This window comes from Natronococcus sp. A-GB1 (genome assembly GCF_029688845.1).
GTDB lineage: Archaea > Halobacteriota > Halobacteria > Halobacteriales > Natrialbaceae > Natronococcus.
Map to the genome: position 1 here is coordinate 54,721 of NZ_JARUKW010000011.1, position 57,671 is coordinate 112,391.

52 protein-coding genes and 1 pseudogene (1 of these 53 running past the window's edge) are annotated in these 57,671 nt (G+C 64.9%); 20 read left to right on the forward strand and 33 right to left on the reverse strand.

What is annotated here, in order from left to right:
* Positions 1–30: 30 nt before the first annotated feature.
* The 4 genes from QA600_RS13680 to QA600_RS13695 all read right to left on the reverse strand — a co-directional run bounded on the left by QA600_RS13680 (position 31) and on the right by QA600_RS13695 (position 4,415).
* Complete coding sequence (locus tag QA600_RS13680) at positions 31–336, reverse strand: hypothetical protein (RefSeq protein ID WP_278292502.1); 306 nt, start codon at positions 334–336, stop codon at positions 31–33.
* Between the two features lie 466 nt (positions 337–802).
* Entirely contained in the window at positions 803–1,816 is a 1,014-nt protein-coding gene (locus QA600_RS13685) for a hypothetical protein (RefSeq protein ID WP_278292503.1), read from the reverse strand.
* A 246-nt stretch (positions 1,817–2,062) separates the two neighbouring features.
* Complete coding sequence (locus QA600_RS13690; protein ID WP_278292504.1) at positions 2,063–3,688, reverse strand: PQQ-binding-like beta-propeller repeat protein; 1,626 nt, start codon at positions 3,686–3,688, stop codon at positions 2,063–2,065.
* Between the two features lie 292 nt (positions 3,689–3,980).
* On the reverse strand, positions 3,981–4,415 hold the full coding sequence (locus QA600_RS13695; RefSeq protein ID WP_278292505.1) for a universal stress protein: 435 nt from the start codon (positions 4,413–4,415) through the stop codon (positions 3,981–3,983).
* A gap of 145 nt (positions 4,416–4,560) precedes the next feature.
* On the opposite strand from QA600_RS13695, the gene QA600_RS13700 reads away from it, so the two are divergent.
* Positions 4,561–4,866, forward strand: coding sequence for a hypothetical protein (locus QA600_RS13700; RefSeq protein WP_278292506.1), 306 nt, complete (start codon positions 4,561–4,563; stop codon positions 4,864–4,866).
* Between the two features lie 73 nt (positions 4,867–4,939).
* Here the strand turns inward: QA600_RS13700 and QA600_RS13705 are convergent, their stop codons facing one another.
* Together QA600_RS13705 and QA600_RS13710 are read right to left on the reverse strand one after the other, a co-directional pair.
* Entirely contained in the window at positions 4,940–6,283 is a 1,344-nt protein-coding gene (locus QA600_RS13705; protein ID WP_278292507.1) for a ribonuclease J, read from the reverse strand.
* Between the two features lie 213 nt (positions 6,284–6,496).
* Positions 6,497–7,969 (reverse strand): hypothetical protein, encoded by a 1,473-nt coding sequence (locus tag QA600_RS13710; RefSeq protein ID WP_278292508.1) that lies wholly within the window; start codon positions 7,967–7,969, stop codon positions 6,497–6,499.
* 129 nt (positions 7,970–8,098) lie between these two features.
* Between QA600_RS13710 and QA600_RS13715 the strand changes: the two genes are divergently transcribed.
* On the forward strand, positions 8,099–8,311 hold the full coding sequence (locus QA600_RS13715; RefSeq protein WP_278292509.1) for a hypothetical protein: 213 nt from the start codon (positions 8,099–8,101) through the stop codon (positions 8,309–8,311).
* Between the two features lie 172 nt (positions 8,312–8,483).
* Here QA600_RS13715 and QA600_RS13720 read toward each other — a convergent pair whose 3' ends face one another.
* The 5 genes from QA600_RS13720 to QA600_RS13740 all read right to left on the reverse strand — a co-directional run bounded on the left by QA600_RS13720 (position 8,484) and on the right by QA600_RS13740 (position 14,264).
* Positions 8,484–8,633 carry a hypothetical protein gene (locus tag QA600_RS13720; protein ID WP_160167163.1) on the reverse strand — a complete coding sequence of 50 codons (150 nt, stop codon included), beginning with the start codon at positions 8,631–8,633 and terminating at the stop codon, positions 8,484–8,486.
* Between the two features lie 111 nt (positions 8,634–8,744).
* On the reverse strand, positions 8,745–9,941 hold the full coding sequence (locus QA600_RS13725; RefSeq protein ID WP_278292510.1) for an MFS transporter: 1,197 nt from the start codon (positions 9,939–9,941) through the stop codon (positions 8,745–8,747).
* A gap of 127 nt (positions 9,942–10,068) precedes the next feature.
* Positions 10,069–11,421: a polysaccharide deacetylase family protein gene (locus QA600_RS13730; RefSeq protein ID WP_278292511.1), complete on the reverse strand. Its 1,353-nt coding sequence runs from the start codon at positions 11,419–11,421 to the stop codon at positions 10,069–10,071.
* Positions 11,422–11,618: 197 nt separating this feature from the next.
* Positions 11,619–12,851, reverse strand: coding sequence for a PQQ-binding-like beta-propeller repeat protein (locus QA600_RS13735; RefSeq protein WP_278292512.1), 1,233 nt, complete (start codon positions 12,849–12,851; stop codon positions 11,619–11,621).
* 99 nt (positions 12,852–12,950) lie between these two features.
* The gene (locus QA600_RS13740) at positions 12,951–14,264 is read right to left on the reverse strand and encodes a transposase (protein ID WP_278292513.1); all 1,314 of its coding nucleotides are present in this window, start codon (positions 14,262–14,264) and stop codon (positions 12,951–12,953) included.
* 216 nt (positions 14,265–14,480) lie between these two features.
* Between QA600_RS13740 and QA600_RS13745 the strand changes: the two genes are divergently transcribed.
* From QA600_RS13745 to QA600_RS13760, 4 genes are all read left to right on the forward strand, one after another.
* A complete protein-coding gene (locus QA600_RS13745; RefSeq protein ID WP_278292514.1) occupies positions 14,481–16,196 on the forward strand; it encodes an aldehyde ferredoxin oxidoreductase C-terminal domain-containing protein in 1,716 nt (571 codons plus the stop codon).
* A 429-nt stretch (positions 16,197–16,625) separates the two neighbouring features.
* Entirely contained in the window at positions 16,626–17,888 is a 1,263-nt protein-coding gene (locus QA600_RS13750) for a four-carbon acid sugar kinase family protein (RefSeq protein ID WP_278292515.1), read from the forward strand.
* On the forward strand, positions 17,875–18,915 hold the full coding sequence (gene pdxA, locus QA600_RS13755; RefSeq protein ID WP_278292516.1) for a 4-hydroxythreonine-4-phosphate dehydrogenase PdxA: 1,041 nt from the start codon (positions 17,875–17,877) through the stop codon (positions 18,913–18,915). Before QA600_RS13750 ends, pdxA begins: the two co-directional genes overlap by 14 nt.
* Positions 18,912–20,225 (forward strand): lactate racemase domain-containing protein, encoded by a 1,314-nt coding sequence (locus tag QA600_RS13760; RefSeq protein ID WP_278292517.1) that lies wholly within the window; start codon positions 18,912–18,914, stop codon positions 20,223–20,225. The genes pdxA and QA600_RS13760 overlap by 4 nt, the downstream gene beginning before the upstream one ends.
* Before the next feature lie 134 nt (positions 20,226–20,359).
* On the opposite strand, the gene QA600_RS13765 is transcribed toward QA600_RS13760, so the two are convergent.
* The 3 genes from QA600_RS13765 to QA600_RS13775 form a co-directional block, all read right to left on the reverse strand.
* Entirely contained in the window at positions 20,360–21,742 is a 1,383-nt protein-coding gene (locus tag QA600_RS13765; RefSeq protein WP_278292606.1) for an SLC13 family permease, read from the reverse strand.
* 124 nt (positions 21,743–21,866) lie between these two features.
* Complete coding sequence (locus tag QA600_RS13770) at positions 21,867–22,631, reverse strand: IclR family transcriptional regulator (RefSeq protein WP_278292518.1); 765 nt, start codon at positions 22,629–22,631, stop codon at positions 21,867–21,869.
* Between the two features lie 626 nt (positions 22,632–23,257).
* Entirely contained in the window at positions 23,258–25,513 is a 2,256-nt protein-coding gene (locus QA600_RS13775; protein WP_278292519.1) for an NADP-dependent malic enzyme, read from the reverse strand.
* 754 nt (positions 25,514–26,267) lie between these two features.
* Here QA600_RS13775 and nasA point away from each other — a divergent pair.
* Positions 26,268–28,379 carry an assimilatory nitrate reductase NasA gene (gene nasA / locus QA600_RS13780; protein WP_278292520.1) on the forward strand — a complete coding sequence of 704 codons (2,112 nt, stop codon included), beginning with the start codon at positions 26,268–26,270 and terminating at the stop codon, positions 28,377–28,379.
* Between the two features lie 52 nt (positions 28,380–28,431).
* Here the strand turns inward: nasA and QA600_RS13785 are convergent, their stop codons facing one another.
* Positions 28,432–28,947, reverse strand: a complete 516-nt coding sequence (locus tag QA600_RS13785; RefSeq protein WP_278292521.1) for a hypothetical protein — start codon at positions 28,945–28,947, stop codon at positions 28,432–28,434.
* A gap of 271 nt (positions 28,948–29,218) precedes the next feature.
* Between QA600_RS13785 and QA600_RS13790 the strand changes: the two genes are divergently transcribed.
* On the forward strand, positions 29,219–29,443 hold the full coding sequence (locus QA600_RS13790; RefSeq protein ID WP_278292522.1) for a hypothetical protein: 225 nt from the start codon (positions 29,219–29,221) through the stop codon (positions 29,441–29,443).
* Here the strand turns inward: QA600_RS13790 and QA600_RS13795 are convergent.
* From QA600_RS13795 to QA600_RS13805, 3 genes and pseudogenes are all read right to left on the reverse strand, one after another.
* Positions 29,440–30,770: pseudogene (locus QA600_RS13795) on the reverse strand (MFS transporter). The gene QA600_RS13790 and the pseudogene QA600_RS13795 sit on opposite strands and share 4 nt — an antisense overlap.
* A 308-nt stretch (positions 30,771–31,078) precedes the next feature.
* Positions 31,079–31,879, reverse strand: a complete 801-nt coding sequence (locus tag QA600_RS13800; protein ID WP_278292523.1) for a hypothetical protein — start codon at positions 31,877–31,879, stop codon at positions 31,079–31,081.
* Between the two features lie 92 nt (positions 31,880–31,971).
* Entirely contained in the window at positions 31,972–32,418 is a 447-nt protein-coding gene (locus QA600_RS13805; protein ID WP_278292524.1) for a hypothetical protein, read from the reverse strand.
* 192 nt (positions 32,419–32,610) lie between these two features.
* Between QA600_RS13805 and QA600_RS13810 the strand changes: the two genes are divergently transcribed.
* The 7 genes from QA600_RS13810 to QA600_RS13840 all read left to right on the forward strand — a co-directional run bounded on the left by QA600_RS13810 (position 32,611) and on the right by QA600_RS13840 (position 37,174).
* Entirely contained in the window at positions 32,611–32,970 is a 360-nt protein-coding gene (locus QA600_RS13810) for a hypothetical protein (protein ID WP_278292525.1), read from the forward strand.
* A 116-nt stretch (positions 32,971–33,086) separates the two neighbouring features.
* Positions 33,087–33,338, forward strand: a complete 252-nt coding sequence (locus QA600_RS13815; RefSeq protein ID WP_278292526.1) for a cupin — start codon at positions 33,087–33,089, stop codon at positions 33,336–33,338.
* 240 nt (positions 33,339–33,578) lie between these two features.
* Positions 33,579–33,740, forward strand: a complete 162-nt coding sequence (locus tag QA600_RS13820) for a hypothetical protein (RefSeq protein ID WP_278292527.1) — start codon at positions 33,579–33,581, stop codon at positions 33,738–33,740.
* Between the two features lie 92 nt (positions 33,741–33,832).
* Entirely contained in the window at positions 33,833–34,720 is an 888-nt protein-coding gene (locus tag QA600_RS13825; RefSeq protein ID WP_278292528.1) for a DMT family transporter, read from the forward strand.
* Positions 34,721–34,810: 90 nt separating this feature from the next.
* Positions 34,811–35,152 (forward strand): CBS domain-containing protein, encoded by a 342-nt coding sequence (locus QA600_RS13830; RefSeq protein ID WP_278292607.1) that lies wholly within the window; start codon positions 34,811–34,813, stop codon positions 35,150–35,152.
* Between the two features lie 45 nt (positions 35,153–35,197).
* Positions 35,198–35,602: a hypothetical protein gene (locus QA600_RS13835; RefSeq protein WP_278292529.1), complete on the forward strand. Its 405-nt coding sequence runs from the start codon at positions 35,198–35,200 to the stop codon at positions 35,600–35,602.
* 630 nt (positions 35,603–36,232) lie between these two features.
* Positions 36,233–37,174 (forward strand): glycerophosphodiester phosphodiesterase, encoded by a 942-nt coding sequence (locus QA600_RS13840; protein ID WP_278292530.1) that lies wholly within the window; start codon positions 36,233–36,235, stop codon positions 37,172–37,174.
* A gap of 469 nt (positions 37,175–37,643) precedes the next feature.
* Here the strand turns inward: QA600_RS13840 and phnE (QA600_RS13845) are convergent, their stop codons facing one another.
* From phnE (QA600_RS13845) to QA600_RS13880, 8 genes are all read right to left on the reverse strand, one after another.
* Positions 37,644–38,441, reverse strand: a complete 798-nt coding sequence (phnE, locus tag QA600_RS13845) for a phosphonate ABC transporter, permease protein PhnE (RefSeq protein WP_278292531.1) — start codon at positions 38,439–38,441, stop codon at positions 37,644–37,646.
* Positions 38,441–39,265, reverse strand: coding sequence for a phosphonate ABC transporter, permease protein PhnE (phnE, locus tag QA600_RS13850; RefSeq protein ID WP_278292532.1), 825 nt, complete (start codon positions 39,263–39,265; stop codon positions 38,441–38,443). The genes phnE (QA600_RS13845) and phnE (QA600_RS13850) overlap by 1 nt, the downstream gene beginning before the upstream one ends.
* Before the next feature lie 32 nt (positions 39,266–39,297).
* Positions 39,298–40,131 (reverse strand): phosphonate ABC transporter ATP-binding protein, encoded by an 834-nt coding sequence (phnC, locus tag QA600_RS13855; protein WP_278292533.1) that lies wholly within the window; start codon positions 40,129–40,131, stop codon positions 39,298–39,300.
* Positions 40,132–40,167: 36 nt separating this feature from the next.
* The gene (gene phnD, locus QA600_RS13860; protein WP_278292535.1) at positions 40,168–41,286 is read right to left on the reverse strand and encodes a phosphate/phosphite/phosphonate ABC transporter substrate-binding protein; all 1,119 of its coding nucleotides are present in this window, start codon (positions 41,284–41,286) and stop codon (positions 40,168–40,170) included.
* A gap of 110 nt (positions 41,287–41,396) precedes the next feature.
* Positions 41,397–42,089, reverse strand: coding sequence for a hypothetical protein (locus QA600_RS13865; RefSeq protein WP_278292536.1), 693 nt, complete (start codon positions 42,087–42,089; stop codon positions 41,397–41,399).
* An 80-nt stretch (positions 42,090–42,169) separates the two neighbouring features.
* Positions 42,170–43,414: a DUF4010 domain-containing protein gene (locus QA600_RS13870; protein ID WP_278292537.1), complete on the reverse strand. Its 1,245-nt coding sequence runs from the start codon at positions 43,412–43,414 to the stop codon at positions 42,170–42,172.
* Positions 43,411–44,208 carry an HAD-IIA family hydrolase gene (locus QA600_RS13875; RefSeq protein WP_278292538.1) on the reverse strand — a complete coding sequence of 266 codons (798 nt, stop codon included), beginning with the start codon at positions 44,206–44,208 and terminating at the stop codon, positions 43,411–43,413. The genes QA600_RS13870 and QA600_RS13875 overlap by 4 nt, the downstream gene beginning before the upstream one ends.
* A gap of 1,077 nt (positions 44,209–45,285) precedes the next feature.
* Positions 45,286–45,702, reverse strand: a complete 417-nt coding sequence (locus QA600_RS13880; protein ID WP_278292539.1) for a hypothetical protein — start codon at positions 45,700–45,702, stop codon at positions 45,286–45,288.
* A gap of 299 nt (positions 45,703–46,001) precedes the next feature.
* On the opposite strand from QA600_RS13880, the gene QA600_RS13885 reads away from it, so the two are divergent.
* Entirely contained in the window at positions 46,002–47,366 is a 1,365-nt protein-coding gene (locus QA600_RS13885; RefSeq protein WP_278292540.1) for a TIGR00341 family protein, read from the forward strand.
* 328 nt (positions 47,367–47,694) lie between these two features.
* On the opposite strand, the gene QA600_RS13890 is transcribed toward QA600_RS13885, so the two are convergent.
* The 6 genes from QA600_RS13890 to QA600_RS13915 all read right to left on the reverse strand — a co-directional run bounded on the left by QA600_RS13890 (position 47,695) and on the right by QA600_RS13915 (position 54,232).
* A complete protein-coding gene (locus QA600_RS13890) occupies positions 47,695–48,072 on the reverse strand; it encodes a nucleic acid-binding protein (RefSeq protein WP_278292541.1) in 378 nt (125 codons plus the stop codon).
* Positions 48,069–49,232 (reverse strand): thiolase family protein, encoded by a 1,164-nt coding sequence (locus tag QA600_RS13895; RefSeq protein ID WP_278292542.1) that lies wholly within the window; start codon positions 49,230–49,232, stop codon positions 48,069–48,071. The genes QA600_RS13890 and QA600_RS13895 overlap by 4 nt, the downstream gene beginning before the upstream one ends.
* Positions 49,229–49,828, reverse strand: a complete 600-nt coding sequence (locus QA600_RS13900) for an HTH domain-containing protein (RefSeq protein ID WP_278292543.1) — start codon at positions 49,826–49,828, stop codon at positions 49,229–49,231. Before QA600_RS13900 ends, QA600_RS13895 begins: the two co-directional genes overlap by 4 nt.
* Positions 49,815–50,030: a helix-turn-helix domain-containing protein gene (locus QA600_RS13905; protein ID WP_278292544.1), complete on the reverse strand. Its 216-nt coding sequence runs from the start codon at positions 50,028–50,030 to the stop codon at positions 49,815–49,817. Before QA600_RS13905 ends, QA600_RS13900 begins: the two co-directional genes overlap by 14 nt.
* Before the next feature lie 379 nt (positions 50,031–50,409).
* Positions 50,410–51,057: an ABC transporter ATP-binding protein gene (locus QA600_RS13910; RefSeq protein ID WP_345782031.1), complete on the reverse strand. Its 648-nt coding sequence runs from the start codon at positions 51,055–51,057 to the stop codon at positions 50,410–50,412.
* A gap of 109 nt (positions 51,058–51,166) precedes the next feature.
* The gene (locus QA600_RS13915) at positions 51,167–54,232 is read right to left on the reverse strand and encodes an FtsX-like permease family protein (RefSeq protein WP_278292547.1); all 3,066 of its coding nucleotides are present in this window, start codon (positions 54,230–54,232) and stop codon (positions 51,167–51,169) included.
* A gap of 163 nt (positions 54,233–54,395) precedes the next feature.
* On the opposite strand from QA600_RS13915, the gene QA600_RS13920 reads away from it, so the two are divergent.
* The 4 genes from QA600_RS13920 to QA600_RS13935 all read left to right on the forward strand — a co-directional run bounded on the left by QA600_RS13920 (position 54,396) and on the right by QA600_RS13935 (position 57,163).
* Positions 54,396–54,704 (forward strand): HalOD1 output domain-containing protein, encoded by a 309-nt coding sequence (locus QA600_RS13920; protein ID WP_278292548.1) that lies wholly within the window; start codon positions 54,396–54,398, stop codon positions 54,702–54,704.
* Positions 54,705–54,789: 85 nt separating this feature from the next.
* The gene (locus tag QA600_RS13925) at positions 54,790–55,071 is read left to right on the forward strand and encodes a hypothetical protein (protein ID WP_005558196.1); all 282 of its coding nucleotides are present in this window, start codon (positions 54,790–54,792) and stop codon (positions 55,069–55,071) included.
* A complete protein-coding gene (locus QA600_RS13930) occupies positions 55,068–56,162 on the forward strand; it encodes a DUF4350 domain-containing protein (protein WP_278292549.1) in 1,095 nt (364 codons plus the stop codon). Before QA600_RS13925 ends, QA600_RS13930 begins: the two co-directional genes overlap by 4 nt.
* Positions 56,159–57,163, forward strand: a complete 1,005-nt coding sequence (locus tag QA600_RS13935) for a MoxR family ATPase (protein ID WP_278292550.1) — start codon at positions 56,159–56,161, stop codon at positions 57,161–57,163. The genes QA600_RS13930 and QA600_RS13935 overlap by 4 nt, the downstream gene beginning before the upstream one ends.
* A 242-nt stretch (positions 57,164–57,405) precedes the next feature.
* Here the strand turns inward: QA600_RS13935 and QA600_RS13940 are convergent, their stop codons facing one another.
* Positions 57,406–57,671: the 3' portion of a DMT family transporter gene (locus QA600_RS13940; protein WP_005558186.1), read on the reverse strand. The gene runs 160 nt beyond the window's last position; the window shows 266 of its 426 coding nt (coding positions 161–426); its start codon lies off the right edge, out of view — the gene reads right to left on this strand; its stop codon occupies positions 57,406–57,408.

The window sequence follows — 57,671 nt, forward strand, 5'->3', positions numbered from 1 at the left end:
CGGTCCGGCCCTCAGCCCTTTTCGGTGACGCTACATCTCGACACTCTCGAGCAGCGACTCGAGAGTCGCGGGTTCGTTCGTTCGATCCAGCCGATCGACGACGTCGTTGTCGCCGTCCCGACGTATCCGCCGAAGGAGAAGCTTCGACTCCCGAATTTCGACGACGTAACTCACTTCGGTAGTGCCCTCGAGAACGTCGAAAAGCGATTCGTGGTACACTACGGCATCGACCGTCCCCCACGTCCAGTCCGGATCGTATCGCCACCCCATCGGAAGCTCGGTCGCAGAGAGTCGCTCCCGGATCTCACCCCCCTGGTCGGAATCTGAGCCATCCATTATTGATTATTGCATTCTACGACTACTACATAAATGGTTCAGACTGAGACGGGGGTTCTTGGCACCAGTAGCGGAAGCGTCGGAGTTCACCCGTGTCGCGTTCGTTTCGAGGACGATAGGGACACTGAACCTGCCGCCACCACGTACTCACGGTAGAACGTATTTATCCCCCTCTCTGATAGAAATCAGCCGGAGGGTCCCGCCGCTGACGCTCTGTCGTTCGCATGCATCTCCGGCTACCCTACTCCTCCAACCCAACTCTCGGATTTTCGAGTTCCGGTATTCGGGTGTGGTCCGGTCCACTCACACCGTACAGCAGCGGCACGACGCCACCGACGAATACGTTCGGCGACCGAAATCCGTCCGACCGTCGAATCTCGAGTCTCGTTCCGAAGCCGAGATACTCGCCTCGCATATTTGTAGTCCGGTGTGCATCGGGTCGACGGGATTCCGTTCCGAGGAGCCCTTACTGATCGAGGACGTCGCCGCGAAGCTCGTACGCACGAACCTCGCCGCAGTTCTGTGCGCCGAACGTGATCGTCTCGGTGTCGCCGGCCTCGAGATCGATCTCGGTGCTTTCGGTTTGCTCGTCACGGTCGCCTCGAAGACCGACCCAGACGAAGCCCGTGATCTCGTCGGCCGTCTCGTTGTACACGTCGACCTCGACCTGACAGTTCTGTCCGTCGAACGCGTGAGACTGGATCGAGAAGACGTTGTCCGTTCCACCCTCCATGCTGACGTATCCGTCGACGTCGTTGTCGGCGTCGTGGTCGATTGCCTCGTAGCCGTGAAGTTCGAACCCGTAGTGGGTCGCCTCGTCACACCCCTCCAGTACGGCAGTTAGCTCGTGACTCGAGTCGTCGCCGTCGAGTTCGTACTCGTTGTTCCGGGACTCCGAGAGGATCTCGTCACCGTAGTAGACGACGAAATCGTACTGAATTTCGGCGGTCTCGTCCTCGGGTCGGGTGATCCTTGCGGTCAGTTCACAGCCACCTTCGGCCCCGAACTCCGCAACCTCGAGCGGGCTGTCGTTGGCGATTTCGTCCTCGTAGTCGTCCGGATCGAGTTCCTCGGTTTCCTCGTCGTCGCTGTCGTCGTCATCCTCCTCGTCGTCGCCATCGCCGTCATCGTCATCATCGTCGTCATCGCTGTCGTCCTCCTCCGAGTCGGTTTCTCCGTCCTCGTCGTCGGCCTCTTCGCCACCGAACTCGTCCTCGTCGTCGGCCTCTTCGCTATCGTACTCGTCGTCGGTCTCGTTGCCGTCGTCCTCCGTTTCGTTTCCGTCGTTCCCGTTCTCGTCGTCGGCATCGTCCGTCTCGTTGCCGACGTCGTCGCTTTCGTCGGTGTCCGTCGTGTCGTCTTCGTCCGCTGCGCCGTCGTCCTCGGGCGCGTCATCGTCGCCGTTCTCGTCGTTGTCGCTACAGCCGGCTACCACGGCTGCTGCACCCGTTGCACCAATTAGGAACTTTCTCCGATCCATGAAAACAATGAGTTTTCATAGATAAAAAATATACCGGTGAGCTAGTGAATAAAGGGTACCGGTCAGCTACGTACGACCGTTCGCTGCTCGAGATACTCCTGGCTTAACAGCCGGTATGAAAGGAACCCACAGCGAAGAGAGCGACGATAACTGTGGTCCGGCGTCCTTGGAAGGCTGAAGCTGCGGCCTCGGCTCGGAGTTCTGTGACCAGCCAAACGGCCTGATCGAGGGGACCCCCCGTGGCCGTCAGTCTTGCCGTTCCTCGGGGTTCGAACGTCGGCGCAGCCACTCGAGGCCGAGCACGCCGCCGGCGATCCCGGCGCCAGTCGTGAAGCCGGGTGTGCCCTCGGCGTCGTCCTCGGCTTCGGGGTCGCCGTCGTCATCATCGTCGTCGTCGGCATCGTCGTCCCCCGTGCCATCGTCGCTCGTGTCGTCCTCCGTTCCCTCTCTCTCGGCTTCCTCCTCGTCTTCTTCCCCGTCGTCAGCCCCTTCCGATCCGTCGTCGTCGTCGGATTCGCCCTCCTCGACGCTTTCCGACTCATCGTCTTCGTCGGATTCATCGTCGGTTCCTTTCTCCTCCTCTTCCTCACCGTCTTCTGGCTCGTCCCCTTCGTCACCTTCTTCCTCGCCGTCTTCTGACTCGTCCTCTTCCTCGCCGTCTTCCGGATCGTCGTCCTCCTCACGCTCCTCGAGTTCGGCCTCCGAGCGGATCGCGAGCAGTCGGTCGCGGCTTCGTCCGTAGACGGTTCCCTCGACGAGGGTCGCGTCCAGTCGGGGTACCCCGTTCTCATCGTCCGGGACGACGGACCACTTCACGGCGCCGTCCTCGTCGAACACGAACAGGCCGTGCTCGTCCTCCTCGAAGTCCTCCTGACTACCGTCGATGCCGACGTAGATCCAGTCGTCCGCGACGACCGGCTGCTGGGCGTGTTTGATCGGCTGGTCGGGTTCCCACACCTGTTCGCCCGTTTCGCGATCGAAGCCGGCCGCGTCGTACGTCGGGTTGGTGTAGACGCGATCCTCGGTGATCGTCGCGGGAACGTTGCCCTCGTACCGCTCCCCTTCCTCGCCGGTTTCGGTATCGTACAGGACTACGTCACTGGGGTACGGCCCCTCGCCGTCGTCCATGGCGACGGCGACGTAGCCCTGGCCTGCGACGATCGGGTCGTGGCTGACGATCCCTACCATCTCGTCGGGAATCTCGGTCGTCCACCGTTCGGAGCCGTCCTCGAGTTCGCGCGCGAAGACGTACGACTCGCTGCACGCGAACACCGCTCCGTCGGCGACGGGCGGGGCACCGTTCATGTAGAACTCCTCCTCGGCCTCGAAGCTCCAGCGCTCGGAGCCGTCCGAATCGAACGCGTACAGCGCCGTCTCGGAGAGGGTGTACACGTCTCCGTCGGAGACGTTCGGCGGCGTGAGCTCCTCCCCGTCCTCGAGGTTGGCCTGCCAGCGAACGCTTCCGTCGTCGGTGTCCAGCGCGGTCAGCGAGTCGCCGCCGACGTAGAGGGTCTCGGCGTCGATCGCCGGGGTCCCGGAGGCATCGACAGCGTCGCTCTCCCACAGTATCGACCCGTCTTCCGCGTCCAGGGCGTGAACCTCCTCGTCTGTCGTCTGGTACACCGTCCCGTTCCGAACCGCGATCGGACCGCCGTGGTCGCGTTCCCAGTCGACCGCGACGGGCGACTCGGGCCCGGACCGATCGGGGAAGTAGGCGTTGTTGTTCGGCGCTCCTCTGCTCGAGGGCCAGCCGTCTTCGGACTCGACGTCCGGTTCGTCGCTCTCGGCCGTTCCGACCGACCCGAGAATCCCGCTAACGGCGAGTGCTCCGCCGCTCGCCGCGAGTAGCTTTCGGCGCGTTGACGACAACATACGTTGGGCGTCTGGGAGAGCGATCATAATTACCGGTCGAATAGACTCTTTTCGACTCGAAACGATCGGGCCGGACAGCTGTGTCGCCATCTGAACAGGAGACGGTCGCCCGGTTGTGGCGACCCGGTCCATCGAGGCCGAACGAGTCGAGCAACGAGAGCACGCCTTTGTCGCTATCGGGGCGCTCGAGGAACGGTACCCTGCGACGGACCGTCTCCGCGGATCGGCGAGACGTCGATCACCCTGTCGGCCGAACGGACGTGAAACAGTTGTCACCAGCCGAACCGTCCGCTCACCGAACGATCGTCACCGGTACCGGCGATCGTCGGGCGACCGACTCGGCGATACTGCCTAGCAGGATTCGACTCGCACCGGTTCGGCCGTGGCTGCCGAGTACGATATGATCCACGCCGTGGTCCTCGACGTAGTCGACGATCGTCTCGGAGATGTCGCCGATGACGTACTCGGTCTCGAGTTCGACGTTGGCGTCTGCGGCCCGTCTGCGTGCGGTTTCGAGCAGGTTATCCGCCTGCGTTTCGTGTTCGTCACGAATCCGTTCGTAGTTCGACAGCGATCCGGTCTCGAGCCCGGTCGCCGCGTAGATCTCGCTGGGATCGATCACGTGGAGGGCGGTGAACCGAGCCGACGGATACTCCTCGAGCGCGAACTCGAGGGCCTCGGTCGACCGATCGGAGTCGTCGATGGGAACCAGAACGTGGGCGGCCATGCCTCCTGGTTCAGTCGGTACCGTCATAAACCTCCGTCGTCGGCAGCGTCCGAAACGTCGGTCTCGGCTACGAAACGCTCATGGAGACAGTCACGCCCGACGCAAAATGTGCTAAATACTCTCACGGGGTGTATCCAAACATACCATGGAAACCATCATCATTGCAGTGGTGGTCATCCTGCTCGGCGCGTGGTGGGCCAGGCTCCTGGTCCGCCAGCGCGACGCCGACAACGACGACACCGCTCCCGAATCCGGCGACGGCGAGGACTCCCTCGACGGGCTTGCGTCCGGCGGCTACCACCCCGCGGGCGTGGAGTACTGGGGCCAGGCCAACGAGCGAACGGTCGAGCCCCGACCGCCCGCACCGGGAGTCTGCCCGACCTGCGAGACCGAGAACGACCCATCCTACACGTACTGTCGGAACTGCGTCGGGCGGCTTCGTCCGACGTAGTCACTGTTTTTTGCAGGTCGATCGTCGTTTGGATCACATCCCGGATTGAGTCCTCCCGAGAACGAAACCGCGCCTACACCAACTCGATGATGTTCCCGTTACGGGTCACGTGCAGGTCGCGGCCCATTCTGTACCCCTCGCTCTCGCAGAGGTCGACGTAGCCGGAGAACCCTTTCAGGTCCTGGTGGGCAGGGATGATGTGCTGGGGCTGGAGCGCGTCGAGCATCTCGTAGTGACCTTCCTGGCAGAGGTGACCCGAGACGTGGACGTCGTCGTAGACACGGGCGCCCTGCATGCCGAGGAGTTTCTCGGCCTGGTAGCGCTGGCCCTCGTTGGTCGGCTCCGGAATCACGCGAGCGGAGAAGACGACCTTGTCACCCTCGTCCAGCTCGTAGGGGGTCTCGCCGCGGGCCATCCGGGTGAGCAGCGCGCGAGGCTCGCCCTGGTGGCCCGTCACGACGGGCAGGAAGTTCCCTTTCCCGTCGTTCATGATTCGCTCTAAGGTCTGGTCGATGGACCGGCGGTAGCCGACCATCTCGACGTCCGACGGGAAGTCGATACCGACCTGCGTCGCGGTGCTGGAGTACTGTTCCATCGATCGGCCGAGCAAGATTGGCTGCCGGCCGATCTCCCGCGCGAACTCGATGATGGATTTGACCCGCGCGATGTGACTCGAGAACGTCGAGGCGATGATCCCCCCGTTGTAGTCCTCTACGCTATAGAGGACGTCCCGAAGGTGTTCCCGGGCGACCTTCTCACTCGGGGTCCGGCCCTTCTTGCTCGCGTTCGTACAGTCCTCGATGTAACACAACACGCCGTTGCCCTCGCGACCGATCTCGCGGAACCGCTCCATGTCGATCGGGTCACCGATGACGGGCGTGTGGTCCATGCGCTTGTCCAGTCCGTAGACGATCGCCCCTTCGGGCGTGTGAAGCACCGGGTTGATCGCCTGGACGATCGAGTGGGTGACGTTGACGAACTCGAGTTCGCAGCCGTGGTCGCCGATCGACATCGTCCCGCCGGCGTCCATCTCGACGATGTCGTTGTCGAAGCCGAACTTCTGCTCGTCGTCGACCTCCTCCCGGACCAGTTCACAGGTAAACGGCGTCGCCACGACCGGCGCATCGTACCGGTGGGCCAGCTTGGAGATGGCGCCGATGTGGTCTAAGTGGCCGTGGCTCGGGACGATCGCCTGAACGTCGCCCTCGAGGTCGCTCATGACTCGATCGTCGGGAATCGCACCCATGTCGATCAGATCCAGACTGTGCATCCCCTCGGTCCGGAGGTTGTCGTGAATGAGGACCTTCGACAGGTTCAGTCCCATATCGAAGATCACGATGTCGTCGCCGGCGCGAACCGCGGTCATCTGTCGGCCGACTTCCTCGTATCCGCCAATCGTTGCAATTTCGATTTCCATTGGTAGACCCGATCATAGCAGTCCCATCGAACAGTCCCGGAGCCCGAACGGCTGCGGTCGGAGGAACGAAACGGCCGGTGACGTGAGAATTCACGTCCTTGGCGTTACACTGTTCCCGACTGTGCCAAGGACAGCGCCTCTTTCGGTTACTCGGACGATGATGCCCCAGACGTAAGTACTCCGGGGTCCCGCCCCGGAACCAGTGTTGGCGGTTCACTCGAGCCAGTCGGCGAACGGCTCGCCGACCGTCGCCCGACGGACGTACGTCCGTTGCATTCCCGCGACGGCGCTCTCGAACGTCTCCCCGTCATCGAGCCGGCGTCGAACCTCGCGGCGTTTCCACGCGCTCGGGGCCGTCCGGGCCTCCCACCGGGCCTCGATCGGCTCGAGCAGAGCGTCGACACGCGTGGACCCGAGGCCGCGGTCGTCGAGCCCGAGCCGGGCCAGTTCGAACAGCTCCTCGTAGATCTCGGCCGGGTCGTCGGTTCGGGCCCCGTCACGGGTGACCCACTCGAGGTCGCCCTCGAACCCGTCCTCGACGGCGGCGTAGAACGACTCGCGGGCGGCCGTCCAGGGGAGCGTCGCGACGGGGTGGTCGGTCGCGACGATTCCGTGGACGAGTCCGGTGACCAGCGCCTGGAGGCCGATCACGTCCGCAACGGTGGGTTGGGCCGCGAGCGATCGGTACTCGAGGCGAGGACCCTCGGGACCGAGGACCGGTCGGATCCACCGCCAGCAGGTGCCCTGCTTGTGCAACAGCTCCCAGTAGTCGTCGGCGAACCCCTCGCGGGGCTCCTCGAGGAACCACTCGCGCAGCGCGGGGACACACGGGCGGTCGGCGACGATCCGATCGATCGCGTCGGTGGGCGTCTCGAGGTCACGGGGGAACCGGACCTTCCCCGGATCGCGAACGTTCATCGACTCGAACACCGGGACGCGGAGTTCGACCGGTCCCTCGAGGGCGGCCTCGGGGTCGTCGTACAGCTCCGGCGGCAGGAACGGTGCGTTCGCCGCCAGGGCGAGTACGGGACCCGCCGTGCGCAACGCGACGTTGAAGCAGTCGGGAAAGCGCGGGGTCGGCATCTGGAGGTGAACCTGCATCGAGGCGGCAAGCGACTCGACGAGGATCGTCGGGAACGACCGCCGACAGCCCGCGACGTCGAGTTCGACCGGGCCGTGGGCGGTGATATCGGCGTCGAGCGCGTAGTAGCGTGGTTTGGGTGTGACGTTGGCCGGAACGCGGTTCCCGTCCGAATCCTCGGTGATCGCGCTCAGGTAGCGTCGAGCGCCCTCCGACGGCGGAATCGTCCACATCCCGTCGGCGACGAACCGCAGGCCCTCGCGTTCGCACGCCCGCTCAACTGCGTCGACACGGTCGGCGAGTTCTTCCGCCTGCACGTCGAATCCCGCCGAATCGAACGGCGAAGCGGGCGTGTTTACCTCGGCGTTGTGCCGGCCGAGCTCGCGCTCGCAAACGCCGTCGAACGCCGCCTCGGGGACGGCCGCGAGTCGCCCCTCGGCGTCGACGGCGTACCCCTCGAGCTCGAGACCGAGACGGTGTCCGCCCTCGAACGCGCCCGCTGCGAACGCCTCGCGAAGCGCCTCGGCCTGTGCGTCCACCCGTCGGGCGAACTCGGCGCGGGTGCGGTCCCGCCGCGTCGCGCGAACGAACTCTACGGGGTCCATCCCTCGTACATGTGGTGTGTTACCACATTAACCTATTCGGTCGACGGAGTTCGCCAGGGCGGATCTCGAACGAACGAGCAACCGTATTCGTTGGGATAGGAGCCCGTTCAGACACCTATTATAACTAACATGAGGGAGTTATTATCATCCAGTTATTGTTCTGCCTTCCTCCACGAGCTGAAACCGGATATCGAGATTTACCAGCCGTCGGTTCAGTTCAACGAGCTGAATAGATGGTCGACACACCACGACAAACGTTCGTACGATGGCTCGGCGCTGTCGGCCCGCGGCGAGGACTGTGGCGGTCCCAACGGCCATTTCGATCTCGACGACGCGGAGTGACCGCTCGAGGCCGGTTTTCTGCGCGATCGCTCGAGGACCGAGGCGTCGCTACGGTACTCGAGAGCGAACGACGACGTTCGGCCGAAGATGGGGCCGAACTCGCCGAAAGCGGTAGGAAAAAGCAGACAGAGGCGATCGTTGCCGTCCTCACTGCGTGACGGCCCGCAACGTTTCAGTAGCCGAAGTAGACGTCGAGCGCGAGACCGGTCGTAACGAGGAGGGTAAACGCGATGACGAAGGCGAGCAGCGCGGTCTGACGCTGGAGAAGCGGTTCGTACGATTCAACATCAGGAGTGCCTGGAAGATAGGGCTTTGTCCTCATGTATGGATAAAGGAACTGCAGGCATAAAGTGTTATTTCGAGCTGCGTCACCACCACTCACTTGCGAAACCGTGTTTTGAGAGCCGTCAACACATCTCTGAGTGATCAGCGATTAGTATTCGATCGAGACGAACACGACGAGGAAGATCACACCGGCGAGGGCGCCGATACCCAGGAACGCCTCGTCGAAATAGCCGCGGTCGGCGATCGCACCGAAGACGACCGGACTCGCCGCGCCGATCGCGAGGTAGACGGTTCGAAGCGCGCCCAGATTCGTCCCCTGTGTTCCGTCGGGCAGGCGCTGCGTGAGATCGGAGATCACGACCGTCTCGAACCCAAGGAGGCTGCTCGCGAACACGGTCACGAGGACGAACGCCCAGAGGGTTCCGACGAACGGGAGTACGAGGAGGGCCAGCCCGGCTGAACTGACGACCACCAGCAGCGGGACCCGGACGCCGAGACTGTCGTAGGCGCGGCCGGCGATCGGCTTCAACAGGATCCCGAGCGCGAAGAAAAAGCCGAACAGGGCGGCTGCCGTCTGCGCTGAGAACCCGCGCTCGTCGATCAGGTACGTCGGATAAAACCCCATGAACGCCTGGATGATCACTCCCCACAGCACGAGCAACAGGGTTCCGCGAAGCACCACCGGCTGCGACAGCGTCGGGGCGACGTCCTCGAGCGCGAACTGCTCGCGCAGCGGTGCCGTCGCGGTCGACTGGTTCGGGAGCGTCCACCAGAGCCCGACCGCGGCGACGAGAAAGAGGGGAACGGCGAACCCGAACCCGTACTGCCAGCCGACCGTGACGGCGAGGACCCCGGCGAGCGGTGGCATCACGGCGTTGCCGACGTCGCCGGCGGCCATCGTCGCACCCGTCGCCGTGCCGAGCTGGTCGGGGTAAACCTTGTCGAGAATCGTAAACCGGGAGACGCCGTACAGGGCAGTTCCGGCGCCGAACAGGGCCGTGGCAGCGAAGAGGACGACCGCCGAATTCGCGAGGACGACGAGAGCGAGCATCGTCGCTGCGAGCAGGGAACTGGCGATCAACAGAATGCGTTCTCCCGCCCAGTCCGCGAGGATACCGCCGGGAAGCTGTCCGAACGCGTACGCGATCCACAGCACCGTCAGGAGGAAGCCGGCGGTCGTGAGCGTGAGCCCGTACGAATCGCGGATGTGTGGTAACAGCGTCGGGTAGATCATCCGGACGCTGATCGACAGGAACCAGCCGAACGCGACGGCGAGCAGAATTTTCCCGCGTCCGTCGCTCCGGAGATCGTCGATCGCTTCCGTCACCGTCGCGCGATAGTCCACGAGGGGTGAACGCTCGGTTTCGGTATTGAGTCTTGCGACCTCCTCCGCGAGTCGCCACTCGATCCGCCTCGAGCGGTCGACCGGTGTCGCCGCGGCGATCACCGACGCCGACGCCCCGGGAGTTCGCTCAGTGTCCGCTCCGCCGCATCGCCCAGAGGTCGTCGAAGTCGATCACTTCGACGTCGTCGCCCTTCCCGTCGATGTGCTTGAGGAGCTCCTCATACTCCGATTCGGACACCGTATTGTCCTGGTCGAAGGCGTGGAAGTTCAGAATCGTACACTGACGGTGCTGCGCTGCAAGGTCGACACACCGCTTTGCGATCTCCAGATCGTGGCCGATCGTCCGGGGCATCACCAGCGGATCGAAGCCGGTGACGCCGGTGAGGTTGGCGTCGCCGGCCTGGTTGAACCCGCCCGCGTAGTAGTAGTTCGAGACGATATCGAGCACCCGATCGTCGAAGTCGTTGTGCGGGAAGACGAGGTAGTGGCCTCCCTCGAGTTCGGCGTTGACGGCCCAGTTCTTGTCCGTGCGCAGTGCGTCGTCGAGATCCTCGTCGCTGAGGTCCGAGAACTCGGTATGGGTCCCGTGGGCGACGATCTGGTCGCCGGCGTCTTGGCGCTCCTTGAGCTGGTCGACCGTCATGATTCCCTCGCGCTGGTCTCTGGTCCACTGTCGGACGGCGGCCTGAACCGCGTTGACGCCGTACTCGTCGTGCAGCGGGCTCGCCACGTCGTAGAAGTCGTCGAAGCCATCGTCCCAACAGAGCATCACGTATCCCGCCTCGGGTTTCTCGTGGGTGCGAAGGTCGTCGACCCAGACCTCCGCGTCTCCAGTGTTGTGGACGATGATCTGAACGGTGTCGATGGCGTCGCGCTCGAGCGGTGTCGAGCTCTGCTCGAAGAAGCCGGGACAGGTCCGGAACCAGCCGACATCCGACGTCCGATACGTGACCGATCGAAGCTGGTGGCTGGCGTACCCGCCGTAGATGTCCTGGAGCTGGATCTCGATCGCGACGTTGCCCGGCGTCGACGTCCGGACGGCCATCGAGAGATCAAGATCGCTCATATCCATCGTCTCGAACTCCGTTTCGACGACGGCGTTTCCGCCGTCTTCGGCCGTCAGCCTGAGACTCTGGGAGCCGTCGAAGTACGTCTCTTCGTCGGGTTCGGCCGATCCGTCAACGACGTCCCAGTCGTCGAACTCCTCGAAGTCGTCGAGCCCCTCGCCGGGCTGTCCGTACTCCTCGCGGCTATCGTACTCCGTCTCGAGCGCGAGTTCGGGAGGTTCGACGCCGTCTTGGGTGTCCGTTCCGGTACCGTTCGAATCGTCGCCGTTGCCGTTTCCGTCTCCGTCGCCGTCCCCGTCGTCGCCGTTCGAGAGCGCGGAGTTCATCTGGTCTACGCAGCCGGCCATAGCCGCGAGCGCCGTCACACTCGAGGCAGCGAGGAACCGTCGTCGGCCGTTGGGTTTCTCCGTCATCGTAATAGTAGGAATATTTGACAGTCTATTTGTTATACAGCAATTATCAGCCGAGAGCGCGGCTCCTATATATCAATCGAATCCAATCCGAAAAATGGAGGCATGAAATGTCTCGAGCACGATGCTCCAAGAGTAAATTTAGGTTTGCTTGTCGTTCGCGGAGTTAGTTTCTTGTTATTTACGGTCCTGTTCCGGGCTCATCGGGTCGGTGGGAGTCGATACGTCCTCGCTCCGAACGCGATCCGACCGGTGACTACGAGCGTGTGCCGGATCGTGGCGAACCCGCTGAAACGTCTCTCGGAAGGGACGTGGCCGCACCGGTCGTCGTCTCGGACGTCGACGAGCAGGAACGCTCGAGACGCGTCCCCCGTTTCCGGCTCGAGTTCGGTGTAGACGCCGCGCTGATCCAGCACGCCGACGGCGTCGTCTTCCGGCTGGAGCGCGGCGATACGCTCGGGGCCCTCGTAGCGCCAGTGTTCGGACCCATCGGCGTCGTACGCGGTCACGCCGCCGTCCAGATCGCCGACGTACAGCGCGTCGTCGGAACCCCGCATCGCCCGGACGAACCCGTCGGTCTCGTCCTCGGGTTCGCCGTCCGCCCAGTCGCCCCCGAGGCGATCACGAATCGTTCCCGACGTCGGATCGAATCCGACCACCGTTCCGTCCTCCCGGGGGATCCATCCGCTCCCACCGAACGAGACCGGTCTGCCGGTCCAGTCGACGCTTCCCTCAAGATCCTCCTCCCACACCCGATCGCCCGTCGCCGGATCCACGCCGGTCAGCGTTCCCGCCCGCGTGGCGACGACGACCGTTCCCTCGAGCAGCGCGAGCCCGTTCGAGACCGGCGCGTCGAGTTCGGTCGCCCACCGGAGTTCGCCCTCGCTCGCCGAGACGCCGACGACGGCGTTCGAGCCCTCGAGCTCGTCGTGCTCCGGATCGGTGACCGAGGCGACGACGGTGTCGTCGTGGACGAGCGTCACGACGCCCATGTGTCCCTCGACGTTGCCGCCCGCGTCGAACTCCCACTCGAGCTCCCCGGTCTCGCGGTCGAACGCGAGCAGCGTGTTCGCACCGGTCGAGGCGAACACGCGGTCGTCGGTCGGTCGGGGGCGACCGATCCCGCCCGCGAGTTCCCGCCTGGCGACCCACTTCGGCTCCCCGCTGGGCTCGAGCGCGAGCAGCCGGAACATTCGAGATCCGGAGCTCATTCGTACGATTCCCGCCCCGCCACCGACGAAGACCGTCGTGCTGTCGACGACCGGTTCCGACCAGGCGTCGGACGTCGACTCCCAGAACTCCCGGTCCGGCTCGAGGTACTCCGGGCAGTCCACTGCGTCGGAGCCACGGACGTACCAGTAGCCACCCCCGGCGAGTCCCGCGGCGCTGGCGCCCAGCACGCCGAGCAGTTGTCGTCTGCTGAGCGACTCCATACCCTCAGAGACTTCCACTACAATGAAAGTCTTCTGAAGGAATGGATGAGGGAAACCGTTCCACCACGGAACGCCGGCGAACGCGTGAACTACCCCACCCTACTCACTCGCGGCTACTGCCGCTCGTTCCTTGAGGGTGGGGCTTCCTGTGTCAACGACGGCACTTGCAGGAATCACGTCTCTAAACGAGCTAAAGCGTGACCCCGCAGCGGTGCCAGTCTCAGCAGGCGTTGATTCGGCCAGTTCCTGACCTAATCCCGATTCATCTTCCACCACTCCCAGTTCAAGCAATCCAAGACGCTGTACCTCCAGCGCAGCGTTCTGGTCACGGTCAGTCGTGAACCCGCACGACGGGCACGAGTGCTCTCGCACCCACAACGGTTTCCCCGACTCACAACCACACTGCACGCACCGCTTCGTCGTTCCCTCTGGTGGAACAAGTACAACGTGACAGCCGTTCTTCTCACCCAACCGTTGGAACGTTTGCAGTGTCTCATACCACGACATCGACGCGATGTTCTGACTGTTCCCGTTCTGCTGCATCATACTGCCAACGTTCAAGTCTTCGAGGAACACGGCGTCGTATCGTTTCGTATACGCATTGGCGAGCGCCTCGCGGTACGCTTTGCGCTTGTTCGACAACCGCTCGTATGCTCGCGCTAAGCGTTGGCGGGCCTTGTTCCAGTTGTTCGACTCGTGTTCTTTACGAGAAACGGCTTGGTGGCGTTTCTCGATGCGTTCACGGTCATCTTCTTCGTCTAACGGTTTGAACGCTCGTCCGTCCGAGTCGTGAATGAACGTGGTGATGCCGAGGTCAATACCCACGGTGTCTTCAACGTCGATGTCTTCGACAGTAGGGTTCTCTGGATAGTCAGCATCGTATTCGACCATGATGCTAACCGTCCAGTCACCTGTTTTCTGCTTTTTCAGGATGACTTCCTTGATGTCGGCGTCGTCTGGGAGTGGTCGGTGAAACGTCAAATGGAACGTGCCTATCTTGGAGAGTTCGACCGTAGCGTGGTTAGTCCGACCCGTGTTACTATCCACGTCAAAGCCAGACTGGTTGTACGTGATGCTACGATAGTCTCGCGGGCTTTTCCACTTGAGTTCACCAACGTCGAACCCACGTTCCTTCAGTTTGCCGAGGATGGTCTCCGAGTGCTTAATGCGTCTCACTGCCATTTGCAGGCATTTCGAGTACACACTGCTCCATTCAGACCACTCGCGCTTCCACTGTGGCAGTTTGTTCTGCATTGCGGTGTACGATGGCTTGTCGTAATCTGGAGCGGGTTTGTACTCTTGTGTGAGCGCGTGGTTGTATACTTCACGACAGGTTTGAATTGCGCTCCACGCACTCTTGGCAGTAGTGGTGTCCTCGGGCTCGGCAGCGTATTTGAACGCTTTCTCGACCACTACCAGCGGGTTAGTCATGTCTAGAGTTGAACGTTTTGATTAGGCTGGGTGACGGCTGTATCCCTGCCCTACTGCGTCCTCAGAACGCGAAGCGTTCTGATGTGCGAACGAGAGCTTTGCTCTCGTTCACGCTACTCGACCTTCGGTCTGCGTTGCTCCGTGAGGACGGGGACTTAGCCTGTAAGAGTTAAGCCGCTCATTCGTGATTACTCACCTATGCTTCATGCGAAAGGGCCACTGCTGACCGTCGACGTCGGCGAGCGAACGGTGACCGAGACGACCATCGACGAACAGCTCGAGGCGTGCATCGGTGGTCGAGCCGTCGCAACGGCGCTGGCCCACGACCGAATCCCGTTCGATGCGGATCCGTTCGGGCCGGAGAACCGACTCTACCTCTCGACCGGTCCCCTCCAGCAGTCGCAGATGTCGTTCACCGGCCGAATGAACATGACGGGGCTGTCGCCGCTGACCGACGGGCTCGTCTCGACGAACGCTGGCGGCTACCTCTCGCGGAACTTCGTCGACACGGGGATCAGCGTCCTCGAGGTCGCCGGCGAGAGCGACGAGTTGCTGGCCATCCACGTGACCGACGGTGCCGACGAGTCACACTCGTCGGGCGGCGAGACGGCGTCTCGCCCGCGCGTCGAGTTCGAGGCGGTACCGGAACTCGAGGGGGCGACGGTGCCGGAAACCTCGGACTACGTCGAAGAGCACCACGGGCTCGGCCCCGAACACTGCGTCGTCGTCGGACCTGCGGGCGAGAATCAGGTGCGGTTCGCCTCGGTGATGACGTACGATCACCGCGCGTTCGGCCGCGGCGGGCTGGGCGCGGTGTTGGGCTCGAAGAACGTCAAGTGCGTTACGTTCGAGGGCGAGTCGGCCCCGTCGGTCGAGATTCCGGACCCCCCGGAGATGGACGTCCACAGCGAGGCGGCCCAGTCCGAGGACCTGATGCGCCGACAGGGGACGACCGGCAACACCGAGATGATCAACGAGGCGTTCTCGCTGCCGACCCGGTACTTCACGGAGTACGAGTTCGAACACGCCGACGCGATCGGCGGCGACGCCGTCGAGGAGAAGAAGTACAAGAAAGGCGCCTGTTCTGCCTGTGCGTACGCCTGCAAACTGCCAACCCGGGACGAGGAAACCGGACTCGAGACGGAGGGTCCGGAGTTCGAGACGGTCTACGCGTTCGGCTCCATGCAGGGCGTCGGCGACATCGTCGACGTAATGAAGAGCAACGACCTCTGTGACACCCTCGGGATGGACACCATCTCCGCGGGCGTCACCGTCGCGGCCTACCTGGCGAGCGAGGACGAGTTCGGCAACGCGGAGCTCGCCCACGACGTGACCGAGCGGATCGCCCACCGGGAAGGGATCGGCGACCTGCTCGCCGAGGGCGTCGACCGCTGTCACGACGAGCTGGGCGTCGACAGCTACGCCGTCAAGGGACTCGAGCTGGCCGCACACGACGGGCGCGTGCTCAACGGACAGGGCCTCTCGTATGCCGTCGCGAACCGCGGGGGCGACCACATGTACGAGTCCCGGGTGATGTCCGCCGAGTACGGCGGCCGCATCGATCCCGAGGGAACGCTCGGCAAGGCCGAGGCCCTCGTCGAGGGGGAGAACGAAGCCGCGTTCCGCGATACGGGGATCGTCTGCGCGTTCGGCAGCGGCTACGTCACCGACGAGCGCCTCGAGGCGCTGTTCGACGCCGACCACGAGGAACTGCTCGAGATCGGCTCGCGAACCGTCGAACTCGAGCGCCACTTCAACAATCAGCGCGGCTTCGACAGAGAGGACGATCGACTGCCGTACGAGCTTCCCGATCTCGAGGCGGCCATCTCGGAGTACTACGACGTTCGCGGCTGGAACGACGACGGAACGATTCCGTCCTCGACGATCGATTCGGTGACGACGGCCGACGACTGACGATCGGGTCCTGATCCCTCCGCCAAAATGGCAGAATACGTATGCTATCTGTGGTTATAGTATTGTGTAGAACTCGAATGCCACCGTGGATTTGACAGCGAAGCGATCGATCGGCCGCCCACAGGGGACCCGGCTTCTGTGGTGATCTACCCCCTCAGAACTCGGATGCTGCCCTCGGACGACTCGAGCGGAGATCGGTCCCTCTCTTCGACGAGAGGGCGTTGCAGCCAGCCAATCTCTACGGAAGAGAGACGGTGAACGGACGATTGAACGCGAACCACTCCGACTCCACTACTATGCCGTACATTTCCCTAACCGTGAACAACCACTCTGGAAAGAAATACAAACCGATGGTTCAGCTACCGAACCACTGAGCGTCCGTCGGTCGAGAGGTGAACCGTTTTGTACGCGGGGTCGAGAGACGTGGCCATGAGCAGCGTACTCGTCCTCGCCGACGATTTCACGGGCGCGATGGACACCGGACACGGGTTCGCCGCCCGGGGCTGTGCCGTTCGGGTCGTCGTCACGGATCCGAAAACCGACGACACCGATCGACCGTCCTCGAGTGACGCGGACGTCTTCGCGGTCGATCTCGACAGCCGCGACCTCGAGCCCACCGCCGCCGCCGCGGCCGTCGCCTCGTTTCTCGAGTGTGGCTCCGTTCCGGAGGTCGTCTACAAGAAGATCGACTCCACGCTACGTGGAAACGTCGTCAGGGAGGTCGACGCCGCCCTCGAGGCGACCGGGGCGAAGCTGGCGGTCGTCGCACCCGCCTTCCCCGGGACCGGTCGCGTGACGGTAAATGGGCGCCACCTCGTCGACGGACGGCCGCTCGAGAACGCCGGCTACGGCACCGACTCCGACCTTCCAGCGCTGTTCGAGAGCTCCGAGTACGACGTCGCGACCCTCTCTCTGGAGACGGTCCTCGAAGGGGCCGACGCCGTCGCAGCCGCGCTCGCCGATCGCGGTCCGGACGGCCCGGAGATCGTCGTCTGTGACGCGGTCCACGATCGTCACCTCGAGGCGATCGCGGCGGGCGCGCGGCGCTGCGAGCGCGAGGCCCTCTACGTCGGCAGTGGTGGGCTGGCAAGCGCGGTGTCGGTGCCCACGTCTTCGCGAGAACCGCCGTCGCAGACCCACGAGGGCGAGGACGCGCTCGGAATCGTCGGCAGCGTCAACGGGCGCACGCTCGAACAGCTCGACGCCGTGCCGGACGACGTCCTCGCCGAACTCGACCCCGCCGCGGCCGTCGCGGATCCCCGCGAAACGGGCCGGGAGGCCGCGACGGAACTCGAGTCGATCCGTCGGGAACACGGCCGGGCCGTCCTCACAGGGGCGACCTCGCGAACCGACGTGGATCGGGCGAGCGAGGCTGCAGCCGAACACGGCGTCGACGCGGGCGAGCGGGTCGCGCGGGCGCTGGGCGTCGCGGCCGCGGAGGCTACCAGGAGTGCTCCACCTAGAGGACTGCTGCTGACGGGCGGGGCGATCGCCCGGGCTGCCCTCGAGGAGCTCTCCGCGAGCGCGATCGATCTCACCGGCGAGGCGGTCGTCGACGGCATCCCCGAGGGCGTGATCGCAGATGGCCCGGCGGCGGGAACCCCGATCGTGACGAAAGCGGGCGGGTTCGGCGACCGGAGGAGTATCGTTAACTGTCTGAACTTCCTTGACCGAGTCGATGAGCCAGAGTGAGCGACCAGTCGTCGCTGTAACGATGGGCGACCCCGCCGGTATCGGAAGCGAGATCATCGCCGCCGCTTACCCGGCACTGTGCGAGCGCGCGAACCCGATCGTCGTCGGCGACGCAAGTGTGATGCGCGCCGGCGTCGACGTTTCGGGGGCCGACCTCGAGATCGAGGCCGTCGACGCGGTCGCGGACGCAGCGTTCGCCGAGGACGCGGTTCCCGTCCTGGATCTCGACGCCGTCGACCACCTCGAGTACGGCGTCGTCCGCGAGGACTATGGCGAGGCCAGCCTCGAGTACATCGAACGCGCGATCGAGCTCGCCGTCGATGGCGAGATCGACGCGATCGCGACGGCGCCGATCAACAAGCAGTCGACCCGGCTGGCCGGCAGCGAGTACGCCGGCCACACCGGGATGCTGGCGGACTACACCGACACCGAGAACTACTCGATGATGCTCGTCGAGGACGACCTCGTCGTCACTCACGTCAGCACCCACGTCCCGCTGCGTGAGGCCTGCGAGCTGGTGACGACCGAGAACGTCCTCGAGACGATCCGGGTCACCGACGAGGGGCTGCGCGACCTCGGTATCGAGGAGCCGACGATCGCCGCCGCCGGCCTCAACCCCCACGCCAGCGACGGCGGCCTGCTGGGCGAGGAGGACGACGCCGAGATCCGCCCCGCCGTCGAACGCGCCGCCGAGGCGGGGATCGACGTCCACGGTCCCGAGTCGCCCGACACCGTCTACGTCCAGGCGGCTCGCGGGGAGTACGACTGCGTCGTCTCGATGTACCACGACCAGGGCCACATCCCCATCAAGACGCTGGGCTTCTCGAGCGACGACGCCGTCTCCGGGGTCAACGTGACGATCGGGCTGCCGATCGTCCGAACCAGCGTCGACCACGGGACGGCCTTCGACATCGCCGGCGAGGGGATCGCCAGCGAGGCGAGCCTGATCGACGCGGTCGAGGTCGCCGCGGAGATGGCCGAGCGACGACGCGAACGGGGCGGAGTTCCGTCAGGAGGTGAGAGATGAACCTCGAGTTCCCCGACGCCGACGTCCTGCGGGCGACCAACGACCACACCGTCGCGGACCTTCCGCGGTTCGCCGTCGCGCGCCGCAAGCGGGAGCTCGAGGCCGTCGACGACGTCGAGGCCGCGGCCAGGGCCGCGGTGGACGAGATCGACGCGTTCGACTCGCTCTCGGCGGGGGCGGAGGTCGCCGTCACGGCCGGCAGCCGCGGGATCCACGACATGCCCGCGACGCTTTCCGCCGCCGTCGACGAGCTGCAGGAACGGGGGTTCAACCCCTTCATCATCCCCGCAATGGGGAGCCACGGCGGCGCGACCGCCGAGGGCCAACGCGAGACCCTCGAGGCGCTCGGCGTCACGCCCGAGCGGATGGGCTGTGAGATCCGCTCGTCGATGGCCGTCGAGGCCGTCGGCGAGGACGAACTCGGCCGTCCCGTCTACGCGGCGGAGGGTGCCCTCGAGGCCGACGCCGTCCTCCTGGCAAACCGTGTGAAGGTCCACACCGACTTCAGCGGCGCCGTCGAGAGCGGACTCTCGAAGATCGCGGTCATCGGCCTCGGCAAACACCGCGGGGCCGAGTCGCTGCACAACGCGGCGATCGCCACCGAGTTCGCCGACGTGATCCAGGATCGGGCGGGAATCTTGCTCGAGGAGACGCCGATCGTCGGCGGCATCGCTCTGCTCGAGAACGCCGCCGACCGCGCGGCCCACATCGAGGGCGTACCTGCCGCCGAGATCCCCGAGCGCGAGCCCGAGCTGCTCGAGAAGGCCCGTGACTACTTCCCGCAACTGCCCGTCGACGACCTCGACCTGCTCGTCGTCGACGAGGCCGGGAAGGAGAAATCGGGAACCGGGATGGACACGAACGTCCTCGGGCGGTACTCCTTCCAGGGCGAGGACGAACCCGAGTCGCCGTCGATCACGCGGGTGTACGTCCGCTCGCTGACCGACCCCTCCCACGGCAACGCCTTGGGCGTCGGACTCGCGGACTTCGTCCACCGGGAGTACGTCGACGACATCGACTTCGAGGACACGTACGTCAACATCGTCACGAGCGGCGAGACGGACCGGGCGAAGATCCCCTTCGTCGTTCCCGACGACGCGACCGCGTTCGTCGTCGCCTGCTCGACGACCGGAATCGCAGGACCGGAAGAGCTTCGGGCCGCCAGGATCCCGAGCACGATGGAACCAGACTCGCTGGTCGTCTCCGAACCCGTCGCCCGCGAGCTCGCCGAGCGCGAGGACGTCGAGGTCGGCCCGCTCGAGCCCCTGTCGTTCGAGGACGGACGACTACCGCCGGATCCGTATTTCTAGTCGGCCGACGACACAGCGAACTATCATCGTCTCACTGACCCGTTCTTTCTAAAGACGTGTACCGAGACCGGACGACTTCACGCGAGGTGTGCGGTCTTCAAAAAAGCGCCCGAGAAACGGAGTCCGACGTTCGCTCACGCCAGCGGCACGAGCAGCTGGAGGACGAACACCAGGATCAGACCGCTGACCGACATCACGGTACAGACTGCCGAGTACGTCTTGAACGTCTCGAGCTGGGTGATGCCGGCGACCTCGCTGACGACCCAGAAGCCGCTGTCGTTATACCAGGGGGCGATCATGCCGCCGAAGCCGATCGCCATCATCAGGTAGACGGCGTTGGCGTCGAAGTCACCCGCTAGCGGTGCCATAATTCCCGCACCAGTGAGGATCGCCACGGTGCCGGACCCTTGCGCGACGCGGATGACCGCGGCGATGGCCCAGCCGGTGAACAGTAGACCGAGACCGATCTCCTCTAAACCGCCCGCGATCCACTCGCCGACGCCCGCAATGGCGAGCATCGCTCCGAACGTCCCACCGGCGGCAGTGATGGCGATGATGTTTCCGCCGCTCTTGATCGCTTCGGTGATCTCGTTGTTGAAGAGATCGCGGTCGCCCTGCATCTCCATGCGGTAGTAGGTGTACGCCGCGAGGATCGCTGCGGCAGTGAGTGCGAAGTTCGGGTCGCCGAGGAACGAAGCAGCCGCGTCGATCGCGCCGCCTTCTGCGATCGCGCCCTGATCGACGAGGACGTCCGCGGTAGTGTTTCCGGCGATCAACACGACCGGCGCCGCGATCGGCAACGAGGACTCGAGCAGTCCCGGCAGCTCCGAGGTCGGACGGTCGGTACGCTCCTGAAGGTCTTCCGGATCGGATCCCATCGCCTCTCGCAGAGGAAACTCCTCGCGACTGTTCAGGAACCGGCCGTAAACGATTCCGCCGAGCATCGAGGTCGGCAACGCGACGGCCGCACCGACGAGGATCGCGAGCCCGAGGTCGACGTTGAGTTCGGCAGCCATCGCCAGCGGTCCCGGCGTCGGCGGCACCAGCATGTGCGTCGCGAGCGCACCCGCGGCCAGCACCGAAATGTACAGCGAGAACTTCACGCCCGTTCGAGCCTTCATCGATCGTCCGAGCGGAGCGAGCAGATAGAATACGTTGTCGAAGAATACCGGGATGGACAGCACGTAACTACTGCCCATCAGCGCGTACTCTGAGCGCTTCTCCCCCGTCCAGGAGAGGAAACCACGGACGACCCGGTCCGCGGCCCCGCTATCCATTAGACACTTCCCGATGATCGCAGCCATCAGGATGGGGATCCCGATGCTGACCATTACACCACCGAACTCTTCGGCCGTTTGCGCGGCGACCTCCCCCGTCGCTAACTCCGGCGTGGTCAGACCGATCGCCATCGCGGCGATGATCAGGCCGACAAACGCCGGCAGTTTCAGCCACACCAGTAGTGCTACCACGACAACGAGACCGACCACGAACGGCACGATTGGGCTTTCCAGCACCATCATGTTAGCCAGTAACAACCATATATAATAAAGATTGTGAACGTCTTGGGTGTTACTCTCGATCATCAGACGCGGTAAACGAGGATCGACACCAGCTGAGCGTGGCCTCTCGAGCGCGGGATGCCTACTCGAGACCCAGAGTTCGTAACTGGAGTCGGACTTCGTTTGCGGTCCCGGCCGCCAGTTCGGGCAGCGTCTCCTCGAAGTACTCTCCGCAAAGCCGGTTCTTCGGGCCGGCGACCGCGATCGCACCGTACAGTCCGTCCCCGAGGACGACTGGGCTGGCGACGGCGCGCCAGCCGTTGATGTTCTCGCCGTCGTTGAGCGCGTACCCCCGTTCGCGGATTCGGTCGCGGGCCTCCTTGAGCTCCTCGCGGGTCGTGATCGTTCGCTCGGTGTGGCGTGCGAGCCCGTGCTCGGTGACGATCTCGTCGACTCGGTCGTCCGGTAGTGCCGCGAGGATCGCCTTCCCGCCTGCGATAGTGTGGAGGGCGCTTCGCGTGCCGATCGAGGCGTAGGGCTGGAGCGCATCGCGTCCGATCCCCCTTCCGGCGTAGACACCCTGGCCACCCTCCTCGACGATGTACCAGACGATCTCGCCCGTCTCGTCGGCGAGTCGCTCGAGGGCGGGCTCGACGCGATCCGCGTAGGCGACCTCCGTTCGAGCGTAGGTACCGTGCATGAGAAACGCGAGACTGAGATCGTACACCCCGCCGTCGTTCGTCAGGTACCCCAGTCGAGTGAGCGTCGTCACGTAGTCGTGGACCGTGCTTTTGGGTAGCTCGAGTGCGTCGACCAACTCGCTCACGCTGGCTCCTCCCTCGTCGCGGATGTGCTCGAGTATTTCGAACCCCTTGGCAACGGTTGTCAGCGGCACGTCGGCTGTCATTGGGCAGTTCTGCCCCGCTCGAGTCAATAAGCGTTCCGTCTCCGGCGAGTAGCTATCGTCCGGATATTTCGGACGATTTCGTCGTCACTCCCGATCGAACACGAATGAGACCGATATAACCGTCTCGAACGAACGGTAGGGCGACCGGCGAGCCGAAACAGGCGACTCCACGAAACGAATCCTTCGAGCGTGTTGCTAGCCGTCCGAAATAGTCGGACAGTTGGTCACACCTACGTATTCGAAACGGTTAGAACATCCGGCTCGACTATCTTAGCGCCCGATTCCGAGGTTGATGGGTGTGCGTGAGGAAGTCGACCGTCCGAACACAGAGAAGATAGATTACACCCATATGGTCGTAAACAGTTCGAGTCCGCTCCGTGGCTGACGGATAGACACACTTCTGCTATCCCCGCCCACGACGAATTTCCGACCCGTCGGTCAAGACCGTAGACGGCGCCATCGGTATAGCGTGCCGCCGAAGTCCCCGCACTCATTCGAACCTCCGTCCGAATATTCCAAACGCGTATCCCAAAAGAGGTTGTCCGCATAAAACGCAGCACGGGCGCCCCCTCTGCTGCGAGGCATCGAAGTCGATCAGCGTCGAACGGACCGGCCTCGTCGTGATTCTACTCCTCTTCTTGTGCGTCGACCGTCGCGACCGCCGCCAGGTTCACGATATCCCTGACGTCGTCCTCGCGCTGGAGGACGTGGACCGGCCGATCCATTCCGGCGAGCATCGGGCCGACCGCCTCGGCGCCGCCCAGGCGCTGGAGCAGCTTGTAGGCGATGTTGCCCGCCTCGAGGTTCGGCAGGACGAGCACGTTCGCCGGCTTCTCGAGGTCGGAGAACTCGAAGGTTCCCTCGAGGAGGTCCTCGACGACGGCCGTGTCGGCTTGCATCTCGCCGTCGACCGGGAAGTCGATCGCCGGATCTTCGCGAAGCTTCCGGGCCGCCTGCCGCGGTTTCCGGGTGCCCTGGTTGTCGACGCTGCCAAAGTCGGAGTACGACAGCAGGGCGGCGCGGGGCTCGACGTCGAACCGCCTGGCGATGTCGGCGGCGTGTTGGGTTACCTCCGCGAGCGTCTCCTCGTCGGGATCCTGGTTGACCGTCGCGTCAGCGAGGAAGACGACGCGGTTCTTGAATGTAAGCATGTAGACCCCCGCGGCGTACTCGACGTCGTCGGCGGTGCCGATCACCTGCAGGGGCGGGCGCAGCGCAGACGGGTAGTGGTTGGTCAGCCCCGTCAGCATCCCGTCGACGTCACCCCGCTGGACCATCACCGAGGCGAAGTAGTTGCTGTCGCCGACGAGTTCGGACGCCTCGCGCCGGGTGACGCCCTTGCGCTTTCGCTGCTCGTAGAGGGCCTCGGCGTACTCGCCGTTCGTCCCGTCGTCGGGATCGACGACTTCGGGATCGAACGCGAGGCCGAGGTTCGCCGCGGTGTGGTCGATCTCGGCCTCGTCGCCGATCAACACCGGCTCGGCCAGGCCTCGCTCCTCGAGCTGGTAGGCCGCGCGGATGATCTTCTCGTTGTGACCCTCCGCAAGCGCGATCCGCTTGGGGTCGCTTTTGGCCTTGTTCCGGACGATCCGGGTCATCTCTCGGGACTTGCCCAGCCGGGCCTCGAGCTCCTCGACGTAGGGCTCGCGCTCGCGGTCGACGCGGGCAGCCCCCGATTCCATCGCGGCCTCGGCGACCGCGGGCGCGAGCTCGAACAGCACGCGAGGGTCCATCGGCTTTGGGAGAATGTACTCGGGGCCGAACTGCAGCGGCTGGTCGCCGTAGGCCTCCCGCACGCTGTCGGGGACGTCCTCGCGGGCGAGTGCCGCCAGCGCCTCGGCCGCGGCGACCTTCATCGGCTCGTTGATCTCGGTCGCCCGAGCGTCGAGCGCGCCCCGGAAGATAAAGGGGAAGCCGAGCACGTTGTTAACCTGATTGGGGTAGTCCGAGCGCCCGGTGGCCATGATGACCGTGTCGTCGCGGGCGGACTTCGCCGTCTCGTAGTCGATCTCGGGATCGGGGTTGGCCATCGCGAAGATGATCGGATCGGCGGCCATCGATCGCACCATCTTCGCGTCGACGATCCCGCCCGCCGAGAGCCCGACGAAGACGTCGGCGCCTTCCATCGCCTCGGCGACGCCGCCCGCGGGCACGTCGCGAGCGAACTCCCGGCTGTGGGGATCGAGGTCGCCCGACTCCGCGCGCTCGGTCGTGAGGATGCCGTCGATATCGGCCATCGTGATGTTGTCGCGCCGAACGCCGAGCGAGACGTAGAATCGGGCGGTCGCAATCGCCGCCGCGCCGGCGCCCGCGAACGCCACCTCGAGCTCCTCGAGGTCCTTGCCGGCGATCTCCGTGGCGTTCAACAGCGCCGCACCGCTGATGATCGCCGTACCGTGCTGGTCGTCGTGAAAGACCGGGATATCCATCCGCTCGCGCAGGCGCTGCTCGATCGTGAAACACTCCGGCGCCTTGATGTCCTCGAGATTGATCCCGCCGAACGTCGGCCCCATCCCCGCGACCGACTCGATGAAGGCATCGGGATCGTCGTGCTCGAGCTCGAGGTCGAAGACGTCGATATCGGCGAACCGTTTGAACAGGACGCCTTTTCCTTCCATAACGGGTTTCGAGGCCTCGGGACCGATATCGCCCAGCCCCAGCACTGCGGAGCCGTTCGAGACGACGCCGACCAGGTTCCCGCGGGCGGTGTAGCGATAGGTGTCGTCGGGATCGTCGGCGATCGCGCGACACGGGCCGGCGACCCCGGGCGAGTACGCCAGGCTCAGCTCCCGCTGGGTGTTGGTTGGTTTGGTCGTCTCGACGGCGATCTTGCCGGGCGGATCGGCCTCGTGGTACTCGAGCGAGTCGTCCTCTAGTGACATGCGCAGTCGTTTCCCGTAGAGCAACAAAAACGTACGGTTGATTGCCTCGCCGCTCGACGGCTGTCGGCGAATACGACGTGTATGTGGTCATTCAACACACCTGTAGTGGCGACAACGAGAGCGGGAGTGATCGATTCGATCCGTATCGATCCTCGTCTGTGAATGGTGGATGTTGCCCATATTTACACATCATTGTATCGGAATCAGGAACAGGACACTCGTTCGATGGCACCGATCCCGCACGAACCCACTGATCGGAATACCGGATACGACGACCAATTATAGAGTGTAATCGGGTTTCCACAAGAGAAAGCGAATCGATTGTCGACGTTAGCTCGAGAGAGGCGTGACCTTCGGACAACCACTAGTATTGAACTATTTACACACACCTATGCTGGCCTTCGAAGGGACAATTTACCGACCGCTGGTTTGGCCTGTGCTACCCCGGGCGCGGCCAAGCGGTCGTGGTCGATCGGTAAGCGACTTCCTCGAACACGGCTTCCTGGCGCGAGCAACCGGTCCTCCGGCTGGAACCGGCGGTGCGCGCTTCCGACCTTATATTGTTCGTATCCGTCTCTATACCGACGGCGAATACGGCTCTCTACCGAATTTTCGCCGTATGTAAACGATTAGTGTTTAGTAGAACCGATCCGTCGCTCAACCTAATGGGTTACTTCGAGGTAGTTGCACAACGCTCGGAATCAGGTGTCGTTTGTGAACCTGTCGGATGTCATCTCGAGCGGAGGGGATATCGGTGACCGAGCTGGTGCCGACGACCTGTATGCGGTGTGCGGTCGGCTGCGGCCACGTCCAGCAGGCCGTCGACCGGGGGTACGGTCTCGAGAGCGTCCGCGGCGACGCGGCCCACCCGGTGTCGAACGGGCTCGCCTGCCAGCGCGGGATCAGCGAGAGCGCCGATCCCGACGGCGAGTGGCTGACCCGCCCGCTGGTTCGCCGCGACGGCGAGCTCGTGGCGACCACCTGGGAGACCGCCCTCGAGCGGGCCGCGGAGGGGCTCGACATCGCCCTCGAGGGGGGCCGCGACCGCGTCGCGGTGCTCGGCAGCGGCCAACAGACCAACGAGGCCGCCTACGCGCTCGGCAAGCTCGCCCGCGGCGGGATCGGCACCCGGTACTACGACGCCAACACGACGCTGTGTATGGCCTCGGCGGTGACCGCCTACTACGACGCGTTCGGCAGCGACGCGCCGCCGCCGACCTACGACGACGTCCCCGAGGCCGAGACCCACCTCGTCTGGGGGGCGAACCCGGCCGCGGCCCACCCCGTGTTGTTCCGGTGGATCAATCAGTCGGCCGACGCCGAGGATTCGGAGCTGCTCGTCGTCGATCCGATCGACAGCGAGACCGCCGAGGTCGCCGACCACCGCGTTCCGCTCGAGCCCGGCGGCGACCTCGCGCTGGCCCGTGCGGTCCTGGCCCGAATCGTCGAGACCGACCGGGTCGACGAGGCGTTCGTCGCCGAGGCTACCGAGAGGTTCGCCGAGCTTCGCGAGGGGTTGCCGACTCCCACTCGAGCGGCCGAGCGCGCGGGCGTCTCGATGGCCGACGTCGACCGACTCGCTGCAGCGCTCGGGAACCGAACCCTCGTCTACTGGGGGATGGGGATCAATCAAAGTATCAACGGCACCGACGCTGCGGGCGCGCTGATCGATCTCTGTCTGGCGACGGGAAACCTCCGGCCGGGCTCGGGGCCGTTCTCGCTGACTGGGCAAGCGAACTCGATGGGGACTCGGGTCTGTTCCTCGAAGGGAACCTGGCCCGGACAGCGATCGTTCGACGATCCCGCGGCCCGCGAGCTCGTCGCGGAGACCTGGGGCGTTCCGGCGTCGCTGTTGCCTGCTGACCCCGGTCCGGGTCCGGTCGGGATCGTCGACGCCGTCCACGAGGAGGTCGACGCCGTCTACGCCGTCGCGACGAACCCCGTCGCGGGGATGCCCGACGCGACGACCGTCCGCGAGCGCCTCGAGGACACGTTCCTCGTCGTCCAGGACGCCTTCCGCAGCGAGACCGTCGAGCACGCCGACGTCGTCCTGCCGGCGGCGACCTGGGGAGAGTCCGAGGGAACGGCGACCAACATGGAGCGGACCGTTTCGCGGGTCCGGTCCGCGACCGAGACGCCCTCGGGCGTCAGAACCGACCTCGAGCTGATCGCCGCGCTGGCCGATCGACTCGCGCCGGGGCTGTTCGACGACCCGCCGGAACCGGAACCCGTCTTCGAGGAGCTCGCGGCGATAACCGAGGGCACTCCCGCGGATCTCTCGGGGCTCTCCTACGACCGTCTCGACGCCGAGCTGGCGGTGCGGTGGCCCGCGCCGGAGCCCGACGCTGCAGGCGGGTATCGGTACTACGAAAGGACGGGAACAGAAACGGAAGACGACGAAACGGAGACATGGTCGTTTCCGACGCCGTCGGGCCGCGCTCGCTTCTCGGACGCGCAGGCCGAACCGCTACCCGAACCGACCGACGACGACTACCCGTTCACGCTGACGACCGCGCGCCGGCCCGACGCGTACAACACCGGCGTTCGGACCCGCGAGGACGACCCGCCGACCGCGCGCGTGAGCCCGGCGACGGCCGTCGCTGTCGCGGACGATCTCGAGCAGGGTACGGACAGCAGGTACGGACGCGTCGTCTCGAGGCGGGCGTCGATCACCGTCCGCGTCGAGGCCGATGAGTCGATCCCCGACGGCGTCGTCTGGCTGCCGATCCACCACCCCGACGTCAACGACCTCACGCTCCCCGCGGTCGACCCGCGCTCGAGGGAGCCGAACTTCAAGCAGTGTGCGGTTCGGCTCGCTCCGCTCCGCGACCGGGAGCTCGAGGCCGTCGTCGAGGCGGGCGCCTGAGGATCGACGTGGCGACGGACAGTTCCGTTCGGACGGCGGGTTCGGCGACGGATCAGTCCTCGATTGCTTCGTACCTGGCCTCGGTCCAGATCTCCTCGGCGGTGCCGTCGTCGAAGTGGATTCGGATCGCGTCGACGAACGAGTTCCGCAGCTCCCGCTTCCACTCCTCGAGGGCCGCCTCGTGGTACTCGTCAACGATGGCCTCGGTCACGTCGTCCCCGCGGTCGTCGCGGGCGGTCGCTCGAGCCTCCTCCCGCGACGGGGCGGTCAGGTGCGTCTCGTTCGGGTGGACTCCCGCCTCGTTGCGAACGAACGTCGCGGGATCGAGGTGGAGCGGTTCCGGATCGCGATCGGGCGGGTAGCGCTTGGGGCCGTCCTGGGCGTACGGCTCCGCGCGCTGTTCCTCCTCGAAGGGCGGGACGAGCCGAAGTACGTGCGTTCGTCGGAAGTTATCCTCCACGCGGTTTCGCTCGAACGCCTCGACGACGTCGTCGGGGTCGACGACGACGACCTGGATCTCCGTCGCCGGGTGGTCGGCGAGCGGCCCGTCCGAGTTGGAATCTTGCATACGACGTCCACTGACGGCCCGCGCGGTTACGTCGGTTACGGTCGACGGGTATCGAGACGCGTCCCCGCACGGCTGTCGCCCCCGGGAGCGGCTCGAGCGTTCGACGGGAACGCCGGAGTTCGACGTCGAGAAGTCGCGATATCGCTTCCGGCTTCCCTCCTCCGGCCTCGGTTCCCTCGATGCGGACTGACGGTCGAGTTCGCGTACTGACGCTGTGATCGTGCGATAGACGGCCGGTAGACTCTATTCCACTCGAGTCGAACGATCCCGTATGCCAGGGTTCGCCGGAGTCCTCGTCGCCGCGCTGATCGTTCTTCAGGTCCCGGTCGCAATCCTCGTCTACTTCGACGCGAAGCGCCTGAACGCCAAGAATCCGTTCGTCTACTTCTACGGCGTTCTCGTCCCGGCTGCCGGGCTCGTGGTCGTTCCGGTCTACCTCTCGAAACGGGACGAGCTTCCGCGCGAGTCCGCCGACTCGGAACCCGTAAATTCCTAATCGTCACTTGAGGCGACGGCTCCGTCCGCGGACGGCTCGGCGGCGACGAGCCAGCCGTCCTCGGTCGCGCGCTCGGCGACGGCGGGCTGGAACACCCACGCGGCGAGCGCGACGATCGGAAGCATCGTGACGGCGACGACGGCGTAGCCGAGGTGGAGGTTCGGGAGGAACGGTGCGGCGAACACGAGCGGGTAGACGGTGCCGCCGATCGTCCCGATCCCGCCGACGACGCCGGCGACGCTGCCGGAGCTGTTGGAGCTGTTGGGAAACATCGCGGGCACCTGCGCGAAGATCGCCCCCTCGGAGAACGCACAGCCAACGCCGACGAGGAAGCCGGCGGCGACCGCGAGGTAGATGCTTCCGGAGAGGCCGGCGACGGTCATCCCGACCATCGCGACGACGACGAACATGAGCGTCGCGAACGTCCACTGCTCGCGGTAGCGGCCCTCGAACCACGGCAGAATGTCGCGTTCCCGGCGCGCGACGACGTCGCTGGTGTAGCCCCCGAGCGGCCGGAGCAGGCCGGCCGCGATCGAGAACGTCGCCGCGAACGTGGCCGCGATGACGATGTCACCCTGCCCGAACCCCTCGCGGTAGTACGTGCCCAGCCAGCCGTTCATCGCGACCTCGAGGCCGAAGGTCATCACGTACGCCGCCGCGAGCACGACCGCGCCGTGGCGCGTGTCGACGTAGAGGAACTGTCTGAAACTCGCTTTCTCCCTGGTCGCCTGGCGCTTGGCATCGCTCTTTGCGGCGTCGCCGAAGACGTAGTAGACGACGCCGAGGACGACCGCGAGCACGCCGGTGTAGAAGAACGCGGCTCGCCAGTTCGTCGCGAACAGCGGGTCCGCGTACCCCTCGCCGAAGATCCGCGGAAGGGTGAAGTACGCGCCCAGACCTGCACCGGCGTTGCCGATCCCGGCGAAGACGCCCTCGGCCAGTCCCAGGTTCTCCTCCTCGAACCACTCGGCGACGTGCTGGATGCCGATGACGAACGTGATGCCCGCCAGCGAGGCGATCACCCGGAGGCGGTGAACACCTCGTAGGTCGTCGCGAACGCGCTGATAACCGAGAACATCCCGACGACCACCAGCGTCACGCTGGCGGTCACCGGCGCGCCGTACTTGTCGGTCAGCGGTCCGATCAGGATCCGGCCGACCGGAACGGCGATCACGGCGGCGCTCGAGACGAGCCCCAGCTGGGCGACCGAGAGGCCGAACTCGTCGGCGATCCCGCCGGTAAACGGCGCGAACGAGAACCAGATAACGAACCCCAGGTTGAACATCGCCGTCGCCAGCAGGAGGTTCTTCCACTTGCCGTGGATCACGGGTGCTCACCCCCAAGCACGGCTGCAGACGTTCGCTCGCCTCTACCACAGTTAGGTTCACAATTCGGTTCTAAATCCGGCACAAGGATGACGTTCATACTCACGTGTCTGCCCTATCTGGGCGGACCACACTGTATAAACGTACTTATTGCCTAAACCAAACAATCGAATCGCCACCGGCGACCAGCAATCAGTATATATGTCCCTATAGGTTCGACGTTCGCCGAAAAGTTGGAGATCGTATTTCAATACTGGAAGCGAAACGGCTGCGGTCGGGGTCGATCGGCAGCCCTCGTCGATCGTCCGACTCAGTCGCCGTCCGTCCCCTCGTCGTCGGTTCCCCACCTGTCGTCAGGATCGACGGGCTCGACGGCTCGAGCCAGCTCCGCCTCGGTGTACTTCCGATCCTCGAGTTGCATGCTCTGCAGGCGCCACTGCCGGCTCAGTTCGGGCTCGCCCTCGGGACCGACACGAGCGCCGTGGGTCCGGAAGAACCGACCGTCCCGACCCAGAGCTTTCCCCTCGTAGGTGTGCTGGTCGAACGCGACGTCGTAGCGCCCGCCGGGCTCTAGTTCGTCGACGGGGTGGTCGTACCGTGGCTCTCGACCCTCCTCGCGGGCAGCCGCACGCTCGGCCGAGAGCTCGCCGAAGTAGTCGTCGGCGTGGGAGGCCTCCCGGCTCGAGGGCGCCCGGGCGGCCGCCAGCGCGGCGTGGACCGCACAGAGCCGCCCCTCCCAGGAACTTTCCGACCAGCGCTCGCGGGCCAGTTCCTCGTAGCGAGCGATCAGTAACGCGACCTCGTGGCCCGCTCGGAGATCCTCGACGACGTAGAGGTTGATCCGGTCCCAGAAGTTCCAGGCGAACCCCGATCGAGCCAGCTCCCAGGCGGCCCACGCCGCGACCTCCTCGTCCGAGCGCCGCACCGCCTTCTGGAGCAGGCTCGAGACGTCGTAGCGGTTCGCGCCCGATCTCGTCTCGTTGTCGCCGCGTTCCTCGCCGAAGTCGTTGTGCTCGGGACCAGTCTCCTCGTCCTCGGTACGATCCGCGTCGCTGTCGGTTCGAAGCTCCCCTTCGGAGCCGAACGTGGCCTGTTTCCCGTCGTCGTCCATACACCACTCTCGTGACGGTCGAGGGAAATAGCTGACTGCTCGAGCGGGCCGACGGCCACGCGACGCCGGCTCGAGGCCAAGCACGTGAGGCGCTAGACGACGAACATGACGCCCTCGAACTCCGTTCCATCGGGCGTCGTACAGCCGATCTCGTACTTACCGACGAACGGGAACTCCCACGAGTGGCTCGTTCCGTGGTCGTCGCCCGACCACCCGCAGGGATCGGGCGTGTCGATCGGGTATATCTCGTAGCCGATTTCACTCCACGTCCACGTGACCTCTGCCATCTCGTCGACTTCGACGGAATCCGGTTCGAACCGTGCCTCGCCGTCCGGAGCGACGGCGATTTCGACCGTTTCCTCCCCCGTTCGATCGACGAGATCGTACTCCTCGCGCTCGTCGAGACGGGTTTCGTACCCTGTCTCGTCGTCGTCCGCCTCGTCGCCGGACGTGTCCGCTTCGTTCTCGTCGTCTCCGAGACATCCGGCGAGACACGTGGTCGTGCAGACGGTCGCGACGAACGCTCTGCGAGAATTCATCGGTCTTCGTACGTCCGGCGGAATAATAACGGTTCGTTCCGATTCCCAGATAGTCGGGAATCCCTCGGCTGTCGCTCGACGACAACCGTGACTCTGGGCGGTTCGCCGAGCGGGTCGACCGCTCGGGGAACCTGCCCAACCGGCACTCAAGTAGACAGTTTCATTGTAACCGTCTCCGTTCTGTGGAATAGTATGCGAACGACGACGCGGTTCGGCGTTATCGGTCTCGTGGCGGTGCTCGCGATCGGGTTGCTCTCGGCGGGTGCAGTCGCTGGCGGCAATAGCGCCACCGACGACGTGACTCAGGTCGGTAGTATCGACGCCTCGCTTGAGGACGAACACGTCGAGCTCGACGGTCTCGAGCTCTCCGCAGACGGGCTTCCGTCCTACGAGATCGACGAGCGAACGTACGACCTCGACTCGGTCGGCATCCAGAGCGACGGCGTCACCGTCGACGTCGACGACCGAACCTACGAGATCTGTTCGGTCGATATCTCGCTCGAGAACGTCTCGGTGACGGTATCGGACGTCTCGATCAACGGCGACGCGTAGGCGACGTCCGGCAGCTCCCAATCGAATTTCCGCGAGAGCCGGTCCGCGAACGACCGACGTCGGATCGTTCCGCCGGATAAAAAACAGTTATCGACGAGATCATGCCACCATATGTCATGGTTAGCAAATTCGCAGTCAAATCGTTCGACGGTCTCGACGAGACGTTCGGGTTCGACAACGGTTGGGCCGAGCGTGTCAAACTGGGAGGGCGAACGCTCTGGCGGTCGACGGTCGAACCCGGGTGGCGGTTCTCGAGGGACAACACCCCCGAACTGGGGGCGGATCACTGTCCGAGCCCGCATCGTCACTACGTGCTCGCCGGGTGCATGACCGTCGAGATGGACGACGGAACCCGCGAGACCTTGTAGCAAGGAGACGTCGCGCTGATCCCGCCGGAACACGACGCGTGGGTGAACGGGGACGAGCAGGTCGTCTTTTTCGAGGAAACGCTCGAGACGTAGCCGTCCCGAAAACACGCTGGTCCGTTCCTGTTGACCGACTGTCCCGACTACTGGTGTGACCCGCGCGTCGAACGAGCCGCGATACTGACGGACGCCGATACTGTTAAGTCGTATCGTGTGCATTGATAGCATACAACGTGATTTGAGATGCCAACCTGCCACAACTGCGACAACCCGATCTCGGCGAACTTCGTCCGCGTCTTCGGCGACAACGACGGCTACCTCGAGGGCTGCGTTCACTGTCTGAGCTCGGCGGAACTCACCGGTGCCGACGAGGAGCGCGACTCGACGGCTGTGTTCACTGTCTGATCCTCGGCACGGGTCGGTCGTCGGTCTATGCGAGCGCCGGCGGTCCGAATCTAATAGCAATTTCTATGAAGGTGTCCTGAGACGGCCCCGATATGGGCACCGTCTACGAGTGGCCGACGCCGACCCGCGATCGGCTCGGAATTCTTCTGGTCGTCGTCTCTGCAGTGGGATTCGGAACGCTCGGTATCTTCGGACTCTACGCCCAGGAGGCCGCACTCTCGATCCCGACGGTGCTCACGTTTCGCTTCCTGCTCGCGGCGGTCCTCGTCTGGGCGTTGCTCGCGGTACAGGGACGGCTGACGGTGCTTCGCGGACGAACGCTGGCGATCGCGCTCGGGCTCGGCGCGTTCGGCTACGCGACCCAGAGCGGGCTCTATTTTCTGGGCCTCGAGTACATGACGGCGGGACTCGTCGCGATCGTGCTGTACACGTATCCGGCGTTCGTTGTCGTGCTCGCGATCGCGGCCATCGGCGAGCGCGCGACACCCGTGATGCTCGTTGCGCTCTGTCTGGCCCTCGGCGGGGTCGTCCTCGTGACGGGGGCAGACCCCGACGGCGCCTCGCTGATCGGCGTCGCCATCGTTCTCGGCGCCGCGATGGCCTACGCGGTCTACATCACGGTCTCCCGGGCGCTGCTCGACAGGGTCGATCCGCTGGTGTTGACCGCCTACGTGCTCCCCGCCGCAGGCGGAACGTTCCTCGCGATCGGCACCGCTACCGGCGAGTTCGCGGTTCCGACGGCGCCGTCGGCGTGGCTGATTCTGCTGTGTATCGCCGTGGTCGCGACGGCGCTGCCGGTGGTTACCTTCTTCGCCGGCATCAAGTACGTCGGCGCGAGTCGCGCGGGGATCATCAGTACGGTCGAGCCCCCCGTCACGGTCGCACTCGGCGCCGCGCTCTTCGCCGAACCCGTCACGGCGGCGACGCTCGCCGGGGGTGCCCTGATACTGCTCGGGGTCGTCCTCCTCGAGCGCGAGTGACGCAAGATGCGCATCGGTCACAACACCAATACGGGATCGGTTCGTAACGGAGGTATGGACACTGAGAGCAGGACACAGGTCCGGGACGTAATGTCGACGCCGCTCGAGACCGTCTCGAAGGACGCGACGCTGACCGAGGCCGCAACGACGATGCGCGACAACGAGATCAGCGCGCTGGTCGTCCGGACCGATCCGCCCTCGATCGTGACGAGCACCGATCTGGTCGCGGCCGCTGCGGAGGGCCACGATCCGACGACGATCGACGTCGACGCGGTGATGACCGAATCCGTCGAGACCGTGCCGCCGGATCTCTACCTCGAGGAGATCGCCGCCATGATGACCGGGCTGGGAATCACCCACCTCCCGGTCGTCGACGGCAGCGACTACGTCGGCATGATCTCCTCGACCGACGTGACCGCACAGCTCTCCTGAGCGACCGAGCGATACCTATTGTATGCTGGGCCTCGAAGCAGGGCCATGATGGAGCAGTTCTCTCTCCTCGGCGTGTACGTCAGTCGGCCCGTCGCCGACGCGCTCTCCGAGGCCGCCTACGAGTCCGCCGGGGTCCTCGACCTCGAGGACTACTTCGCGGAGACGACGGCACCGATTCCGGCGGGCGATCCCGGCGCCGAGGCGACCGACGAGATCGTCGCCGACGTCCTCGCCCGGTTCCCCGAACTGTACGACGCAGCCGAGTTCGACGCGGCCGGACGACTCGAGCCCGACGCTTTCGATCTCCTCCGGCTCGCCGCCGCCCCCGACCGAACTGCGAACGCCCGAGAGCGGTTCCGCGCGGCGGCGACGGTTCGGGACGCGGATCTCCGCACCGTCCAGACGGCGATCCTCGCGGCCGCACTCGAGGTCGATCCCGCTCGGTCGTGACGCGGTGGAAACTGGATCGTGGCCGCGAAAGCCGGTCCGTCACGTTCGAAGTCGGAAGACACTGCTGTTGTATCGTCTCGACGAACACACGTCGGGGTCCTCCCGCGACCGAAGTCGCGGGCTTTTGCGCTGTTTCTCCGTGGTCGGAACGTGTATTCCAAAAGGTGTGGAACGGAGCGGGAATCGCGCTGGGGAACGCGACTCCGGCAGACGACAGGGGAAGCACGCGACGTGGGGTGGGACGTCGCGTTGTAGGGTGGGTGCAAGTGAACGACGTACTGAAGTCGTTCGGCTGGCAGGGTGGCCATCGGTGGGTGATGGGTGGGTAGGTGATTGGTGGGTGGAGTGGGGGGTTGGCGTCCTGCCGATTACGGGTAAGAGCGGAGTCGTAAAAACGCTCATTCCAAACTGTGTTGGAACTACACCGCGGCGGAAACGCAGGTGTCCGATTTCGTCCTCGAGAGCAGTAGCTGCGTGTGCCGAACGTTCCAACGAGTTCTCGTGTTCAGATCACCTACGAACTATCATGCCTGCCGTAGAGTTAGTGTATATAGAAAGCAATAAAGTATCTGGCTTTTATGTCTTTCCTATGAAAATTATTATTATTAATTCTGTTGTACGGGTAACGGTATGCAAGAGAATCCAAGTATGCTAAACAGGCGGCGGTTTCTGGCCGGAACGGGTGCGGCAGCGGTCGGCGCAGCCGCCGCATCGGGAAGCGTCAGCGCACGAGCAGCGGACGAGGCCGGACGCGACGACCGGAAGGATCGAGCGACGGTGATCGCCCACCGGGGGTTCGCCGATACGTACCCGGAGAACACCGTCGCCGCGTTCGAGCAGTCGGTTCAGGGCGGCTCGAACGACGCGGCGGATCGGCGCGGCGCCGACTGGATCGAACTCGACGTCTTCCCGACGTGCGACGGAGAGATCGCCGTCTTCCACGACACGGAGCTCGGCGATCTGACCGATACTGAGGGGGTACTGTACGAGACGCCCGCCAGCGAGGTGCTCGCGGCCGAAGTGCTCGAGAGCGGTCAGACCGTCCCCTCGCTGACCGAGGCGATGGAGGCGATCCCGTCCAACGTCGGCGTGAACATCGACATCAAGGAGGGATCGGCCGACGTCGAGTTCGGTCGGGTCGACGACCCCGAAGCCGAACGCGAGGAGTGGGAGTGGCTCGAGACGGTCGTCGATGTCGCGACCGACTACGACAACGAACTCCTCTTGTCGACGTTCTGGGAGGGTGCGCTCGCGACGGTTCGCGACATCGATCCCGGCGTTCCGGCGGCGTACCTGCTCTACGACTCTATCCAGGAGGGGCTCGACGTCACCGACAAGTACGACGCCGAGGGAGTCAACCCACCGCTGGATATGGTCTACGGGACGCCGTTTTTCGACGACGAGGCCTACGAGGAGATCGACATCGTCGCCGAGGCACACGCTCGCGACCTCCCGGTCAACGTCTGGACGATCAACACCTGGTACGAAGTCGAACAGCTGATCGAGGCCGGCGTCGACGGGCTGTTCCTCGACTACTCCGAAATCGTCAGGTGGGGTGGACTACAGAGCTAGGTTCGGTAGCCGCTCGGTTGGACTCGAGCCGGCCCTGATTCGGAAGAGATGCCGCACAACATCTCTAGTATCGGAGTGAACACAATTTCTATCTGATCGGCTAGGGCTTCGATCGACGCAATCCTGGTGCCCGCGTGCAAGCCGCTCAGATCGGCTTTGCTGGCTCTTTGTAGTCCCCACAGGGACTCAAACCCCGTTTCACCCGAGGGTCGTTCTGGATACGCTCCGAGGGAGACCACCGAGATCGAGAAAGAGCATTTTTGGGCCACGGACGACCGAGTGCGTCCGTTATGCGGCCACGAGAGCTACGCGAGTAGGCACTACCGATATTCCCAGCTGAACAGCATAGCATCATAAATAAAACTTTACTACTGATTGATAATTTGGTAGTGGCTCGAGTCCGGCGTTCCGTTCGCACGGCCAGGCTCTCGAGCGGGACTCGAGCCGAGAGAAACGACCGATGCGGGGGTTAGCTCACCTTCTTTCGCAGGTAGGCCGAGACGACCTCGCTGACGATCACGATGCCGAGGATCGCGATCAGGATCGTGAGGACGTTCGACCACTGGAAGAAGTTGATCGCCGTGTCGAGGTAGACGCCGATCCCGCCGGCGCCGACGAAGCCGATCACCGTCGCCTCGCGGACGTTGATGTCCCAGCGGTAGGTCGCGACGCCGACGAACGCCGGTTTGATCTGCGGGACGATCCCGTAGACGACGACGTCAAGCGGCGAGCCCCCCATCGCACGGATGGCTTCGACCTGTCCGGCGTCGATCTCTTCGATCCCCTCCGCGATCAGCTTCGAGACGAAGCCGATCGAGCGGAACGCGACGGCCAGCACGCCCGAGAGCGCGCCGGTACCGAAGATCACGACGAAAAACAGTGCCCAGATGATAACGTTCACCGAGCGAGTCCCTACGATGAGGAACTTGCCGAGCGCGTAGGTGACGGCGTTCGGCGTCGTGTTCTCGGCACCGATGTAAGCGATCGGCAGGGAGATCAGGATCGCCAACCCGGTTCCCAGGATCGCGATGTTGATGGTCTCGACCAGTGGCGGGAGGATCTCCGCGCCGTAGGCGAGGTTCGGGGGGTACATCCGGAGCAGCAGGTCGCCGAGGTTCCGCGGCGCGTCGACGACGAACGTGTACTGAATGTCGAGCGCGCGCCAGGACAGCGCCGTGATCGCGATCGCGACGACGATCGCGAGATACCGAAGCGCGCGCGCTCGACCGTCGTGTTTCCGCCACGTGGTGGATCCTTCGTACGACATTACTGGACCCTCCGTCGAGCGACCGCGCTCAGGATCTCGCCGAACATGACGACGGCGATGATCGCGAGGATGATCGCGAGACTGAAGTCGTACTCGTACCGGTCAAAGGAGTTCAGCAGGGTGACGCCGATCCCGCCGGCGCCAACGATGCCGACGATCGTACTCGCCCGGATGTTAATGTCCCAGCGGTAGATGATCAGACCGATCATCCGCGGAATTACCTGTGGTGCGACACCGTACAACAGGACCTGCACGGGACTCCCGCCGAGCGCGCGGATCGCGTCGGCCTGTCCCTCGTCGATATCCTCGAGTTCCTCGGCCAGCAGCTTCGCAAAGAAGCCCGGCGTCGCGATCACGAGGGCAATAACGCCCGCGAGCGGGCCGAGGCCGACGGCGACGACGGCGACAATCGCCAGCACCAGCTCGTGAAGCGAGCGCGAGATCGAGACCAGCGCGCGCCCGACGTAGTACACCGGCCGCGGGACGAGGTTCTCGGCAGCCATGACGGCGATCGGGATACTAATCACGACGCCGATCGCCGTCGCGACGATCGACATTGCAATGCTCTCGACCATCCCGGTCCAGATTCGCCCCCGTGCTTCAGGGGTGAAATCCGGCGGGAACATCGTCGCCAAGAGGCTCGTCGCGGCGTCCGCACCGCCGATCAGGCGGGCGGGACTGGGACGTAGCTCCCAGGCACTCCAGAGCACGAACAGCCCGATCGCGCCGTAGACGAGGTACTTGATGTTCTTGCTGTAGAACACCGTCGGTCGCTCCCAGCTCGAGGGGTAGCCGCCGGAGCGCTCTGGGTCCGCACTACCCATCGATCTCACCGCAGTCGTGCGATCCGATCATGTTAGAACGACTTCTCCTTGCTTGCGTCGCTGATCCCGCTCGAGGCCGACTCGTTCTGTGACTGGGGCTGGCTCTCGGTCCCCGTTTCCTCGCGGGACTTGCCCGATCGGTAGATCGTATCTCGTGCGTTCTCGTCGAGCTCCGCCGGGGTTCCGTTGAACACGACCTCCCCGTCGGTCAGTCCGACGATTCTATCGGTGTAGTCAAGGGCCAGTTCGACCTCGTGGATGTTGATCAACACCGGAATATCCTCCTCCCTGGCAATTTCGGTGAGCATCTCCATGACCTCGAACGACGTCTCCGGGTCCAGGGCGCTGGTGGGTTCGTCCACGAGCAGGATTTTCGGACGCTGCAGGATCGCTCGAGCGATCCCGACGCGCTGGCGCTGGCCGCCGGAGAGTTCGTCGACGCGCTTGTTCTCCATTCCGCCGACGCCGACCCGGTCGAGGATCTCGTAGGCGTTCTGGACGTCTTCGTCGTCGAAGTTGCGCCGAAACGCGTCCCAGCTGCCCATGTACCCCAGTCGACCCGAGAGCACGTTTTCCATCACGGTGAGGCGTTCGATGAGGTTGAACTCCTGGAAGATCATTCCCATGTCGCGTCGGGTCTTTCGGAGCTCCTTCTTTGAGAGCGTCGTGAGCTCCTCGCCGTCAAGAACGATCGAACCGGATGTCGGCTCGGTGAGTCGGTTGACGCACTTGATGAGCGTACTCTTTCCCGCGCCGCTGGGGCCGATGATAGAGACGACTTCGTTCCCGTCGACCTCCATCGAGACCCCCTGCAGCGCCTTGTCGCCGGTCGGATAGACTTTTTCGAGGTCAGTTATCGTAAGCATGAATTGAAGTAAATTTCGAGAGTGGTCGCCGCTCTGTTAGTCGATCTCGCCCGGATCGGTCAGGTCCACATCGTTGGCCTCGTGAGTAACCAGGATGTCGTGCCAGTGGGTCGCGTAATCGATCTCGGTGAACTGGCCGCGTCCGTCGAACTCCTCCGCGAGTTCCGTGTCCGAGTAGTCGTACTCGAGGAACGCTCGCTCGATTCCCTCCTGGATGTCCGGCGGGAGGTTGTGCCGGTAGGAGAACCCGGTGGTGACGATCGGATCGCTCTGCCAGACGACCTTGATATCGTCCGGGTCGACGTCGCCGCGGTCGGCGACGCGGGTCACGCAGTAGCTACAGACGGGGGCGACCTCGTGGTCCTGGTGGTACACCGACAGGATGAGGTTCTCGTGGCTGCCGATGTGTTCGACGTCGTAGTCCTCGTCGGGCTCGACGCCGAACTGGTCCTCGAAGATCGCCCGCGGCATCAGGTTTCCGGAGTTCGAGGAGGGGTCGCCGTGTGCGCCGTTTCGACCCTCGAAGTCCTCGACGGAGTTGATGTCGGTGTTGCTCATGTGGGTAATCGCCCAGAGGAAGTAGCCGGCATCCTCCTCGGAGACCTGGATCGCGAACGGGACGGCCCCCGCGAGGTTGACGGCGAACGGGAGCGGGCCTGTCGAGAACCCGGCGATGTGGAGCTGTTCGCTGCGCATCGCCTCGACTTGTGCCGCGTAGTTCTCGACCAGGTTGTTCTCGACGTCCCGGCCGGTCTCCTCCTCGATGTTCTCGATGAGGGGGTCGAACATCCCCTCGTAGGCAGCCGGATCCTCCGTCGGAGTCATCGCGAATAGAAGGGTGTCCGGATCGATCAGTTCGTCCTCGTCCTCGGGCGTCTCCTGGACTGGATCGCCGTACACCGGCTCGTCGCGCTCCTCGAAGCCCTGAATGTCCTCGACGGTGCCGTTGTCGTAGTCCATCAGCGTCGACATCCGCTGTGGGAACTCGGGACTTTCGGGGTCCCACTCCGGGAAGTCCTCGTCGGCGTCGTCCGGAATTCCCTCGTCCTCGTCTTCGCTCACACAACCAGCCAGTGCACCCGTCGCCGCAACCCCGGCCCCCGCCAGCAGGTCCCGCCGGCAGATGCTACAGCACGGTATGTTCTCTCGAGCCATTGCGAAATGGTATTGATAAACCTGATATTTATAGTTGCCGGTTTAAAAGTCGTAATGGGTAGAGGCGCGCTTTGGAAACGGTGTCGACCGGCCGATCGACGGATCCACTACTACGATAGCCGAGACTTGAGCCGGGCGCTCAGCGGCTTCATCTGCCGGTACGATCGTCCCTCCCAGACGAGATCACCGTCTGGATCGATCGCGTACAGGGGTTTCTTCTCGAGGGACTGGCTCAGGTAGACGACCCACCCCTCGTCGCTCGAGTAGAGTCGAGCGTGGCTGGGGCTGGCCCACGTGCTCGTATGGGTCAGTCGAACCGACCCGTCCGGGACGTCGATCAGGTACGTCGTATCGTCGGGCGACTTCGTTCGAACGACCGCGATCCGACCGTCTGCGGAGAGGTCGACGTCGGAGACGTTCGCGTCGAACTCCCGGACGAAACGCGATTTGCCGTCGGCACCGAGCACGCGAACGGTGCCGTCCAGTTGGTCGGCAGCTCCGCCTTCGAGGATCAGGACCGTCCCGTCGTCGGCGACGAGCCCGAGCGTCGGGTGCTCGAGGGGCGTCGTCCACTCGAGGGACCCCTCCCGGAACAGAAACCCTCGGGACTGACCGTCTCTTCCCGGAGTACCGTACGCGATCGACCAGTCGCCGTCGGCCGACGTCGTGCGGCGACAGACGTACGTTTCGCCCTCGTAATCGACCGTCGTCCGGACGGACCGCCCGGTGTGGTCCAGCCAGGGACCGTCCCGGTCCCACTCGAGTCCGGGTGTCGGGTCGTCCTCGTTGCGTCCGAAGAGCATCGATTGGCGGTAGTATCGGGCCTGCCGACAAAACGCTGCCGATGATCCGGGGCCGGATCCGAACGCGATCGTCCCCGCACCTACAGCAACAACACGGGTGCGCCGAAGACGATCCCGACGCCGATCAGGACGAGGTTCCAGAACAGCACCGGTCGAACGAGTTCCCGGGAGATGCTCGCGGCGAAGAAGGTTTTGACCAGGATGCTGGCCGCAGTTCCAGCGATTACGCCCGCGACGGCCGCGTTCTGCGTGATCTGGCCCGTGCTAACGAGGGTGACGGCCGTCGTCGTCGCGGTTCCGCTCGAGACCAGCCCGGCCAGGAACGTCGTCGCGAGGAAGCCGGTCGTCCCGAATAGCTCCTCGGCAGCGACCGAGAGCAACAAGACGGCGAGAAACAGCGCACCGAAGGTGAGCGCGTTCCGGAGACTGAACGGCGAGTTGAGGTCGGCCTCGAACTCCGTCCGCCAGTCGCTTTGCCACATCGCGATCCCGACGCCTGCGAGCGCGATCGCACCCAGCGGTGCACCGACGATGACGGCGGCTTCGGGAACGAACGCAACCACGATCACGGCGTTTCGAACTGCCATCGCGGCGTTCGCGAGCAGGATTGCGCCGACGGCCAGGCCGAGCAGTCCCGACTGGTTGTCCGCGCGTTTGCCCATCTCGGCGACGACCGCCGTCGAGTTGACAAGCCCGCCGAAGAAGCCGGTGACGGCGATCCCGCGCCCCTGGTACTTCTTGACCAGGACGTAGTTGACGAACCCGATCGCGCTGATCGCGATCACGAGCGACCAGATCAGCCGCGGCTGGACGGCACCCCAGGGATCGACCGTCTCGTCGGGTAGGAGTGGGTAGATAACGAACGCCAGGATGACGAACTCGACGGCGCTTCGCATCTCCTCCCGGGAGAGCCCCCACGCGAACTCGTGGAGTTCACGCTTCAGGACGAGCAGCAGCGACGACAGCACCGCCACCGTCACCGACTCGATCAGGAACCCGTTGGCGACGAGCGCGCCGATACTGTAGGCGACCAGCATCGACACCGACGTCGTCAGCGAGAGCCCGTCGATCTCGTCCTCGATGAAACTCTGTACGGCCAGCAACACGGCGTGTGCGATGATCAGGAGGCCGCCGACAAGCAACAGTCCCTCGTGGTCGATGATCGTAAAGACCGCAGCCAGGAGGCTGATCAGCGCGAACGTTCGGATCCCCGCGGACTTCTGGGACCACTCGCGCTCGAGACCCAGGAACATCCCGAGCAGCGTCGCGATGACGATCCTGGCTACGTCCTCCTCGAGGTGAATGAGTACGTCGACGTCGATCATGGCTGGAGAACCGATCCGATGTCGCCGAGCGACTCGAGGACGTAGTCCGGCTCGATGGTCGACGCCGAAACCGCGTCCCGGTCGGTAACGCCCGAGAGGACGAGCACTGTCGTCATACCAGCGGAGAGACCCATCTCCACGTCGGTCTCGAGTCGGTCCCCGACGACGAGACATCGCTCGGGTGTCGTTCCAAGCCGTCGGACGGCGGCCTCGACGGCGAACCGCGATGGCTTTCCGAGGACGCCGTCGAGTTCGCGGCCGGTCGTCCCCTCGATCGCGCCGACCGTCGCCGCCGTATCCGGGATTTCACCGGTCTCAGTCGGACACGTTCGGTCCGGGTTGGTCGCGTAGAATCGCGGATCGGACTCGCCCTCGAACGCCTCGAGGGCCGAGCGGATATCGGCGTACTCGAGCGACCGATCCATCGACGCCAGGACGACGGTAGCCTGGTCGGGATCGCTCGTGACGTCGACCCCCGCCTGTCGTAGCTCCTCGACGAGGGCCGACTCGCCGACGACGAGCGCGGAATCGTCGGGATGAGCCGTCGCGAGGTAGTCGGCTGCGATCCACGCGGCAGTGACGATTTCGTCGGTCGCCGCGTCGATCCCGAGCGAGCGAAGCCGGTCGCGGTAGCCCGACCGGGTTCCGGTCGGGTTGTTGGTCAGAAAGACCGGATCGAGATCGGACTCACGTAGCCGCTCGATTCCCTCTCGAGCGCCGGCGACGGGCCGATCCCCACGGTAGACGGTTCCGTCGAGATCGACTACCGCACCCTCGAGTGCGCTACCGCTCATCACGCCCCGTCTGTCGATCGTTCCTTCCGAACTGATTCGTGGTGTGCATACGAACGCGAGTTCACGAACTGGTGTATGACCGGCCGTCGTACCTATATCTTACTATATAGTTCTATATATCTTTCAGTCGAACTCCGAGGGAATCGCGGATCGAGTCGTTCGTTCGACCTCCGCGAGCTGGCGGAGTAGAAACCGGCTCGTCGGGGAGTCGGCGCAGTCGACGGTCGAAGTCGCGGACGGACCCGACACTCGACCTCGAATCTCGCGGTTCGGCTCCCCCTCGGGACTCTGTGGGCGCTTCTGTACGTAAGTCCAAGGTACCGTCCAGGAGACGCCTCGTTGTCTATGTCTAGTGCCGATTGTCAGCACTTCGTCACACAACCTGGATGGGGATTCCAACATCGCTCCAGACAGCCTCTCTCCGATAGGCATAATAATTTAATATGTAGAGAGTTGCTGAAATAGAACATACGCGACGGAGCGATAGCTCCCCAAACGGAGAGAATGGGATCTATCGGTTGCTCGGTCGCTGTAAGGGCGATATTACTGCTGAATATCTCCAGAAAATAGTACTACATTCGACTATATAGTAATATATAGCAATCGGTTTACAAAAGTATGTGTGTAAGACTGTGCCGCGTAGTCGGTTTCTGTCGCAACCGCTTCCAAACAACGGTGGTGCTTTGAAATGGAGTTAAAGTGTGAGGATTAGTGCATGAACCGCTGGATCATCACCACCCAAATTACCGCATCGGTTGCATTTCCAAATATGAAGAGCAGTACTCCTATATTGTGCCTTTTGCAAACTTCCACCCCGACGACTGAGATTCGTTTGAAATTTCTCGTCCGTATTCAAACGTTCAAATTGCTCTCCTGAAGAACTGCTACACGCCGGACTTGCCGCCCGTCATATATGCAAATTTTGATAACAACTATATCGAGGGAGGATCAGGAATATTTTACAGCTGACATTTCTATATGTCGTCATCTCGTGCAAAATAATCAGATAGAAAATATATCCAGACCCGAACGCCGCGAAGTGAGACACGATCCGTCCAGTGCTCGACGGACCGGGACTCAACACGAACTCGCGGTCGTGGTCTCGAGTCCGTACTCGGAGACGATGATCTCGGTTCGAGCGTCCGCACAGTCTGTCGGCTGCGTGACCGAAGTCTCGCTCCGTCCGGTATCGGTCTCGACGATCAGGTCGTAGGTCCCGGTCTCGAGCAGCGTGGCCTCGAAGGCGTCCTCCGAGGGGAGCGTCTCCGTCCGCTCGAGGACGGTCTCGCCGTCGCGACGGAGTTCGATATCGACCGTTCGCTCCTCCGGGCCGGCGTTGCGCACGATCACGTCGGTTCCGTCTTCGGCGTCGCCGTCGCCGACAGTTACGCGCTCGCTCTCGGAGTCCGTTACCTCCGAGAGCGTTCCGAGACAGCCGGCCAGTGTCGTGATTCCGGCTCCCGCCGTCAGCCCGATCAGGGTTCGCCGATCCATACCGGGGACACACGGTCTTCGGTGAAATCCTCTTTTCACGAGATTCGGACGTTCAGTCCGTCGAACCTGGATTTCTGACACGTGTGCGATCGACGGGGGTCGAATTGACTAGAACGATGACATCTGAACGAATAGCACTCCTCGAATCCACTCGAGACGGTTACAGGGCTCACTTCCACGGACTCGACAGAGCGGCGATGACTGCCCTCACAACGACTGCGACCCGGTGCGGGGACCCGCAAACCGAACACGCACTTTCCGACCGAGGAACTTTCGTCGTCTGTATCCAGTACGAGGTAGTGCGACATATTCAGGTTACGGTGCCGGTGGGTAAGCGGGAGGCGGTACTCGACGTACTGGAAGAAGAGGGGGTCGAGTACGTCCTCACGGAGGAACAGGGTACCCGGGAGTACGACTCTATTGTCTCGTTTCCGCTCCCGACGAACGCGGTCGAACCGATCCTCGATTCGCTCCAGGACGTCGGCATCGAAAACGACTCCTATACGGTCGTCATGGATGCGGAGGCCGTTGTCTCGAGGGATTTTCACCAGCTTCAGAAAGAGTACGCCACCGAGTCCGTCCAAGACGAAGAGATCTCCAGACAGGAGCTGCTGACCCGCGCCGAGGAGCTGACGCCGACCTACAGCGTCTTTTTCGCGATGACGCTGATCAGTTCGATCGTCGCGACGGTCGGACTGCTGCTCGACTCGCCGGCGGTCGTCGTCGGCTCGATGGTGATCGCGCCGCTGATCGGACCCGCACTGAGCGCCTCGATCGGGACCGTGGTCAACGATCGCGACCTGTTCTTCAAGGGACTTCGCTACCAGTTCTCGGGCGTTCTCGGTGGGATCGTCATCGCGGCGATCGTCGCGTGGCTCTTCCAGTCGATGCTTCTCGTTCCTCCCGGGGCCGAACTCACCGAGATCGACGAGGTCGCAGAGCGAATCGCTCCGGAGCTGCTCCTGTTGCCCGTCGCGCTGGGTGCCGGAATCGCGGGTATCCTCAGCCTCGCGACCGGCTTCTCGGTCGCAATCGTCGGCGTGATGATCGCCGCCGCGCTGGTGCCGCCGATGGCCGCCGCCGGCATCGCCCTGGCCTGGGGGATGCCCGCCGCCGCGCTGGGCTCGACGGTGCTCGTACTGGTCAACCTCCTTGGGGTCAACCTCGCCGGTCTCGCGACGCTGTGGTACATCGGCTACCGACCCGATAGCGGGTTCGGAATCTCGATCGCACAGCGCCGTGTAGTCAAACAGGCCGCCGTCTTTCTCGCCGTTATCCTCGTCCTCTCGCTGTTTCTGACCGGCGTTACCTACTCCTCCTATCAGATGTCGGCGTTCGAGGAGACGGCGACGCAGGAGTCCGAGGCGGTACTGTCGGAGTACGACGACGCCTACCTGCTCGAGGTCGACGTCCAGGTCCGCGAGGAGGGGCTCCCTGTCGATAGCTCGCTCGACGCGACCCAGCAGATCGACGCCGTTGTCGTCGAAGTCGGCGGTCCACCGGGAACGTACGACGCGGAGCTGATCGACAGGCTCGACGAGCGAATCAACGAGCAGACGACGGGCGACACCGCGGTGCAGGTCCGATTCGTCGCGACCGGTGGGAACGACGCCTACCTCGAGGGCGACGAGGCCGACGTAGATAACGCGGATGCCGACACCTGACTCCGTTCAGACGGATTCGGCGTCGTCGGACCCACACCGCGGACACCGCTGGACGATCGAATCTTCGAAGCTCGTTCCACAGCCACGACACGAATCGCGGCTCGTCTCGAGCCCACTCGTGCCACAGACGCCACACTGTCGACGGGTCGCCTTGAACTGAGCGCTGCAGGACCCGCACCTGTACGTGCCTCGCATAGAGTACGGACCGTTCCGAACGACGAAAGGAGTTCTGCCGTCTCGAGCAGCGCTCGAGTCCGTGACCGTTCGTCTCGAAGCTCGAGCCCCAGCCGCTGCTCACGCGTCGGGGTGCGAGCGGACCGAACGGATCCTACACCGGTTCGAACCGGTAGCCATCCCAGTCCTGGCTGTCGGGTTCCCTGATGCCCGCACCGGGTTCGCGCAGCTTCTCAGTATAGACGGGTTCGACCTCGTCGCCGGTCTCGATGTCGCCGTCCGTGAGCTGGACGAGCGCCCGGACCGACGTCTCCCCGTCCTCGACGACTTCGCCGACGTCGAACTCGACGATCGCGAGGTGGTTCGGTTCCCGAATCCCCGGCGGCGTCGCGGTACTGGTCGTCCACGTCACGACCTCGGCGGTGTGCTCGCTCAGGTCGATCGTGCCGACCGGCTCCGCACCGTTCCGGCTGCGCGGGTGGCCGGGGTAGCTGATCGTGCCGTCGTCGTATCGGGTCGCTTCCATCGTCATCGTGCTGCCTCCATGATAGTGGTGATAACGCAGTTGCCGAAGCCGCCGACGTTACAACAGAGTCCGACGTCGGCCTCGACCTGGCGGTCGCCGGCCTCGCCGACCAGTTGCTCGTAGATCTCGACGCCCTGTGCGACGCCGCTGGCGCCAAGCGGGTGCCCCTTCGACTTGAGCCCGCCGGAGGTGTTGACCGGTAACTCGCCGTCGCGCTCCGTGTAGCCCTCCTCGACTAACTCCCAGGCCTCGCCCTGCTCGGCGAACCCGAGCCCTTCCATCTGCAGGAACTCGAGGATGGTGAACATGTCGTGGAGTTCGGCGACGTCGACGTCCTCTGGCCCGTAGCCGCTCATCTCGTAGGCGCCTTGCCCGCTCTCGACGACCCCGCCCATTACCGTCGGATCCTCGCGCTCGTGGACGACGTGGGTGTCGGTTGCGCCGTCGACGCCCGCGACGATCGCGTACTCGTCGGTGTACTCCTGGGCGACGGACTCCGGACAGAACAGCATCGCCGCGGAGCCGTCGGTGATCGGACAGAAGTCGTACAGCCGCAGCGGATCGGCGACGATGGGCGAGTCGAGGATCGTTTCGACGTCGACCTCCTTCTGAAACTGTGCGTGGGGGTTGTCGACGCCGTTTCTGTGGTTCTTCGAGGCGACCTTCGCCAGGCTCTCCCGCGGTGCGTCGAAGCGCTCGAGGTAGTGACGCGCGGTCAGTCCCGCGAAGGAGGGCAGGGTCACGCCCGCCGTGTACTCGACGGGATGGGTGATCGACGCGATGATATCGGTCGCCTCGCCGGTCGTCCGGTGGGTCATCTTCTCCCCGCCGACGAGCAGGGTCATCTCGCTCGCTCCGCTTTGAATCGACTGCCAGGCGGCGTAGATCCCCGCCCCGCCGCTCGAGCTCGTCTGATCGACGCGCTGGGTGTACGCCGGCAGCGCGCCGATGTCGTGTGCCAGCGCGTTCATCACGCCCGTCATCCCCTCGAACTCTCCGCTGGTCATGTTCGAGACGTACAGATGCTCGATCTCGTCGGCGTCGACGCCCGCGTCCTCGAGACAGTCGAGGCCAGCCTCGGCGAGGAGTTCCTGGATCCACTCCTCGCGCTGCCCGAACTGGGTCATCGAGGCGCCGATCACCGCGACGCGGTCGGACTCCGTCATCGTCCCCCCTCCAGAAGCGTCACCTGGTCGCGTCCAGCCGTTTCCTTCGTCGACGTTTCGAGGCTGGCTCCGGAGCTGCGCTCGGCAGCCGAGAGCCACTCCTCGACGGTGTACGTTCGATCCGTGCCCGACGCCGTTCGATCCGTGTGCGGGACGACGCCGCGAACCGTCGCCGATCCGTCGTCGTCCGATTTCTCGCTCTCGTCGTCCTCGTACAGTGTGAGCGTGACGATCGGAACCCGGACTCGCTCGCGCGAACCGGTTCCCGGACAGAGCGGCGACGACGGGAGCTCCTGTCGTCGGAACGCCGGCTCGAGCGAGCGGCCTCGCCGTTCGGCCCAACGCTCGAACTCGGCGACGATCTCGCTGCGCGTCGACCTGTCGCCGTCGGCGGCGTACCCGTCAGGCGGCCACCGAACGATCCGGTACTCGTCGATAGCGCCGTCCTCTTGCAGTCGCTCGAGTCGGTCGACGACGCGACCGATCGCGCTGTCGGCGGCGGTCGAAACGGTCGGTCGGACGTAGCAGTCGACCCGGAGACTGCACTCGGGATCTGCGGTCGCGGTCGGAACCGCCGTTCGCTCACCGGCTGACATACGTCCCCTCCCGCCGCTGGGCGTACCCCTCTGTAACCAGCGACGAGAGGATCGGTAGCAGTGTCAGTTTCGATAGCCCCAGCAGTCGCTGAAGCTCGTTCGCCGTCGCCTCCCCCATCTCCAGCAGCGCCAGGTAGACGAGTTTGGCCTGTGGTGATCCAAGCCCATCCGGAACCGCTAGCTTCTGTTCGCTCGTGGACATCACAGAGGACGGCAACGGCCTGTGATATAAATATTGGCTGAACTGTGCCCACGAACACCACGGCTGTCGGTATCGGGCGACAAGAGGGAAGAGGATCGGCAAAGGGATGATGTCCACGAGTGGCCGTCGAACGACGACCAGCCGTGTGCGGCGGTTCCAGACCAGAGAGCGTCTGGATAGTCCGCGTTCTGCCGGACGTTGACGAAGGATAAATTTCCCACTCCAACATAGTTTGGAAATTCGACCGACGGGACCGTTCTCCCGAGCAGGTCGACGTCAGCTCCGACGACGTTCGCTCATACGGTTTACTGTAAGTTATTACCGGCGCAACCGCGACCCGTGCGGCGGTTGCGCCGGGACATCGGTACAGCAATCCGTATCACTCCTCGAGCAGCCGTCCGTCGCGAAGCGTCACGGTTCGATCGAACAGTCCCTCGAGCGACGGGTCGTGGCTGATCGTCACGAGCGCGGTGCCCGCCGACTCCTGGACGTCGACCAGCAATCCCGCCACGCGCTCGGTCGTCTCGGGATCGAGCTGGCCGGTCGGTTCGTCGGCCAGGACGACGTCGGGCCGGTTCGCGAGCGCACGGGCGATCGCGACCCGCTGTTTCTCGCCGCCGCTGAGCGTTGCCGGATACCGATCGGCCCGGTCGGCGACTGCGAGCGTCTCGAGCAGTTCGTCGACCCACGCCTCGTCGCGGTCGCCGCCGTGGTGCTGGGGCAACAGCGCGTTCTCGCGGACGGTCAGATCCGGCACGAGCTGGAAGTCCTGGAAGACGAACCCGATCGCGTCCCGGCGCAGCCGGGCCCGTCGGCGCTCCGAGAGTCCGCTGGCGTCCGTTCCGTCGACCAGCACCCGACCGCTGTCGGGCGGCTCGAGCAGCCCGAGCACCGAGAACAGCGTCGACTTCCCGGCGCCGCTCGGCCCCCGGACGAGCGTCCGCGAGCCGGCCGGAATCGCCAGGGATAGCGCCTCGAGGATCGGCTGGCTCCCGCGACGGACCGAGACGTCGGCCGCGGCCAGCACGGGCTCGTCGGTGGTCACGAGGGTCGGTTGGAACCCGTCGCTCAAATAGCTGTACCTCTTCGTCGAGCGACGACGATCCGAGGGCGAACTCGAGCCCGCCGACGAGTCGTCAGTCGCTCGAGTCAATCGCTGGTTCCGGCTCCCGTTCCCGTTTTCGCTCCCGTTCCGAGTCGAGCCGTGCGCGGCGGTCGGTGGTCGTCGGTCCCGCCGAGGGCTCGGACAGCAGCGAGGCCGGCGAGCGCCACACCAGCGGCAGGGTCGCGACGAGCGCCGCGAGCAGCGTCAGAACGAGGCCGCCGGCGAAGACGCCGAGCGCGACCGTCGCCGTCGGTCGCGGCTCGAGCGAGATGCCGAAGGCCGTCAGCTGGCCCGTCGCAGCGAGGGCTTCGAGGGCGACGATCCCGATTCCGACCGCGGCGGCGGCGGCGACGACCCCGATCCGCGCCGCGTCCCCGAGAACGACCGCGAGCACGCGCCCCGGCGAGGCGCCCGTCGCGCGGTAGATCGCAAGCGTCCGACGACGGGCGCGAATCGCCCGCGCGAGGACGGCGCTGGTCGCCCCGACGACGGTTACCGCCGCGAGCCCCGTCAGCGCGCTCAGCAGGACTTGGAGGTTCCCCATCGCGTACTCGACCGCCGACTCGACGCCGCCGTCGGATCGGTGGTGGCCGCTGGCGGCGAGCGCGCTCACCACGCGGTCGTCGCCGACGACCTCGTACTCCGCGGTCGCCAGCGTTCGATCCCCGGCCCCGACGGTAACGGTGTGTTCGCCGGGCGGCTGGCGGGACAGCGTCGCCGTTCGCGTCGCCGTCTCGCCGGGCTCGAGGGTCACAGCCGTTCGATCGGTCGTCCCGGCGCCGTCGAGTTCGACTTCGGTCTCGAGCGGGCGGTCCCAGGGGTTCTCGAGGTCGACCGTCGCGGTCGGCTGGGCGTGAACCGAGGGCGACGACGGGCTGATCGACAGCGACGTCGTCGGCTCGGGGTCGGCGTCGTGGGCCACTCGAATCGTCTCGTTTCGCTCACGCTCGCCTGCATAAACCGTCGCGTCGTACGTACCGGGTGTCTCCGGCAGTTCGATCCGGGCGACGCCGTCGGATCCGGTTTCGGCCGTTCGATTCCCGATTTCGACGGTCGCGTTCGAGACCGGATCCCCGGTCGTTTCGCGAACGGGAACCGACAGCGACGCACCCGTCGGGCCCGACTCCGGCAGCGAGAGCGACTCGAGCGGCGGCGCGTCGTCGACGGCGACCGTCGTTTCGTCGTCGCCGACCGACAGCTCGTACTCGCCGGCCGGCGGCGCCGACAGCTCGAACGTCACGGTCCGTCGCTCGTAGCCCCCGAGTTCGACGGATCGGCGCTGTTCGGCCTCGCCGATCGTCGCCTCGAGCTCCCGCTCGGCGGTCTCGGCCGTGGGGTTCCAGACGGTCGCCTCGACGGAAACCGTCTCGCCGGGACGGACGTGGTCCGGCGCCTCGAGGTCGACGACCGTCGCCGACTCCGTCTCGGCCGTCTCGGCCGTCTGGGCCGCGTCGGACGCCCCGGTCGCGGTCGTTCGGATCTGGTTCACCTCGTCCGACTCGAGCCCCGACAGGTGGCGGGCCGTCGGCAGCGAGACCAGCAGCTGGTGATCCGCGAACCCGCCGGTTTCGACGGTGCCGGCGACGGTTACTATTCCGACTGCGGGGTCGGTGCTCCCGCCGACCGCGAGCTCGTCGCCGGGTTCGAGCCCGAGAGCGTCGGCCAGCTCGACGCCCACGACGGCCTCCTCGTCGTCCGCCGGCGGGTCCCCGTCGACGATCCGGGCGTCGGAGACGGATTCGAACGCGGCGTAGTCGACTCCGCGGACGAGGTACGGCTCCTCGCCGTGGCTCGCGAACAGCAGGATCTCGGGGCTCGCGGGGACCCCTCGCTCCGCGAGCGTCTCGGCGTAGTCGGCCGACACCCGACTCTCCGCCGGGTGCGAGGCGTCGGGATCGGCGACCGTCGTCCCGGTCGTCGACAGCGAGGCCCCGATCGTCCCGAGCGACGCGACGAGCAGGACGATCACCGCGAACGTCGACAGCGTCGCCGTCGCCGGGAGGATCGTCCGCACCGCGAGCACCGTCGGCTCGAGGCGATCCCGGACGCCGCCACCGATACGTCGGAGCCGTCCGCTCGGGGTGCTCGAGCCCCGATCGTGGCCGTCGCGACCGACCAGTGCGGGCGGTTTCGTCGTCGCGGCGCGAGCCGTGACGTACCCCGTCGCGATCCCGACGAGGATAATCGCGGCGAGCATCGCGGCGACGAACCGGACGAGGTCGGGCGTCACCGTCACCGACAGGGTCGTCGGTAGACCAACCACGATCGCGGCGGTTACCGCCGCGTTGGTGACGACGACGCCGATCGCGTAGCCGAGAACGCCGCCGGCGGCTGCGATCGCCCCGGCCCGTGCCGCGAGCGCGGCCCGGATTCGCCGCGGCGGTGCGCCCGTCGCTCGAGCCACCCGGATCGTTCGCGCGCGATCCCGAATCGTCATCCGGACGACGCTTGAGAGCGTCGCGGCGACGATCACACCGGCGGCAGCGACGCCCGTTCGGACGATCCCGAGGACGTCGTCCGCGCCCTGTGTGAAGAACTCGAGCGCCCCCACAACCGGAGCACCCTCGCGATCCTCGTTCCCGTCCCCGTCGGCCGGCGAGACGACGAGCGCGCCCGTCGGCCCGACCTCCTCGAGCGTCTCGGGTGTCGTCCGCAGCCACGTCGGTGGAACGACCCCGTCCGAGGCGTTCGCGGGCTCGACTTCCGTCGTCGTCGTTTCTCCGCTCCCCTCGAGGCGCCACGTCTCCCCGTTCGCGTCGGGTGCGACGGTGCCGTCGGGCTGGGTGGAGAGTCCGAGCGCCGGGGCGTCAGCGGGAATCCCGACGATCCGATCGGTGTCACCCTCGGGGCCGACGGCGGTCGCCGTCGGAAGCACGACGTCGTCGGGATCCGCCGCCTGGCTCGCGCGGTCGACCGAGTCGTAGCCGACGATCGACGCGTTCCCCTCGTGTTCGGCCGCGAGGCTGTGCGTCTGATCGCCGGCGGCGACGACGAGCAACGCGGCGCCGACCAGCAGCGCCACCGTCAGCGCGATAACCAGCACCGCGAGTCGGTCCCGGCGCGACCAGCGACCGACGAGCACCCGAAGATACGTCATTGAGGTTAGACAGTGCAGTTGTAGGGGAAGTGTCGCCGTAAATAAATGCCGGAGTCGCTCCGACCGGCGGCCGCGAACGGCAGCTCGTTTCTCTCGCCGGAGAAGTGCAGGATTTGATACAGTACCGCTATACCGGTGATCGTCGTAGTGGCTGCTCGGAGCTATGCCCGCGAGTAATGGGGGTTCGGACGACGCGAACGAGTCGTCGGTACTCGAGCGACGCTACGGCGAGCGGACCGCGGCCAGCATCGCGGTCATCGAAACGGTCGCCGCGGCCGAGGGAGTCGATCCGACGGCGATCGAGGACGAGTACGGCGCGACGCTGCTCGACAGCGTCGACCCGAAGGCGCTCGACACCCTCGTCGGCGACGGCGATGGCGGCGGGACCGTTGCGGTCGAGTTCGTCTTTCTCGACTACCGCATTCGCGTCGACGACGCCGGCCGAATCCGGATCTTCGACGACGGTCGGTGACGGGTCGGCTCGACCGACGGTCTCGGTTCCCGACCGGTCGCTCGAACGAGAGATTTACGGTCCCTGCGCTCGCTCACTCGAGTAGATGCCGACCCAGCGCCGGATGCGGTTCGTCCACGGACAGCTCGCCTGGATGCTCGCGACGATCGTCGCGCTGACGCTGCTGGGCAGTCTCTCCTACGAGCTGTTCTTCGTGCTCTCGCTGATCGGGCTGTTGATCGTCACCGAGCTGACCGCACCGGTCAACATCACGCCGGCCTGGCGACGGCGCCTGCTGTGGCTGATCGGGCTCGGCCTCGTCGGGTTCGCGATCATCGTCGTCCGGCGGATCCTCGAGATTCTGCCGCCGGAGGTGATGCCGTTTTGAACCCCCGTGAGTACGTTACCGACGGCGACGGGATCGACTGGCCCGCCGCGTTGCTGGTCGCCCTCGGCGCCGTCGTTATCGTCGGCCTGTTCGTCGCTGCGACCACCTCCTCGGCCGCGTTCGGCCCGTACAACCCCGCGTGGGACGGGACCGACGACTTCCGGGAGGTGATCCAGACCGACGACGACGTCGAGGGCGAGCTGATCCGGGAGACCGACCGCTACGAGGAGGTCCCCGCCGAGGAGACGACGGCGATCGTCGTCGCGCCCGACGAGCCCTACGGCGCGGCCGACGCCGCCCGCGTCCAGGAGTTCGTCGGTAACGGCGGCACCCTGGTCGTTCTCGAGAACTACGGCACCGACGCGAACGACCTGCTCGACGCCGTCGGCGCCGACGCCCGCACGAACGGGAGCGTCCTGCTCGACGAACAGAGCCACGATCAGGGGCCGGCGATGCCGATCGCCACCGTGACCGCCAACCACGAGCGAACTGCCGGCGTCGACCAGCTCACGCTCAACCACGCGACGGCCGTCGATCCGAACGGCGCGACGGCCCTGATCGGAACCAGCGACTACGCCCACCTCGCCGACTCGCCGGGGGCGGAGCTCGAGGACGACACCGCGTTCGACGCCTACCCCGTCGCGACCGTCGAGGACGTCGGGGGTGGCGAGGTCGTCGTCGTCGGCGACCCGAGCATCACGATCAACGCGATGTACGGCGAACCCGACAACGCGGCGTTCCTCCAGCGCCAGTACGCCGACGACGATCGCGTCCTGCTCGATCTGAGCCACGGCGAGGAGCTGCCGCCGCTGGCGAGCATTACGCTGACCCTGCGGGAGCTGCCGGCGCTACAGTCGCTGGTCGGACTGTTCGCCGTCGTCGCCGTCATCGGCGCCTCGAACCGAACCTTCCGAAACGGCGTCGGGACCGTCCGCGATCGGCTCAGCTCCGGCGACGAACCTGGATCGGCCCTGTCGGACGCCGAACGGGCCGAACTGCTCCGGGAGCGCCATCCCGACTGGGACGACGAGCAGGTCGAAGAAACGATAACAGCGCTTAACCGTTCCCGCTCGAAACACGGGGATCGATGAGCGAGACGGACCGGAACTGGCCCTTCGCGGACGATCCACAGACGGTGTACGAGAAGATCAGGACCGAAACCGGGCGGGTCCTGGTCGGCAACGAGGAGGCGATCGAACACCTGACGATCGCGCTGCTGACGCGGGGCCACCTCCTGCTCGAGGGCGTCCCCGGCGTTGCCAAGACGACGATTGCGAACCTGCTGGCGCGGGCGACCGGGCTCGACTACCAGCGCATCCAGATGACTCCCGACATCCTCCCGGCCGACATCACCGGCACCCAGATCTACCGGGAGCCGACCGGCCAGTTCGAGCTCCAGCGGGGGCCGGTCTTCTCGAACCTCGTCGTCGCCGACGAGATCAACCGCGCGACGCCGAAGACCCAGTCGGCGCTGCTCGAGGCGATGCAGGAACGAACCGTCACGATCGAGGGCCAGACGCTGGCCCTACCGGAGCCGTTCATGGTCGTCGCGACCCAGAACCCGATCGAGATGGAGGGCGTCTTCGAGCTGCCGGAGGCCCAGCGGGACCGATTCATGTTCAAGCTCACGGTCGGGCTGCCGGACCGCGAGGAGGAGACGGAGCTGCTTCGGCGGTTCGACGAGGAGCCAGAACTGAGCCCGTCGACGATCGACCAGGCGGTCCAGACCGAGGACATCCGCGGCGCCCGAAAGGCCGTCACCGAGGTCCACGTCGCCGACCCGGTCACGGAGTACGTCCTCGACCTCGTCGCGGCGAGCCGGGACCACCCCGACGTCAACTACGGCGTCTCCCCGCGGGCGTCGCTCGCCTTCCTCGAGGGGATCAAGGCCCGGGCGGCGATCCGCGGCCGCGAGTACGCGACACCCGCGGACGTCAAGGCTCTCACGGAGCCCGTCCTGGTCCACCGCCTCGTCCTGGACACGGAGGCGGAGCTGAGCGACGTCAACCCCGAAGACGTCGTCGAAGAGATCCTCGACACCGTCACGGTCCCGGACACCGACGATCTTGGCGGGAAACCGACGCCGAGCTAGCGGTCCGTTTTCGCGGGCGATCCGCGGTCCCGATTTTTCGACCGACTCGAGGACGGTTCGCTGCCGCTCCGGAGCCTACTTCTCGGGCACGGCTTCGTCGTCTAGACCCCTCCGCGAAACTCCCCTTACACACGGGCAATCTACAGGCGGAACAGGCCGAGTGCCTCGGGGTCGTACGGAAATCTTCGATTTCCGTGATGACGAGAATCGGAGATTCTCGAACCACTTGACCCCGAGGCGGTTCACTGGGAAACCAAGACGACCCCGATAATTGCGAACGTTATCCCAGCAAATCTCACTATCGTAATCTCGTCTCCGAGGATGGCCATCCCGATGAGTGCTGCGACGACGAAGTACATCGCACCGAGCGTAGAGACGACCGTCGTCGACCCGCCGGAGAGACCGACGTACATCGAAATCAGGCCGATTCCGGTGAACAATCCGGCCACGCCGGCGAGCAGCCCTCCCTTCGCAGTAATGGCGAGCGATGCGTCCGAAACGAGAACGT

Coding starts and splice junctions, on each gene's coding strand:
- QA600_RS13685 (WP_278292503.1), bottom strand. CDS start 1,816: ATGGATCGGAGAAAGTTCCTAATTGGTGCAACGGGTGCAGCAGCCGTG.
- phnE (WP_278292532.1), bottom strand. CDS start 39,265: ATGGGTAGTGCGGACCCAGAGCGCTCCGGCGGCTACCCCTCGAGCTGG.
- pdxA (WP_278292516.1), top strand. CDS start 17,875: ATGAGCCAGAGTGAGCGACCAGTCGTCGCTGTAACGATGGGCGACCCC.
- QA600_RS13870 (WP_278292537.1), bottom strand. CDS start 43,414: ATGATCGACGTCGACGTACTCATTCACCTCGAGGAGGACGTAGCCAGG.
- phnD (WP_278292535.1), bottom strand. CDS start 41,286: ATGGCTCGAGAGAACATACCGTGCTGTAGCATCTGCCGGCGGGACCTG.
- QA600_RS13825 (WP_278292528.1), top strand. CDS start 33,833: ATGGGCACCGTCTACGAGTGGCCGACGCCGACCCGCGATCGGCTCGGA.
- QA600_RS13770 (WP_278292518.1), bottom strand. CDS start 22,631: ATGACAGCCGACGTGCCGCTGACAACCGTTGCCAAGGGGTTCGAAATA.
- QA600_RS13800 (WP_278292523.1), bottom strand. CDS start 31,879: ATGGACGACGACGGGAAACAGGCCACGTTCGGCTCCGAAGGGGAGCTT.
- QA600_RS13925 (WP_005558196.1), top strand. CDS start 54,790: ATGCCGACCCAGCGCCGGATGCGGTTCGTCCACGGACAGCTCGCCTGG.
- QA600_RS13715 (WP_278292509.1), top strand. CDS start 8,099: ATGAGGGAGTTATTATCATCCAGTTATTGTTCTGCCTTCCTCCACGAG.
- QA600_RS13705 (WP_278292507.1), bottom strand. CDS start 6,283: ATGGAAATCGAAATTGCAACGATTGGCGGATACGAGGAAGTCGGCCGA.
- QA600_RS13875 (WP_278292538.1), bottom strand. CDS start 44,208: ATGAGCGGTAGCGCACTCGAGGGTGCGGTAGTCGATCTCGACGGAACC.
- QA600_RS13745 (WP_278292514.1), top strand. CDS start 14,481: ATGCTTCATGCGAAAGGGCCACTGCTGACCGTCGACGTCGGCGAGCGA.
- QA600_RS13760 (WP_278292517.1), top strand. CDS start 18,912: ATGAACCTCGAGTTCCCCGACGCCGACGTCCTGCGGGCGACCAACGAC.
- QA600_RS13920 (WP_278292548.1), top strand. CDS start 54,396: ATGCCCGCGAGTAATGGGGGTTCGGACGACGCGAACGAGTCGTCGGTA.
- QA600_RS13830 (WP_278292607.1), top strand. CDS start 34,811: ATGTCGACGCCGCTCGAGACCGTCTCGAAGGACGCGACGCTGACCGAG.
- QA600_RS13840 (WP_278292530.1), top strand. CDS start 36,233: ATGCAAGAGAATCCAAGTATGCTAAACAGGCGGCGGTTTCTGGCCGGA.
- phnE (WP_278292531.1), bottom strand. CDS start 38,441: ATGTCGTACGAAGGATCCACCACGTGGCGGAAACACGACGGTCGAGCG.
- QA600_RS13900 (WP_278292543.1), bottom strand. CDS start 49,828: ATGTCAGCCGGTGAGCGAACGGCGGTTCCGACCGCGACCGCAGATCCC.
- QA600_RS13775 (WP_278292519.1), bottom strand. CDS start 25,513: ATGTCACTAGAGGACGACTCGCTCGAGTACCACGAGGCCGATCCGCCC.
- QA600_RS13865 (WP_278292536.1), bottom strand. CDS start 42,089: ATGCTCTTCGGACGCAACGAGGACGACCCGACACCCGGACTCGAGTGG.
- QA600_RS13895 (WP_278292542.1), bottom strand. CDS start 49,232: ATGACGGAGTCCGACCGCGTCGCGGTGATCGGCGCCTCGATGACCCAG.
- QA600_RS13905 (WP_278292544.1), bottom strand. CDS start 50,030: ATGTCCACGAGCGAACAGAAGCTAGCGGTTCCGGATGGGCTTGGATCA.
- QA600_RS13835 (WP_278292529.1), top strand. CDS start 35,198: ATGATGGAGCAGTTCTCTCTCCTCGGCGTGTACGTCAGTCGGCCCGTC.
- QA600_RS13915 (WP_278292547.1), bottom strand. CDS start 54,232: ATGACGTATCTTCGGGTGCTCGTCGGTCGCTGGTCGCGCCGGGACCGA.
- QA600_RS13765 (WP_278292606.1), bottom strand. CDS start 21,742: ATGGTGCTGGAAAGCCCAATCGTGCCGTTCGTGGTCGGTCTCGTTGTC.
- QA600_RS13815 (WP_278292526.1), top strand. CDS start 33,087: ATGGTTAGCAAATTCGCAGTCAAATCGTTCGACGGTCTCGACGAGACG.
- QA600_RS13730 (WP_278292511.1), bottom strand. CDS start 11,421: ATGACGGAGAAACCCAACGGCCGACGACGGTTCCTCGCTGCCTCGAGT.
- QA600_RS13750 (WP_278292515.1), top strand. CDS start 16,626: ATGAGCAGCGTACTCGTCCTCGCCGACGATTTCACGGGCGCGATGGAC.
- QA600_RS13935 (WP_278292550.1), top strand. CDS start 56,159: ATGAGCGAGACGGACCGGAACTGGCCCTTCGCGGACGATCCACAGACG.
- QA600_RS13820 (WP_278292527.1), top strand. CDS start 33,579: ATGCCAACCTGCCACAACTGCGACAACCCGATCTCGGCGAACTTCGTC.
- QA600_RS13890 (WP_278292541.1), bottom strand. CDS start 48,072: ATGACGATGGAAGCGACCCGATACGACGACGGCACGATCAGCTACCCC.
- QA600_RS13690 (WP_278292504.1), bottom strand. CDS start 3,688: ATGTTGTCGTCAACGCGCCGAAAGCTACTCGCGGCGAGCGGCGGAGCA.
- QA600_RS13810 (WP_278292525.1), top strand. CDS start 32,611: ATGCGAACGACGACGCGGTTCGGCGTTATCGGTCTCGTGGCGGTGCTC.
- QA600_RS13680 (WP_278292502.1), bottom strand. CDS start 336: ATGGATGGCTCAGATTCCGACCAGGGGGGTGAGATCCGGGAGCGACTC.
- QA600_RS13695 (WP_278292505.1), bottom strand. CDS start 4,415: ATGGCCGCCCACGTTCTGGTTCCCATCGACGACTCCGATCGGTCGACC.
- QA600_RS13805 (WP_278292524.1), bottom strand. CDS start 32,418: ATGAATTCTCGCAGAGCGTTCGTCGCGACCGTCTGCACGACCACGTGT.
- QA600_RS13880 (WP_278292539.1), bottom strand. CDS start 45,702: ATGGATCGGCGAACCCTGATCGGGCTGACGGCGGGAGCCGGAATCACG.
- QA600_RS13735 (WP_278292512.1), bottom strand. CDS start 12,851: ATGGAGTCGCTCAGCAGACGACAACTGCTCGGCGTGCTGGGCGCCAGC.
- phnC (WP_278292533.1), bottom strand. CDS start 40,131: ATGCTTACGATAACTGACCTCGAAAAAGTCTATCCGACCGGCGACAAG.
- QA600_RS13700 (WP_278292506.1), top strand. CDS start 4,561: ATGGAAACCATCATCATTGCAGTGGTGGTCATCCTGCTCGGCGCGTGG.
- QA600_RS13785 (WP_278292521.1), bottom strand. CDS start 28,947: ATGCAAGATTCCAACTCGGACGGGCCGCTCGCCGACCACCCGGCGACG.
- QA600_RS13790 (WP_278292522.1), top strand. CDS start 29,219: ATGCCAGGGTTCGCCGGAGTCCTCGTCGCCGCGCTGATCGTTCTTCAG.
- QA600_RS13710 (WP_278292508.1), bottom strand. CDS start 7,969: ATGGACCCCGTAGAGTTCGTTCGCGCGACGCGGCGGGACCGCACCCGC.
- QA600_RS13720 (WP_160167163.1), bottom strand. CDS start 8,633: ATGAGGACAAAGCCCTATCTTCCAGGCACTCCTGATGTTGAATCGTAC.